The sequence below is a fragment of the Pantoea sp. 1.19 genome, assembly GCF_001922585.1.
Classification (GTDB): domain Bacteria; phylum Pseudomonadota; class Gammaproteobacteria; order Enterobacterales; family Enterobacteriaceae; genus 1-19.
In genome coordinates, this window is sequence record NZ_MRBS01000004.1 from 57,672 (window position 1) to 115,342 (window position 57,671).

General features: G+C 60.4%; 51 protein-coding genes and 1 CRISPR repeat array (2 of these 52 cut by a window edge). Of the genes, 20 read left to right on the top strand and 31 right to left on the bottom strand.

Translation table 11 applies throughout. From position 1 onward, the window contains the following. The 9 genes from thpR to panD all read left to right on the top strand — a co-directional run. A protein-coding gene (gene thpR, locus BS626_RS09460) for an RNA 2',3'-cyclic phosphodiesterase (RefSeq protein ID WP_075182152.1) crosses the window boundary here: on the top strand, window positions 1-128 show its final stretch. 421 nt of this gene lie to the left of the window's left edge; the window shows 128 of its 549 coding nt (coding positions 422-549); its start codon lies beyond the left edge, outside the window; the stop codon is at window positions 126-128. Continuing rightward, window positions 118-822, top strand: a complete 705-nt coding sequence (gene sfsA, locus BS626_RS09465; protein ID WP_075182153.1) for a DNA/RNA nuclease SfsA — start codon at window positions 118-120, stop codon at window positions 820-822. Before thpR ends, sfsA begins: the two co-directional genes overlap by 11 nt. A gap of 179 nt (window positions 823-1,001) precedes the next feature. After that, a complete protein-coding gene (gene dksA, locus BS626_RS09470) occupies window positions 1,002-1,457 on the top strand; it encodes an RNA polymerase-binding protein DksA (protein ID WP_075182154.1) in 456 nt (151 codons plus the stop codon). 60 nt (window positions 1,458-1,517) lie between these two features. Further along, entirely contained in the window at window positions 1,518-2,408 is an 891-nt protein-coding gene (gluQRS, locus tag BS626_RS09475) for a tRNA glutamyl-Q(34) synthetase GluQRS (RefSeq protein WP_075182155.1), read from the top strand. 82 nt (window positions 2,409-2,490) lie between these two features. Continuing rightward, entirely contained in the window at window positions 2,491-3,894 is a 1,404-nt protein-coding gene (pcnB, locus tag BS626_RS09480; RefSeq protein WP_075182156.1) for a polynucleotide adenylyltransferase PcnB, read from the top strand. Beyond that, the gene (gene folK, locus BS626_RS09485; RefSeq protein WP_075182157.1) at window positions 3,891-4,370 is read left to right on the top strand and encodes a 2-amino-4-hydroxy-6-hydroxymethyldihydropteridine diphosphokinase; all 480 of its coding nucleotides are present in this window, start codon (window positions 3,891-3,893) and stop codon (window positions 4,368-4,370) included. The genes pcnB and folK overlap by 4 nt, the downstream gene beginning before the upstream one ends. A 67-nt stretch (window positions 4,371-4,437) precedes the next feature. Further along, window positions 4,438-5,232, top strand: coding sequence for a 3-methyl-2-oxobutanoate hydroxymethyltransferase (panB, locus tag BS626_RS09490; protein WP_075182158.1), 795 nt, complete (start codon window positions 4,438-4,440; stop codon window positions 5,230-5,232). Window positions 5,233-5,245: 13 nt separating this feature from the next. After that, complete coding sequence (gene panC, locus BS626_RS09495) at window positions 5,246-6,100, top strand: pantoate--beta-alanine ligase (RefSeq protein WP_075182159.1); 855 nt, start codon at window positions 5,246-5,248, stop codon at window positions 6,098-6,100. A 102-nt stretch (window positions 6,101-6,202) separates the two neighbouring features. Next, the gene (gene panD, locus BS626_RS09500; protein WP_075182160.1) at window positions 6,203-6,583 is read left to right on the top strand and encodes an aspartate 1-decarboxylase; all 381 of its coding nucleotides are present in this window, start codon (window positions 6,203-6,205) and stop codon (window positions 6,581-6,583) included. Between the two features lie 38 nt (window positions 6,584-6,621). Here the strand turns inward: panD and BS626_RS09505 are convergent, their stop codons facing one another. Both BS626_RS09505 and BS626_RS09510 read right to left on the bottom strand, forming a co-directional pair. Then, a complete protein-coding gene (locus BS626_RS09505; protein WP_075182161.1) occupies window positions 6,622-7,392 on the bottom strand; it encodes an ABC transporter permease in 771 nt (256 codons plus the stop codon). Continuing rightward, a complete protein-coding gene (locus BS626_RS09510) occupies window positions 7,389-8,315 on the bottom strand; it encodes an ABC transporter ATP-binding protein (RefSeq protein ID WP_075182162.1) in 927 nt (308 codons plus the stop codon). Before BS626_RS09510 ends, BS626_RS09505 begins: the two co-directional genes overlap by 4 nt. 107 nt (window positions 8,316-8,422) lie before the next feature. Between BS626_RS09510 and can the strand changes: the two genes are divergently transcribed. Continuing rightward, window positions 8,423-9,103 carry a carbonate dehydratase gene (gene can, locus BS626_RS09515; protein WP_075182163.1) on the top strand — a complete coding sequence of 227 codons (681 nt, stop codon included), beginning with the start codon at window positions 8,423-8,425 and terminating at the stop codon, window positions 9,101-9,103. Between the two features lie 48 nt (window positions 9,104-9,151). On the opposite strand, the gene hpt is transcribed toward can, so the two are convergent. Further along, window positions 9,152-9,688, bottom strand: a complete 537-nt coding sequence (hpt, locus tag BS626_RS09520; RefSeq protein ID WP_075182164.1) for a hypoxanthine phosphoribosyltransferase — start codon at window positions 9,686-9,688, stop codon at window positions 9,152-9,154. Between the two features lie 108 nt (window positions 9,689-9,796). Beyond that, window positions 9,797-11,422 (bottom strand): multicopper oxidase CueO, encoded by a 1,626-nt coding sequence (cueO, locus tag BS626_RS09525; RefSeq protein ID WP_075182165.1) that lies wholly within the window; start codon window positions 11,420-11,422, stop codon window positions 9,797-9,799. A 173-nt stretch (window positions 11,423-11,595) separates the two neighbouring features. Here cueO and BS626_RS09530 point away from each other — a divergent pair, with 173 nt between their 5' ends. The 3 genes from BS626_RS09530 to speD all read left to right on the top strand — a co-directional run bounded on the left by BS626_RS09530 (window position 11,596) and on the right by speD (window position 13,753). Beyond that, window positions 11,596-11,943, top strand: a complete 348-nt coding sequence (locus BS626_RS09530) for a YacC family pilotin-like protein (protein WP_075182166.1) — start codon at window positions 11,596-11,598, stop codon at window positions 11,941-11,943. A 110-nt stretch (window positions 11,944-12,053) separates the two neighbouring features. After that, window positions 12,054-12,917 (top strand): polyamine aminopropyltransferase, encoded by an 864-nt coding sequence (gene speE, locus BS626_RS09535; RefSeq protein WP_075182167.1) that lies wholly within the window; start codon window positions 12,054-12,056, stop codon window positions 12,915-12,917. A 26-nt stretch (window positions 12,918-12,943) separates the two neighbouring features. Further along, the gene (gene speD / locus BS626_RS09540; RefSeq protein WP_075182168.1) at window positions 12,944-13,753 is read left to right on the top strand and encodes an adenosylmethionine decarboxylase; all 810 of its coding nucleotides are present in this window, start codon (window positions 12,944-12,946) and stop codon (window positions 13,751-13,753) included. 49 nt (window positions 13,754-13,802) lie between these two features. On the opposite strand, the gene yacL is transcribed toward speD, so the two are convergent. Then, window positions 13,803-14,165 (bottom strand): protein YacL, encoded by a 363-nt coding sequence (gene yacL / locus BS626_RS09545; RefSeq protein WP_075182169.1) that lies wholly within the window; start codon window positions 14,163-14,165, stop codon window positions 13,803-13,805. Between the two features lie 149 nt (window positions 14,166-14,314). Here yacL and BS626_RS09550 point away from each other — a divergent pair, with 149 nt between their 5' ends. Further along, complete coding sequence (locus BS626_RS09550) at window positions 14,315-15,241, top strand: LysR family transcriptional regulator (protein ID WP_075182170.1); 927 nt, start codon at window positions 14,315-14,317, stop codon at window positions 15,239-15,241. On the opposite strand, the gene mdcH is transcribed toward BS626_RS09550, so the two are convergent. The 19 genes from mdcH to BS626_RS09645 all read right to left on the bottom strand — a co-directional run bounded on the left by mdcH (window position 15,220) and on the right by BS626_RS09645 (window position 40,407). After that, entirely contained in the window at window positions 15,220-16,155 is a 936-nt protein-coding gene (gene mdcH / locus BS626_RS09555) for a malonate decarboxylase subunit epsilon (protein WP_075182171.1), read from the bottom strand. The two genes, BS626_RS09550 and mdcH, sit on opposite strands and share 22 nt — an antisense overlap. Beyond that, window positions 16,152-16,802: a malonate decarboxylase holo-ACP synthase gene (locus BS626_RS09560; RefSeq protein ID WP_083615930.1), complete on the bottom strand. Its 651-nt coding sequence runs from the start codon at window positions 16,800-16,802 to the stop codon at window positions 16,152-16,154. The genes mdcH and BS626_RS09560 overlap by 4 nt, the downstream gene beginning before the upstream one ends. Then, complete coding sequence (locus BS626_RS09565; RefSeq protein WP_075182172.1) at window positions 16,799-17,758, bottom strand: AEC family transporter; 960 nt, start codon at window positions 17,756-17,758, stop codon at window positions 16,799-16,801. Before BS626_RS09565 ends, BS626_RS09560 begins: the two co-directional genes overlap by 4 nt. Window positions 17,759-17,823: 65 nt before the next feature. Beyond that, entirely contained in the window at window positions 17,824-18,636 is an 813-nt protein-coding gene (mdcE, locus tag BS626_RS09570; protein ID WP_075182173.1) for a biotin-independent malonate decarboxylase subunit gamma, read from the bottom strand. Then, window positions 18,633-19,466, bottom strand: coding sequence for a biotin-independent malonate decarboxylase subunit beta (locus BS626_RS09575; protein WP_075182174.1), 834 nt, complete (start codon window positions 19,464-19,466; stop codon window positions 18,633-18,635). The genes mdcE and BS626_RS09575 overlap by 4 nt, the downstream gene beginning before the upstream one ends. Further along, entirely contained in the window at window positions 19,459-19,758 is a 300-nt protein-coding gene (mdcC, locus tag BS626_RS09580) for a malonate decarboxylase acyl carrier protein (protein WP_075182175.1), read from the bottom strand. Before mdcC ends, BS626_RS09575 begins: the two co-directional genes overlap by 8 nt. Then, entirely contained in the window at window positions 19,745-20,632 is an 888-nt protein-coding gene (locus tag BS626_RS09585) for a triphosphoribosyl-dephospho-CoA synthase (protein ID WP_075182176.1), read from the bottom strand. Before BS626_RS09585 ends, mdcC begins: the two co-directional genes overlap by 14 nt. Then, window positions 20,632-22,293, bottom strand: coding sequence for a malonate decarboxylase subunit alpha (gene mdcA / locus BS626_RS09590; protein ID WP_075182177.1), 1,662 nt, complete (start codon window positions 22,291-22,293; stop codon window positions 20,632-20,634). The genes BS626_RS09585 and mdcA overlap by 1 nt, the downstream gene beginning before the upstream one ends. 138 nt (window positions 22,294-22,431) lie before the next feature. Further along, window positions 22,432-23,856 carry a glycoside-pentoside-hexuronide (GPH):cation symporter gene (locus tag BS626_RS09595; RefSeq protein ID WP_075182178.1) on the bottom strand — a complete coding sequence of 475 codons (1,425 nt, stop codon included), beginning with the start codon at window positions 23,854-23,856 and terminating at the stop codon, window positions 22,432-22,434. A 294-nt stretch (window positions 23,857-24,150) separates the two neighbouring features. Beyond that, window positions 24,151-26,748: a bifunctional aconitate hydratase 2/2-methylisocitrate dehydratase gene (gene acnB, locus BS626_RS09600; protein ID WP_139308806.1), complete on the bottom strand. Its 2,598-nt coding sequence runs from the start codon at window positions 26,746-26,748 to the stop codon at window positions 24,151-24,153. 759 nt (window positions 26,749-27,507) lie between these two features. Beyond that, a CRISPR array of direct repeats spans window positions 27,508-30,038; the repeat unit is 29 nt; unit sequence CGGTTTATCCCCGCTGGCGCGGGGAACAC. 84 nt (window positions 30,039-30,122) lie between these two features. Continuing rightward, window positions 30,123-30,416: a type I-E CRISPR-associated endoribonuclease Cas2e gene (gene cas2e, locus BS626_RS09605; RefSeq protein WP_075182179.1), complete on the bottom strand. Its 294-nt coding sequence runs from the start codon at window positions 30,414-30,416 to the stop codon at window positions 30,123-30,125. A 1-nt stretch (window position 30,417) separates the two neighbouring features. Beyond that, window positions 30,418-31,335, bottom strand: coding sequence for a type I-E CRISPR-associated endonuclease Cas1e (gene cas1e / locus BS626_RS09610; protein WP_075182180.1), 918 nt, complete (start codon window positions 31,333-31,335; stop codon window positions 30,418-30,420). Window positions 31,336-31,374: 39 nt separating this feature from the next. Continuing rightward, window positions 31,375-31,974: a type I-E CRISPR-associated protein Cas6/Cse3/CasE gene (cas6e, locus tag BS626_RS09615; protein ID WP_075182181.1), complete on the bottom strand. Its 600-nt coding sequence runs from the start codon at window positions 31,972-31,974 to the stop codon at window positions 31,375-31,377. After that, entirely contained in the window at window positions 31,965-32,624 is a 660-nt protein-coding gene (gene cas5e / locus BS626_RS09620) for a type I-E CRISPR-associated protein Cas5/CasD (protein ID WP_075182182.1), read from the bottom strand. The genes cas6e and cas5e overlap by 10 nt, the downstream gene beginning before the upstream one ends. Window position 32,625: 1 nt before the next feature. Further along, entirely contained in the window at window positions 32,626-33,729 is a 1,104-nt protein-coding gene (cas7e, locus tag BS626_RS09625; RefSeq protein ID WP_075182183.1) for a type I-E CRISPR-associated protein Cas7/Cse4/CasC, read from the bottom strand. 10 nt (window positions 33,730-33,739) lie between these two features. Further along, window positions 33,740-34,201, bottom strand: a complete 462-nt coding sequence (gene casB, locus BS626_RS09630) for a type I-E CRISPR-associated protein Cse2/CasB (RefSeq protein WP_075182184.1) — start codon at window positions 34,199-34,201, stop codon at window positions 33,740-33,742. After that, window positions 34,185-35,711, bottom strand: coding sequence for a type I-E CRISPR-associated protein Cse1/CasA (gene casA, locus BS626_RS09635; protein WP_075182185.1), 1,527 nt, complete (start codon window positions 35,709-35,711; stop codon window positions 34,185-34,187). Before casA ends, casB begins: the two co-directional genes overlap by 17 nt. 348 nt (window positions 35,712-36,059) lie before the next feature. Then, on the bottom strand, window positions 36,060-38,681 hold the full coding sequence (gene cas3 / locus BS626_RS09640) for a CRISPR-associated helicase/endonuclease Cas3 (protein WP_075182186.1): 2,622 nt from the start codon (window positions 38,679-38,681) through the stop codon (window positions 36,060-36,062). Between the two features lie 580 nt (window positions 38,682-39,261). Beyond that, window positions 39,262-40,407, bottom strand: a complete 1,146-nt coding sequence (locus BS626_RS09645; protein ID WP_075182187.1) for an ArgE/DapE family deacylase — start codon at window positions 40,405-40,407, stop codon at window positions 39,262-39,264. Window positions 40,408-40,780: 373 nt separating this feature from the next. Here BS626_RS09645 and hdeA point away from each other — a divergent pair, with 373 nt between their 5' ends. Together hdeA and mgtA are read left to right on the top strand one after the other, a co-directional pair. Continuing rightward, complete coding sequence (hdeA, locus tag BS626_RS09650) at window positions 40,781-41,095, top strand: acid-activated periplasmic chaperone HdeA (protein WP_075182188.1); 315 nt, start codon at window positions 40,781-40,783, stop codon at window positions 41,093-41,095. 852 nt (window positions 41,096-41,947) lie between these two features. Beyond that, window positions 41,948-44,647 carry a magnesium-translocating P-type ATPase gene (gene mgtA / locus BS626_RS09655; RefSeq protein ID WP_075182189.1) on the top strand — a complete coding sequence of 900 codons (2,700 nt, stop codon included), beginning with the start codon at window positions 41,948-41,950 and terminating at the stop codon, window positions 44,645-44,647. 37 nt (window positions 44,648-44,684) lie between these two features. On the opposite strand, the gene BS626_RS09660 is transcribed toward mgtA, so the two are convergent. The 5 genes from BS626_RS09660 to pdhR form a co-directional block, all read right to left on the bottom strand. Beyond that, the gene (locus tag BS626_RS09660) at window positions 44,685-45,116 is read right to left on the bottom strand and encodes a hypothetical protein (RefSeq protein WP_139308807.1); all 432 of its coding nucleotides are present in this window, start codon (window positions 45,114-45,116) and stop codon (window positions 44,685-44,687) included. A gap of 103 nt (window positions 45,117-45,219) precedes the next feature. Next, on the bottom strand, window positions 45,220-46,647 hold the full coding sequence (gene lpdA, locus BS626_RS09665) for a dihydrolipoyl dehydrogenase (protein ID WP_075182383.1): 1,428 nt from the start codon (window positions 46,645-46,647) through the stop codon (window positions 45,220-45,222). Window positions 46,648-46,821: 174 nt separating this feature from the next. Then, window positions 46,822-48,717 (bottom strand): pyruvate dehydrogenase complex dihydrolipoyllysine-residue acetyltransferase, encoded by a 1,896-nt coding sequence (gene aceF, locus BS626_RS09670; protein WP_075182191.1) that lies wholly within the window; start codon window positions 48,715-48,717, stop codon window positions 46,822-46,824. 14 nt (window positions 48,718-48,731) lie between these two features. Beyond that, window positions 48,732-51,395, bottom strand: a complete 2,664-nt coding sequence (gene aceE, locus BS626_RS09675; protein ID WP_075182192.1) for a pyruvate dehydrogenase (acetyl-transferring), homodimeric type — start codon at window positions 51,393-51,395, stop codon at window positions 48,732-48,734. A 127-nt stretch (window positions 51,396-51,522) separates the two neighbouring features. Further along, window positions 51,523-52,287 carry a pyruvate dehydrogenase complex transcriptional repressor PdhR gene (gene pdhR / locus BS626_RS09680; RefSeq protein ID WP_075182193.1) on the bottom strand — a complete coding sequence of 255 codons (765 nt, stop codon included), beginning with the start codon at window positions 52,285-52,287 and terminating at the stop codon, window positions 51,523-51,525. A 507-nt stretch (window positions 52,288-52,794) separates the two neighbouring features. Between pdhR and aroP the strand changes: the two genes are divergently transcribed. Beyond that, window positions 52,795-54,153, top strand: a complete 1,359-nt coding sequence (aroP, locus tag BS626_RS09685) for an aromatic amino acid transporter AroP (protein ID WP_075182194.1) — start codon at window positions 52,795-52,797, stop codon at window positions 54,151-54,153. A gap of 65 nt (window positions 54,154-54,218) precedes the next feature. Here aroP and ampE read toward each other — a convergent pair whose 3' ends face one another. Both ampE and ampD read right to left on the bottom strand, forming a co-directional pair. Beyond that, entirely contained in the window at window positions 54,219-55,073 is an 855-nt protein-coding gene (gene ampE, locus BS626_RS09690; RefSeq protein ID WP_075182195.1) for a beta-lactamase regulator AmpE, read from the bottom strand. After that, window positions 55,070-55,639 (bottom strand): 1,6-anhydro-N-acetylmuramyl-L-alanine amidase AmpD, encoded by a 570-nt coding sequence (gene ampD / locus BS626_RS09695; RefSeq protein WP_075182196.1) that lies wholly within the window; start codon window positions 55,637-55,639, stop codon window positions 55,070-55,072. The genes ampE and ampD overlap by 4 nt, the downstream gene beginning before the upstream one ends. A 145-nt stretch (window positions 55,640-55,784) precedes the next feature. Here ampD and nadC point away from each other — a divergent pair, with 145 nt between their 5' ends. From nadC to BS626_RS09710, 3 genes are all read left to right on the top strand, one after another. Beyond that, window positions 55,785-56,675, top strand: a complete 891-nt coding sequence (gene nadC / locus BS626_RS09700) for a carboxylating nicotinate-nucleotide diphosphorylase (protein WP_075182197.1) — start codon at window positions 55,785-55,787, stop codon at window positions 56,673-56,675. 198 nt (window positions 56,676-56,873) lie between these two features. Continuing rightward, on the top strand, window positions 56,874-57,317 hold the full coding sequence (gene ppdD, locus BS626_RS09705) for a prepilin peptidase-dependent pilin (protein ID WP_075182198.1): 444 nt from the start codon (window positions 56,874-56,876) through the stop codon (window positions 57,315-57,317). Then, window positions 57,314-57,671 carry the 5' end (the start) of an ATPase, T2SS/T4P/T4SS family gene (locus tag BS626_RS09710; protein ID WP_075182199.1) on the top strand. 1,025 nt of this gene lie beyond the right edge of the window, so 358 of the gene's 1,383 nt are visible here — the first part of the coding sequence; the start codon lies at window positions 57,314-57,316; its stop codon lies beyond the right edge, outside the window. The genes ppdD and BS626_RS09710 overlap by 4 nt, the downstream gene beginning before the upstream one ends.

The window sequence follows — 57,671 nt, forward strand, 5'->3', positions numbered from 1 at the left end:
GCACCTTTCACTGGTCCTTTCCGGTGAGCCAGTTTAGCCTGTTCGCCAGCGAATCAAGCCGCGGCGGGGTTCGCTACCGCCCGATTGCCCACTGGCCGCTCACCGACGAGGATACCCATGCGCTTTGATCCCCCCCTGCAGCCTGCGCGGCTGATTGCCCGCTACAAACGTTTTCTGGCGGATGTGGTGACCGCCGACGGCAAGACGCTGACCCTGCACTGCGCCAATACCGGCGCGATGACCGGCTGCGCCACTCCCGGCGATACCGTCTGGTATTCCACTGCCACCGGCGCCGGCAGAAAGTACCCCCAAAGTTGGGAGTTGACGGAAACCGCCGCGGGTCATTTCATCTGTGTGAATACGCTGCGCGCCAACGCGCTGGTAAAAGAAGCGCTGCTGGCCGGCAGCCTGCCCGAACTGGCAGGTTATCGTCACTGCCGCGCTGAAGTAAAATACGGTACGGAAAGCAGTCGAATTGATTTCCAGCTTCAGGAAGAAAATCGCGCTAACTGCTATATTGAAGTGAAATCGGTGACGCTGTTACATCAGGGCAAAGGCTACTTTCCCGATGCGGTCACGACCCGCGGACAAAAGCACCTGCGCGAGCTGATGAGCGTCGTCCGTGACGGGCACCGTGCAGTGTTGTTATTTGTCGTGATGCACACGGGCATTGAGGACGTTTCCCCGGCCCGGCATATTGATGCGGCCTACGCAGAGTTACTGGTTCAGGCACAACGCAGCGGCGTGGAGTTACTGGCTTACCGCGCCACCTTGTCGCCGGCAGGTATGAATTTATGCGAACCGATCGCGCTGGTGTTGTAATCATCATCGCGATTTGCTGTTATAAGCCGCGCTGAGCGCCGCGTTAATACGCGTTCTCTCACAGGCTTGTCAAGGTGCGCTGAGGAATAATTGCCAACGGCAATCGCTTCTGCTATTTATAGCGGCCTGTTTTTTTCCCCTATGGGGATCGATAGTGCGTGTTATCCAGGAGAAACAACATGCAAGAAGGGCAAAACCGTAAAACATCGTCCCTGAGTATCCTCGCCATCGCTGGGGTGGAGCCGTATCAGGAGAAGCCGGGCGAAGAGTACATGAACGAAGCCCAGCTTGAGCACTTCAGGAAAATTCTTGAGGCCTGGCGCAATCAGCTCAGGGATGAAGTCGACCGCACCGTATCGCACATGCAGGATGAAGCGGCCAACTTCCCCGACCCGGTGGATCGCGCCGCGCAGGAAGAGGAATTCAGCCTCGAACTGCGTAACCGCGACCGCGAGCGTAAGCTTATCAAGAAGATCGAGAAGACGCTGAAGAAAGTGGAAGATGACGATTTCGGCTTCTGCGAATCCTGCGGGGTAGAAATTGGCATTCGTCGCCTCGAAGCGCGTCCAACCGCCGATCTGTGCATTGATTGCAAAACGCTGGCAGAAATCCGCGAAAAACAGATGGCTGGCTAAGGTGCCACCGGACAGCCGTGGAGAGGTCCTCACTGCTCTCTTCACGGCATTTGCCTGACCATGACCGCAGATACCCCCTATATTGGGCGCTTCGCCCCTTCTCCCTCTGGTGACCTCCATTTCGGCTCTTTGCTTGCCGCGCTCGGCAGCTGGCTGCAGGCCCGCGCCCATCGGGGCCTGTGGCGGGTGCGCATTGAAGATATCGATCCGCCGCGCGAAGTGCCCGGCGCGGCCGACCGCATTCTCCGCCAGCTGGCGCACTACGGGCTACACTGGGACGGCGAAGTCACCTGGCAGTCACAGCGCCATGATGCGTACCGCGCCGCGCTGGCCGAGCTGCAGCGGGCGGGCCGCAGCTACTATTGCCACTGCACCCGCAGCCGGGTGCGGCAGCTGGGCGGTTACTATGACGGCCACTGCCGGGATCGCCAGCTTGCGCCCGCCGGTGCGGCAGTGCGTCTGCGGGTGGATACGCCGGTCAGCGGCTTTGACGATCGGCTGCGCGGCCCGATCGCGGTCCCGCCCGCCCTGGCGGCGGAGGACTTTATTATCCACCGCCGCGACGGGCTGTTTGCCTATAACCTGGCGGTGGTGGTCGACGATCGCGCGGCGGGCATCAGCGAAGTGGTGCGCGGCGCCGATCTGATTGCTCCGACCGTGCGCCAGATTGCGCTTTATCAGCAGTTTGGCTGGCCGTCTCCCCGCTGGCTGCATCTGCCGCTGGCGCTGAATCACGATGGCCACAAGCTGTCCAAGCAAAATCACGCGCCGGCGCTGCCGGACGGCGACCCGCGTCCGGTACTGGTCGCGGCCCTGCGCTTTCTGGGCCAGGCCGTTCCCGCCGGCTGGCGGGATCTCAGCACGGAGACGCTGCTGCAGGAAGCCGTTGCCGGCTGGCAGCTAAAAAACCTGCCGCAGCAGGATGCCTTGCCCCCTGCCGCGGGTAACTGAGCATTCTCAAACGCGTCGTAACAGGCTATGATGAGCCGCTATTTATTAACCCCTGGCTATATTGTCACTGTAGAGGTGTCCTATTTTTACCCGAGTCGCTAATTTTTGCCGCAAGGTACTGAGCCGAGAAGAGGCGCAAGCCGAGGTGGAAAACGTCGAAAATCCGCTGACCATCATCCCCCGCGATCGCCATAATATCTCGCGCAAAGACATCAGTGAAAATGCGCTCAAGGTGCTCTATCGCCTGAACAAAGCGGGTTATGAGGCATATCTGGTCGGCGGCGGCGTGCGCGACCTGCTGCTGGGCAAGAAGCCAAAAGATTTTGACATCACCACCAACGCCACCCCGGAACAGATGCGAAAGCTGTTTCGCAACTGCCGTCTGGTCGGCCGTCGTTTTCGCCTGGCACACGTGATGTTTGGGCCGGAAATCATCGAAGTGGCGACCTTTCGCGGCCACCACGAAGCCGAAGCCAGCAGCAATGACGCCGCCCAGCGCGGGCAGAACGGCATGCTGCTGCGCGATAACATTTTTGGCAGTATTGAAGATGATGCCCAGCGCCGCGATCTGACGATCAACTCGCTGTACTACAACGTAGCGGACTTTACCGTGCGCGATTACGTCGGCGGTCTGAACGATCTGCGCAGCGGCGTGGTACGAATGATTGGCGATCCGGAAACCCGCTATCGCGAAGATCCGGTGCGCATGCTGCGCGTGGTGCGCTTTGCCGCCAAGCTGGATATGCAGATCGCGCCGGAAACCGGCGAACCCATCCCGCGGCTGGCCGCGCTGCTGCACGACATCCCGCCGGCGCGCCTGTTTGAAGAGGCTCTGAAGCTGCTGCAGGCCGGCTACGGCTACGCCACCTGGCTGAAGCTGCGCGATTATCAGCTGTTTCAGCCGCTGTTTCCGACCCTGGCACGCAATTTTACTGAGCAGGGCGACAGCAACATGGAGCGCATGCTGGCACAGGTGCTGAAAAACACCGATGCCCGCCTGCAGAACAATCAGCGGGTCAATCCGGCGTTCCTGTTTGCCGCCATGTTCTGGTACACCCTGCTGGAAGCAGCGCAGAAGATCGCCCAGGAGAGCGGGCTGGCCTACTATGACGCCTTTGCGCTGGCGATGAACGACGTGCTGGATGAGGCCTGCCGCGCGCTGGCGATCCCGAAGCGTATCACCAGCCTGGTGCGCGACATCTGGCAGCTGCAGCTGCGTCTGCCCCGCCGCCACGGTAAGCGGGCCTGGAAACTGATGGAACACCCCAAATTTCGCGCCGCGTATGATCTGCTGGCGCTGCGCGCCGGGGTGGAAAACAACAGCGAGCTGCAGCGCCTGACTGACTGGTGGGGCGAATTCCAGACCGCCGCACCGCCGCAGCAAAAAAACTTGATGAACACCCTCGGTGACGATCCGGCCCCGCGCCGCCGCACCCGCCGTCCGCGCAAACGTCCGGCCGGGCCGCGCAAAGAGAGCGGCGGCTGATGCGCGTCTGGCTGGCCATCGGCAGCAACCAGGCCGACCCGCTGGCGCAGGTCGAAGCCGCGCTGCAGGCCCTGCGCGCGCTGCCGCAGAGCGACGTGCTGGCGGTATCGCCGTTTTACCGCACTCCGCCATACGGGCCGCCGGATCAGCCCGACTTCCTTAACGCCGCCGTGGCGGTCGACACCACGCTGGCGCCGGAAACCCTGCTCGACCACACCCAGCGCATTGAGCAGGAGCAGGGACGGGTGCGCAAAGCCGAACGCTGGGGACCGCGCACCCTCGATATCGATATCATGCTGTGGGGCGAGCAGACGCTGGCCACGCCGCGCCTGACCGTGCCGCATTACGATCTGCACAACCGCGCGTTTATGCTGGTGCCGCTGCTGGCGATCGCGCCAGATGCCACCCTGCCCGACGGAACGCGCCTCGACGGCCTGCTTGCCGCGCTGGACGCCACGGCAATTCAGCGCTGGTAAACGCCACGTTCCCTTCATGCCGACCTTTGATTAAGATAGCCGCTTATCGAACGCCAACGAGGTTGCCATGAAACCCACCACCCTTTCGCATTTGCGCCAGTGGAAACAGCAGGGGCGCAAATTTGCCACCCTGACCGCCTATGACTTCAGCTTTGCCCGCCTGTTTGCCGATGAGGGCATTGCTGTGCTGCTGATTGGTGATTCGCTGGGCATGACCGTGCAGGGGCACGATTCGACCCTGCCGGTCACCGTCGAGCACATCGCTTACCACACCGCGGCGGTCCGTCGCGGCGCGCCGCAGGCGCTGGTGATGGCCGACCTGCCGTTTATGGCTTACGCCACCCCGGAGCAGACCTGTGCTAACGCGGCGCAGCTGATGCGCGCCGGCGCCAATCTGGTGAAGCTGGAGGGCGGGGCCTGGCTGTGTGAAACGGTACGGCAGCTGACCGAGCGCGCCGTGCCGGTGTGCGGTCACCTCGGCCTGACGCCGCAGTCGGTCAATATTTTCGGCGGCTACAAAGTGCAGGGACGCGACAGTGACGCGGCCGATCGCCTGCTGGCCGACGCGCTGGCGCTGGAGGCCGCCGGCGCTCAGCTGCTGGTGCTGGAGTGCGTTCCGGTCGCGCTGGCGCGGCGCGTGACCGACGCGCTGGCGATCCCGGTTATCGGCATCGGCGCCGGTAACGTCACCGACGGCCAGATTCTGGTGATGCACGATGCCTTCGGGCTGACCGGCGGTCATATTCCAAAATTCACCAAAAATTTCCTGACCGGCCAGCCGGATATTCGCGCGGCGGTGCGGGCCTACATTGCAGAAGTGGAGGCGGGCACCTGGCCCGCCGCTGAACACAGTTTCCAATAAACAGGAGAAAGGCGTGCTGATTATCGAAACCCCGCCGCTGCTGCGCCGCGAGATCCGTCGCTGGCGTCAGGAGGGCAAACGCATTGCGCTGGTTCCCACCATGGGCAACCTGCACGACGGCCACATGACGCTGGTGGAGGAGGCGCGCGCGCGCGCCGACATCGTCGTGGTCTCGATTTTCGTCAATCCGATGCAGTTCGATCGCGCTGACGATCTGGCACGCTATCCGCGTACGCTGCAGGAGGATTGCGAGCGACTGAACAAGCGCAACGTGGATCTGGTCTTCGCCCCGGCGCCGCAGGTCATCTATCCGCAGGGGCTGGACGCGCAGACGTTTGTTGAAGTCCCCGGCCTCTCCGCGCTACTGGAGGGAGCCAGTCGTCCCGGCCACTTCCGCGGCGTCACCACCATCGTCAGCAAGCTGTTCAACCTGGTACAGCCGGATCTCGCCTGCTTTGGCGAGAAGGATTATCAGCAGCTGGCGCTGATCCGCAAGCTGGTCACCGACATGGGCTACGACATCGACATTGTTGGCGTGCCCACCGTGCGGGCCAAAGACGGGCTGGCACTCAGCTCGCGCAATGGCTACCTCAGCGCCGATGAGCGCAAGCTGGCGCCGGGGCTGAGCCAGGTGATGAACGCCGTGGCGGAGAAGATGCGCAACGGCGAACGCCACGTTGACGATCTGCTGGCGGAGGCTGAACAACAGCTGGCGGAAAAAGGGCTGCGCGCCGATGGCCTGGCGATCTGCGACGCGGAGAGCCTGCTTCCGCTGACCACCGACAGCCAGCGCGCGGTGATCCTGATGGCCGCGTGGCTTGGAAAAGCGCGATTGATTGATAATCAACAGGTTGATTTAACCCAGTAGACAAGCGCTGCGCCAGCGGCAATACTGGCGCGGAGAGGGGCGGTCTACCCGCCCGGCGCCGCGGTGGCGCAGGATGCAGAACAGAGAGAAAGGTACAGGGTCATGAAACGCACTATGCTGCAAGGCAAGCTTCACCGGGTTACGGTCACCCAGGCCGATTTGCATTACGAGGGCTCCTGCGCCATCGATCAGGATTTCCTCGACGCCTCCGGCATACTCGAATACGAAGCCATCGATATTTATAACGTCAATAACGGCCAGCGTTTTTCCACCTATGCGATTGCCGCCGAGCGCGGCTCCCGCATCATTTCGGTTAACGGCGCCGCGGCGCGCTGCGCCTGCGTTGGCGATGTGCTGATTATCTGTTCTTACGTGGAGATGGCGGATGAGGCGGCGCGCAGCTGGCAGCCAAAGGTCGCCTATTTTGAAGAGCATAACGTGATGAAGCGCGTCGCGAAGGCGGTGCCGGTGCAGGTGGCCTGAGGCCAGACGGGGCCGACCCACGTCGGCCCCGTTGCCAGTCAGGTGCGCAGACCGCGCCCGCGCTGAATCAGCGCCCAGACCAGCACGTAAAACACCACGATAAACGCCAGCAGCACCGACATCGTCAGCACCAGCGGCACATCGTTAATGCCGAGAAAGCCGTAGCGGAAGCCGCTTATCATATAGACGATCGGATTGAGCTTCGATACCGCCTGCCACACCGGCGGCAGCAGCGACAGCGAGTAAAACACCCCACCGAGATAAGTCAGCGGCGTCAGTACAAACGTCGGGATCAGGCTGATATCGTCAAAGGTGCGGGCAAACACCGCATTCAGCAGCCCGGCCAGCGAAAACAGGATCGCCGTCAGCAGCAGCGTCAGCGCCACCATCAGCCAGGAGTGCACCTGGAACGGCACGAAAAACAGCGAAATCGCCGTGACCAGAATGCCAACGCACAGCCCGCGCGCCACCCCGCCGCCAACGTAGCCGGCAATAATGATATGGGTTGGCACCGGCGCCACCAGCAGCTCTTCGATATTGCGCTGAAACTTACTGCTGAAAAACGATGACGCCACGTTGGCGTAGGCGTTAGTGATCACCGCCATCATGATCAGTCCCGGCACGATAAACTGCATATAGCTAAAGCCGTGCATCTCACCGATGCGCGAGCCGATCAGATTGCCAAAGATGATGAAGTACAGGGTCATGGTAATGACCGGCGGCACCAGCGTCTGAATCCAGATGCGGGCAAAACGGTTGACCTCTTTTGCCCAAATGCTTTTCAGCGCTACCCAGTAAAGATGCGTCATGCCGAAGCCCCCTTTGCGCCCTGCGTTAATCCCACAAACAACTCCTCCAGTCGGTTCGCCTTATTGCGCATACTGAGGACGGTAATTCCCTGGGCGCTCAGCTGCGAAAACACGCTGTTCAGCCCCTGCTCGCGCATCACCTCTACCTCCAGCGTGGTGGTATCCACCAGCCGGTATTGAAAGCCTTCCAGCTTCGGCAGCGGGCTTTTCGGCGCCAGGTCGAGGATAAACGTTTCCGATTTGAGTTTGGCCAGCAGCGCCTTCATTGAGGTGTTTTCCACCAGCTCCCCGCGCTGGATGATCCCGATGTTGCGGCACAACATCTCGGCTTCTTCCAGATAGTGGGTGGTCAGAATGATGGTGGTGCCCTGCGCGTTCAGCTCCTGCAGGAAGGTCCACATGGAGCGGCGCAGCTCAATGTCCACCCCGGCGGTGGGTTCATCGAGGATCAGCAGTCTGGGCTCATGCATCAGCGCCCGGGCGATCATCAGGCGGCGCTTCATGCCGCCGGAGAGCATCCGCGCACGCTCATTACGTTTTTCCCATAAATCGAGCTGGCGCAGGTATTTTTCTGCGCGCACCAGCGCGTCGCGGCGCTCCACGCCGTAGTAGCCCGCCTGATTCACCACGATCTGCAACACGGTCTCAAACGGGTTGAAGTTAAATTCTTGCGGGACCAGACCGAGCTGACGTTTGGCATTCACCACGTCCTGCGACAGATCGTAACCAAACACGCGCACCCTGCCGGCGGTTTTGTTCACCAGCGAACTGATGATGCCGATGGTGGTGGATTTTCCGGCGCCGTTTGGCCCCAGCAGCGCGTAAAAGTCGCCGGCATCAACCGCTAAGTCGATCCCTTTCAGGGCCTGAACCCCACCCGGGTAGGTTTTGGCCAGCTTTTCAAGTTCCAGTGCAAAGGTCATAAAGGTTAACAGCCCTGTAGATGATGTCTCTTTTTTAACATTTCAAATCGCGGTCGCCTGGCCTATAGTACCGCCACGCATTTTGCCTGGGACAGGTCACCGACAGCATGAAAGATATCGATACTCTGATGAGTAACAACCGCGCGTGGTCAACACGGCTGAAGGATGAAGATCCCGGCTTTTTTCAGCAGCTGGCCACGGCGCAGACGCCGCGCTTTTTGTGGATCGGCTGCGCCGACAGTCGCGTGCCCGCCGAACGCCTTACCGGCCTGGCACCGGGCGAGCTCTTTGTGCATCGCAACGTCGCCAATCTGGTTATCCATACTGACCTGAACTGCCTGTCCGTGGTGCAGTACGCCGTTGATGTTCTGCAGGTCGAGCACATCATTATCTGCGGCCACTACGACTGCGGTGGCGTGCAGGCGGCGCTGGAGAATCCGGAACTGGGTCTGATCAACAACTGGCTGCTGCACATTCGCGATCTGTGGTACAAGCATAGCTCGCTGCTGGGTGAACTGCCGCCGGAAAAACGCTTCGACAAACTGTGCGAAATTAACGTGGTAGAGCAAGTCTACAACCTCGGTCACTCCACCATTATGCAGTCCGCCTGGAAACGCGGTCAGAAAGTGAACATTCACGGTTGGATCTACGGCGTCCACGATGGCTGCCTGCGCGATCTGGAAGTGGCATCCAGTAATCGCGAGCTGTTAGAGCAGCGCTACCGTCGCGCTATCGCCAGCCTGCTGCAGAATCCGGACAGCCTACGCGAAGGCCAATGCGCGGAGTAGTTTATCTGAAGGCCGACGGGCGGCCTTCATCGTTTGTGCCCTGATGACTTACTCGCCGGTCGGCACCACTTTACCGACGTAGGGAAGATGGCGGTAGCGCTGTGCGTAGTCGATACCGTACCCCACCACGAACTCATCGGGAATGGCAAAACCCACGTACTCAACCGCCACGTCCACTTCACGCCGTTCCGGCTTGTCCAGCAGCGTACAGATCGCCAGCGATTTGGGCTCGCGCAGGCGCAGGATTTCACGCACTTTGCTCAGCGTGTTACCGGAATCAATGATGTCTTCGACGATCAACACGTCTTTGCCGCGGATATCCTCGTCGAGGTCTTTCAGGATTTTCACGTCGCGGGTGCTCGACATACCGCTGCCGTAACTGGAGGCGGTCATAAAATCGACTTCGTGCGGCACGTCAATGGCGCGACACAGATCGGCCATAAACATGAACGAGCCGCGCAGCAGGCCAACCAGTACCATATCGCTGCCGCTGTCGCGGTAGCGGGCGTTAATTTGCTGACCTAATTCGAGGATACGGGATTTGATCTCCGGTTCGGAAATCATCACTTCAACGGTGTGTTTCATAGTATTCAGATTGGTTGCGGAACGAAAGCAACGCAGTCTAGCACACTCTGCCCGGCGGACGGCAGGATTGATTGCCTGCCACCGACGTCGCCGGTAGCAGGCTGGGGGTCAGCTCACGGTAAATCCGAGCATCATACCGGTATCCTCATGCTCCAGCAGGTGGCAATGCGCCATATAGGCCTGTGCCGCCGACGCCGGGTGGGCAAACCGCACCAGCACCTCGCTGCGACCGCCCTCCACCAGCACCATGTCTTTCCAGCCGCGGCGGTGCGCGGCGGGTGGCTGACCGTTTTCCGACAGAATGCGGAACTGCGTGCCGTGAATATGAAAAGGATGGCGCATCATGTCGCCCTCGCCGCTGATCGTCCATTTTTCCCAGACGCCGCGGCCGGCGGTAAACGCCGGGGTTTCCATGGCAAACGGCTGACCGTTAATCCGGTTGGCGCTGTGCAGATCCAGCGCCCCGCCGGAGGTGGCTTCCGCCCCGTGGCCACCGTGCCTCTGCCCGGCCCCCGGGGTCGGTTTACCCGCGCCCATCGCCGCGGAGTGCTGGCCGGCATCGTGCATCCCCTCTGCGCCGTGCATCGCCATACTGACGCCGGCCATCGCCTGATGACCGTAGCGCCGCATCAGCGCCTGCATCCCACGCGCGTCAAGCCGCGGATCCATCGACAGCCGCAGCGTGCGCGCGGTCAGGCCGTCCAGCGCCGGCAGCGGCGGGAGCTCCGCCAGGCTGTCCGGCAGGGTTCCGCTGGCCATCACCCGCAGCGGCTGTAAGCGCAGCACCGACAGCGGTCGATCAAACGGCGGCAGCGTCATGCCCATTTGCGCGACCGGCAGCGTCATCAGCTCCACCTCGCGGCCGTCTGAGCAGTCGACCAGCACCTCAACGCGTTCACCAGGCAGCAGCGGCAGATCGCTGAGCGTCACCGGCTCCGCCAGCAGCCCGCCGTCGCTGGCAATCACGTACAGCGGCCGCTCATCGCTGGCCGCCAGCCGCAGCGAGCGGGCATTACAGCCGTTAAGCAGCCGCAGGCGGATCCAACCGCGCGGCACCGCGTGCTGCGGCGCGATAACGCCGTTGGTTAACATTACGTCGCCAAACCAGCCCACCGCCGCAGTCATCTCATCCAGCTGATAATCAATGCGCCGACCGTCGGCGCTGAAGCGCTTGTCCTGTAGGATCAGCGGAATATCGTCAACGCCCCACAGCGTCGGCAGCCGCAGACCGGCGCTCTGTTGATCCTCGATCAGTACCAGGCCGGCCAGTCCCTGAGCCACCTGATAACCGGTTTTACCGTGCAGATGCGGGTGGAACCAGCAGGTGGCGGCCGGCTGATCGACGGTAAAGCTGACGCGCCGCCGCCCGCCCGCGGGAATGACCCCCTGCGGACCGCCGTCGACGTCCCCGGGCACCTCCAGTCCGTGCCAGTGGACGGTGGTGGCCTCCGGCAGACGATTCTGAATCTCGACGCTGACCGGCTGCCCGCGCGTCAGCGCCAGCGCGGGTCCGAGCAGCGCGCCGTTGTAGCCCCAGCTGGTCACCGGCTGCCGATCAAACACGTGGCGCCCCTGCTGGACACTCAGCCGCAGCACGCCGTTGGCGTCCGGCGCCAGCCGCGTCGGCACCGGCAGCGCCGGACGGGGCCGGGTCTGCGCCCGGGCGCCGCCCGTTGGCAGCAGCGCCGCACCGCCCAGCACCGCACCCAGTTTGATAAAATGTCGCCGTTTCATCTTCTGTTCCCTGTGATAGATAGCCACTGCCAGCCTAAACCCTCCCCTTACCAGAAGGTCAAGTGGCGTGCCGCCGTGCGGGCGGGATTATCCGATTTTTTTACAGCAGAGGGCCTGAATCGGCGGTGAAACTGTGCTAACGTCTGCTGCATCCTGTCCTGATGAGAATCCGTATGAAGAAGAGCATTCAGGCTCTGTGCTGTACTGCCCTGCTGGCCTGCTCCACTCACAGCTATGCCCTGAGCGAATCCGAAGCGGAAGACTTAGCCGACCTCACCGCGGTGTTTGTCTATCTGAAAAACGATTGTGGCTACGAGGCGCTGCCGGAAGGACAAATACGCCGCGCGCTGATTTTTTTCGCCCAGCAGAACCGCTGGGATCTGGCCAATTACAACAGTTACAATATGAAAGCGCTGGGTGAAGCGAGTTACAAAGACCTGAGCGGCATTGCCATTGCTAACGACAAAAAGTGCCAATCGCTGGCGCGGGATTCGCTCAGCCTGCTGGCGTATGTAAAGTAACCCCTCGCGCCGCCCTCCTGCTGTCGATTTGACCGTGCAACCCCGGTCAGAGTTCGCTATCATAGCGCGCCCATTTTTCATGGTTGTTGACACTGGAGGACGCCCCCCACATGGCGCAAAATGAAACATGGTATGAGACCCTTCATGCCGGCTTCGGACAATACTTTTCCGTCGATAACGTGCTGTATCGCGAAAAAACCGAACACCAGGATCTGGTCATTTTTGAAAACGCGGCCATGGGTCGCGTCATGGCGCTGGACGGCGTGGTGCAAACCACCGAGCGCGATGAGTTTATCTACCACGAAATGCTGACCCACGTGCCGCTGCTGGCGCACGGCGCGGCGAAGAGCGTGCTGATCATTGGCGGCGGCGACGGCGGTATGCTGCGCGAAGTGTGTCGCCACGCACAGCTGGAACGCATCACCATGGTGGAAATTGACGCCGACGTGGTCAACTTCTGTAAAACCTGGCTGCCGAACCACAGCGCCGGGGCCTATGACGATCCGCGCTTCCAGCTGGTTATCGACGACGGCGTGAACTTCGTGACGCAAACCGATCAGACGTTTGATCTGATCATTTCCGACTGCACGGATCCGATCGGCCCCGGTGAAAGCCTGTTCACCTCCGCGTTTTATGCGGGCTGTAAGCGCTGCCTGAACGACAACGGCATTTTTGTCGCCCAGAACGGCGTCTGCTTCCTGCAGCAGGATGAAGCGGTCACCAGCCACACGAAGCTCGGCCACTATTTTGGCGATGTCAGCTTTTATCAGGCGGCGATTCCTACCTACTACGGCGGAATCATGACGTTTGCCTGGGCCAGCGACAACCCGGCCCTGCGCCAGCTGGACGTCGGGACCCTGCAGACACGCTTTGAGGCCGCTGGCCTGACCTGCCGTTACTACAATCCGGCCATCCACACTGGCAGCTTTGCCCTGCCGCAATATCTGCTGAATGCCCTGTCAGCCAACGGCTGACGGCATATCTAAGGAGGTGAACAAAATTGCAAAAGCTGAAACTGCATGGCTTCAACAACCTGACGAAAAGCCTGAGTTTTTGTATCTATGATATTTGCTATGCTAATAGCGCCGCCGAGCGCGACGGCTACATCGCTTATATTGACGAGCAATACAACGCCAATCGCCTGACCGAAATCCTGAGCGAAACCTGCTCCATTATCGGCGCCAATATTCTGAATGTTGCCCGCCAGGATTATGAACCGCAGGGCGCCAGCGTGACCATTCTGGTCAGCGAAGAGCCGGTCGACCCGCGAGACATTGATACCTCAGAACATCCCGGCCCGCTGCCGGACTCGGTGGTCGCCCACCTTGATAAAAGCCACATCTGCGTCCACACCTATCCGGAGAGCCATCCGGAGGGCGGACTCTGTACGTTTCGCGCCGACATTGAAGTGTCGACCTGCGGCGTGATTTCGCCGCTGAAAGCGCTGAACTACTTAATTCACCAGCTGGAATCTGACATCGTCACCATCGACTATCGCGTGCGCGGCTTTACCCGCGATGTGAACGGGGTGAAGCACTTTATCGATCACGAGATTAACTCCATCCAGAACTTTATGTCGGAAGACATGAAGGCGATGTATGACATGGTGGATGTGAACGTCTATCAGGAAAACATCTTTCACACCAAGATGCTGCTGAAAGAGTTCGATTTGAAACACTACCTGTTTAATACCCGCCCGGAAGATCTCAGCCCGCAGGAGCATAAGCGGATCACCGATCTGCTGTGGAAAGAGATGCGGGAAATTTATTATGGCCGCAACATTCCGGCCACGGGATTAAAGCTAAAATAGCCCCGCGGGGCGGGAGACCTCTCCCGCCCCGGTGCGATCCGCGGCGGGATCAACGCCCTTGCAAAAAGGCGCGCCAGGCGGCGATCACCGCGAGGAAATCCTCCAGGCCACACAATGCCAGACTCTCTTCGTCGTAATACCGCATGCCCTCTTCGAGCTCATCTCCCTCCAGCGCCAGCTGGTTGGCGCGAATCATCACCTCCTCCTCATCCAGCCACAGCGTGTATTCGTGGCCAATATGCTGCCACTGCCGCTCGCTGCCCCGTACCGCTGCCGCGGCGGCCTCGACGCTGTCCAGCAGCGCCAGATTCCCCTGCACCTCTTCGTTGAACCACTGACCAATGGCCTCGTGACCCATCGACATACGCACCTTCACCGCACCGTTCAGGTCGCGCAAAAATTCGTATTCCATCATACTCTCCTTCCGCGTCCGTCCTGCCCTGAGTATGGCTGACCGACGCGCACTCTGCACTGGCCGCGCATTATGGTGGCGCACGCCGCATCATACAAGCCAGCGATGCGCCACGCTGCTGTCCGGCATCCAATCGGAGGGAGGCGCTGATGATTGACAGCGAAATCACGCTGCGAAAAATGGAAATTTTTCAGATCTTTATGCAGGAAGAGACCATCGCTCGTACGGCAGAACGGTTGGGGATCAGCAGCGTCAGCGTACACCGCGCGCTGCACAGTCTGGAGGCCGGGCTACGCTGCCCGCTGTTTGTACATACCGGGCGGGTCCTGCGCCCGCTGCCGGCGGCGCAAACGCTGCTGGCGTCGGTCACCCAGCTGCTGTCGCTGACGGACAGGGCGATTGAATCCACCCGCCGCGCGGCGGGCGTTGGCCAGCCGCGGATGACAATCGGCACGCTGTTTTCACTGACCCTGGATACCCTGCCGCTGTTGATGAAGGGGCTGAACGCGCGCCGCCCCGGCACTGACATTGCGCTGCAGATGGGATCCAACCAGCAGCTGCTGGCCCTGCTGACGCAGCAGGCGCTGGACGCCATTCTGATTGCCCTGCCCGAGGCGGGCCGCCTCGATCCCGCGCTGGAAACGGTCACGCTGTTTGATGATCACCTGTGGCTGGCGGTACCGACCGCCAGCGCGCTACCGGGGGGAGAGCCGGCCGATTTACGCGACTATCGCCAGCAGCGCTTTGTCTCGCTGACGGCCGGATTTACCACCCAGCAGGGCTTTTGTGCCGCGTTTCAACGCGCCGGTTTTACCCCGCAGATCGTCACCGAAGTGAGCGATATCTTCTCCCTGCTCAGCCTGGTGCAGGCCGGCGTCGGCTTAACCCTGATCCCCGGAAGGATGCGCCGGATCTACCAGCAGACCCTGCGTCTGGTGCCGCTGTGCGCCGCCTATCAGCAGCGGCAGCGGCTGGCGCTGGTGTTTAATCGCAACCGCGAGCGCGATCCCAACCTGCTGGCGCTGACCGCCGAATGCCGCATGCTGGCGCGGCATCACCGGCCGTCGCCGGCGTAGCGATTCAGCAGCGCTACGCAGTCGCTCAGCCCGCGTCCGGCGAGGGCCACCGCCTCACCTTCGCCAATCACTCCCCGGGCCAGCGCGGTCAGCGTCTGCCCCGGCGGCATCTCCACCATCAGGCGCACGCCGCGCTCGCAGGCGGCCACCATCGTGTCATGCCAGCGCACCTGACGCGCCATATTGTACGCCAGATCGTCGGCGATCGCCGCCGGCTCCCAGCGCACCCGGGCACAGCTGCCGCTCAGCCACGCCCGGGTTGGCCGGCGCAGGGTCACCCCGGCCATCGCGGCGGCCAGCTGCGCGGCGGCATCGGCCAGCAGCGGGCAGTGCGACGGCACGCTGACCTTCAGCCGGTGCGTCTTTCGCGCGCCCGCCGCGCGGGCGCGGGCCATCACCCGGTTCATCGCCGCCCCGCTACCGGCGATGACCAGCTGATCCTCCGCATTGATGTTCGCCAGCCACAGCGGCTGGTCGACGCTGCGCTCCGCGGCCAGCATCCGCGTCACCTGCGACGGCGACAGGCCGATAATCACCGCCATGCCGTAGCCGTCGGGGCACGCCGCCGCCATCAGCTCACCGCGGCGCGCCACCAGCCACACCGCGTCGTCAAACGCCAGCGCGCCGGCGACCACCGCGGCGGGCCAGGCACCAATGGACAGCCCGGCCACCGCATCAAAGCGACCACCGGCCGCCTCCAGCGCCCGTGCCCAGGCCACACCGGCAATCAGCAGGCAGAGCTGCACCGCGCGGGTGTCCGCCAGCGCCGCAGCGCTGTCCAGCGTCAGCGCATCCTGCCGCAGCACCGCACTCGCCTGCGCCAGCAGCCGGCGGGCGTCATCGCCGGGTGGCAGCTGATGCAGCATACCGGGCTGCTGAGCGCCCTGGCCCGGAAAGGTCAGCAGACTCTTCATGTTCTCTCCTCGGCGATACGCCAGGGATCGTCGGTCAGCCGCGGGCCGCGATCGGTTTTCAGCAGCACCCGCCCGGCGGTCAGCCACTCCCGCAGGGCAAATCCTCCCTGCGGGGTCACTACCTGCGCATCTATCCGGCAGGGAGCGGCGTCAAGGCGCGGCAGCAACGCCGCCAGTAGCGGCCGCGCCACCGGTTGCGGACAGTACCAGACCAGATCAAGATCGCTGGCGGCGTGCAGCACCGGCAGCCCGGTCGCCAGCGCATAGCCCACGCTGCCGGCGACGCCCCACGTCAGCGGCCAGTGCTGCCGGCGCAGCGCCATCAGCGCCCGCAGCGGTGCAAGGGAGGCCCACGGCGAACGCCGCAGCGCGCCAGCATCCGCGACCAGCTGCGGCGGAGTGATCACCCGCACAATGGCCTGCGGTGCCACCCAGCCGGCGCAGCGTTCGCCGCGCGAACCGCCGCGAGCGCCAACGGGAATGCCGTGCGGGCCGGAGCAATCGCGGCGCACCACCAAGGGCAGTGCCGCCCGCCAGCCCAGACTGAGCCAGGCCGGGACCGGTAACGCGGGATGAAACGCGTGCCCGGCGGCGACCCACAGCAAATCGTGGGGGCGAATCGGTCTGACGACCGCCCGAGCGCTCACAATCCCGCCGTGAAGCCGATAAACAGCGGCAGCGTGACGATGCTTAAGACCGAGCTGAGCAACAGCGTCGCTTCCGCATCCGGCGACTGCACGCCAAAGCGGTTACCAAACACCACGCCAAAGAAGCCGGCGGCCAGGGCGGACATCAGGATGCTGGCAATCGCCAGCGCACCCTGCAGGCCCAGTAACCACACCAGCCCCCAGGCGATCAGCGGCTGTATCAACAGCTTGACCGCGCTGGCCCCGAGCACCGGCACACTGATGCGCAGCCGCCGCGCCGACAGGATAACCCCGGTCAGGAACAGGGCACCGCCGGTCGCCGCCAACCCCAGCGGCTTTAGCGCCGCCAGCCCCAGCGCAGGCATCTGTACGCCCAGCGCCGACAGCACCACGCCGAGCAGCGGCGCCCAGACGATCGATTTTTTAACCGAGCGGTACATCAGCCGCGGCAGCATAGCCAGCTGACTGCCCAGCGACTCCCCCGCCGCGCGCGCTTTTTCCCGCTCAAGGATCAGCAAACACAGCGGCGTCATCAGCACCGAGCCGCAGGCGATCGACACCGCCACCGACAGCGATGTGCCGGGCGCATCGCCCAGGACGCTGGCGAGGATCGGCAGCCCCAGCGCGGCATAGTTGGGCAGCGCCACCGTCAGGGTAAGCACGGCGGCAACCTGCGGCGGTTGGTGATACACGCGGATGGCCACCAGCCAGACCAGCGCCCAGGTCAACCACATGGCGAGCACCAGCACCACCGCCAGCGGTGACTGCTGCAAAATCCCTGCCCAGGGGGTTTGCACCGTGGCGCTGAACAGCGTCGCCGGCAGCGCAAAGTCCATCACAAAAATATTCAGCAGGGCCACGTTCTGGTTGTCGACCATCCCGGTCTTGCCGGCGAAATAGCCCAGCGCCATGATCAAGAAGATCGGCGCCAGCGCCTGAATAATCACGTAGGTCATGACTCCCCCGTCCTGGTGAGATTCAGCACAAGTGCGGCGAGGTACCGGTAGCGCCTCGCCGGGTCTCAGTCGCGCCAGACGGCGCGCATTTTTTCGCGCACCTCGCGCGAACAGCGGCGGTTATCGGCCTGCAGGCGGTGGCCGAGGCCCGCTCCTTGCCGGCGACTCTCCGCCAGCGCAGCGGCCAGCGTGTGCTGCACCGTCGCCTGCTCGGCCGCGGTGGGATGCAGCGGATCGGCCACGGTCAGCAGCGCATCCAGCAGGCCGAGGCTCTGATAGCTGCCGATGTCATACGCCATCGGCGGCACCCGGGCAGCCAGCGCCTCCAGCGCCGCCACGGTGCGCAGCGTGATCCGCGCCGCCGCCGCTTTGCCCATCGCGTGGATCATCACTCCGGGATCGTTAAAGGCGATCAGCCGGTTAGCCTGATACCCCAGGGCCAGAAACGCCCCGGACATCGCCTTACCCACGATCAGCCCGACCACCGGATGGCCATTCAGCCGGGCGGTGGCCCAGGCGGCAACCGCGCCGGCCAGCGACTGGTGAATGCCCAGCGCCTCTTCGCGCCGCCCGTAGGCCTGACCGGGCACGTCGATAATGGCAATCAGCCCGCGTTTTACCGTCCGCGACGCATCCTGCTCCACCGCCTCCCGCACCGCCTGCGCCAGCGTCCACCCCTCCTGTAGCCCGACTTCACCCCGGCGCGCGCGCGGCCAGCGGCTGTGGGCGTCGGGGACTACCGCCAGCCAGCGTACCGGCTGTCCCGCCAGCTCGCCGTCGGCGACCTTCACCGAAGCCGGCAGGCCGTCAAGCGGCGTGGCGTCTCCGGTCAGCAGCGAAAACCAGATTTCACCGCGTCCTGCACTGGATTGCGTCATTTTTCCTCCTGAGTAAACAGCCGCGTCGCGGAAGTCACATCCACCTGCTGCGCGGCATCGTAACGATTCAGGGCCGCCAGGCCCGCCGCCACCCGATCGCTACGCGGTTCGGACGGCACCCCCTCAGCCAGCAGCCGGTGCAGAGCCTCGGTCACCGCCGGCACGCTGTCCGCGACCTCGGCATCGGCAAAGCCGCAGCGGGTGCGCACTTCCCCGCCGGTCAGGCCCCAGATCAGCGGACGATCGCGGGAGTCGTATTCGGCGATCCCCGCCTCCTGCTCAATCACCTGCGGCCCGTTCAGCCCCAGCCGCGCTTCGCGGGTCACGATCAGCGCGCTGCACAGCCCGGCGGCGATCGACATGCCCCCAAAGCAGCCGACGGTGCCGGCGATGATGCCGATCACCGGCACGTAGCGGCGCAGATCGACGATCGCCGCGTGGATCTCGGCGATCGCCGCCAGCCCGAGATTCGCTTCCTGCAGCCGCACGCCGCCGGTCTCCAGCAGCAGCACCGCCTGGGTTTCAATCCCGCCGCGATTATCTTCCGCCGCCAGCTCCAGCGCGGCGGCCATCTTCGCCCCGGAGACTTCACCCAGGCTGCCGCCCTGGAACGCCCCTTCAATGGCGGCGATCACCGCCGGACGTCCGGCAATCGTGCCCCGCGCCACCACCATGCCGTCATCAGATTGCGGCACTACCCCCTGCGGTGCCAGCCACGGCGAGCTGAGCCGCGCGAAGGGCCCAAGCAATTCACGAAAGCTGCCGTCGTCCAGCAGCGCCCGGGCGCGCTCGCGCGCCATCAGCTCAATAAAGCTGGGATCGTTACGCATCGGCCGCCTCCTCAAATACCTGTTCAATCCGCAGTCGTGCCACGCCGGGCGTGGCGCCAAAATCGTTGATCTCCAGCCGCCCGCCGGGCAGCTCACCGACCAGCCGCAGCCGCTCAAACAGATGCCGCCAGCGCGACTGGCTGTTGTCCACCGACGTGGTGATCCGCACCTGCAGCGCGTGACCGGGCTCGGGCTCAAACAGCACCTCCATGTCGCCCGATCCCACCACGCCCACCTGCGCCCGGCCCGCCAGACTCCGGCTGGCGGGATACTGCAATTCAATCTTTTCCATGATCCTGTCCTGCATCAAATGAGAGAGGGAAGGCGCGCGCCAGCAGCAGCGCCGCGGCCAGCAAATCCGCCGCGCCGCCGGGGGAGACGCCCCGTTTTAGCAGCTGGCGATCCAGCGATGCCAGCGCCAGTCGCCCCGCCGGCGTGCCGTAGCCGCCCAGCGCCAGCACCCGCTGCGCGCCTGACTGCATGGCGGCTAACGCCGGCAGCCCACCGCGCGACAGCACGCAGGTGTCACTGAGGTGGCTCATGATGGCCAGCAGCCCATCCAGCCGCACCGCCTGCGCATCACCGCCGGCAAGGTGCGTGCGCCGCATTTGCGGCAGCGCGTGCTGCATCACGTGTGGAAACCCGCGCTGCGCCTCCTCGCGCGCCCCGGGCAGCCGGAAGCGCCGGCTGGCGCGCAGGCCGTGGCTGAAACCGCGCGGCGCGGCCGGATCGGTCAGCCGGGCCAGCGCGGCGGCGAGAAAGACGGTGCGTTCGGGCTCCGCCTGCTCCCCCTGCATCGCCAGCGCGGTCACCAGCAGCCCCAGTGCCCATATCGCTCCGCGGTGCGTATTCACGCCGCCGGTCGCGGCCAGCATCGTTTGCTCACCGGCGCGCCCCAGCCGTCCCACCTCACTGCGCAGGGCGACATCGGCGTGCCGCTGCCAGCCCGCCAGCGCCAGCGCATAAAAAGTCGGTTCCAGCGCGCGGGCCGAGCGCACCATCAGCGCCAGCGTCATATCCGCATGAGCACCGCTGCCGCGCCCGTCCACCAGGCCGGGCTTGGGAGTGAGCCACACTTCGGCAATCAGCGCTTCGCGGGCCCAACCGGCCAGCTGCTGCGCGCGCGGCACCGCGGTAAACGGGGGATGACAAACCGGTTGTTGCATTACCAACTCCTGAATTTCGCCGGTGGCTGATAGCGCCCGCCCGACCAGTCGACCAGATCGGCCATGCTGGTGGCCGCCAGCAGCGAGCGGCTGGCGTCGGTGCGGCGGATGCCGAGGTCTTCCGGAAACGCGACCTTACCGGCCCGCCGCAGCGCCGTTACCCGCGCCGCGTCAACGCCGAGACCGATATCGGTGATTCCGGCCACCGTCGCCACCATTGCCCGGCGCTCCTCCAGCGAGGTGGCGCGGTACAGGTAGGCAATGCCCTCTTCGGTGAGTACGTGAGTGACGTCATCGCCGTAGATCATCACCGGCGCCAGCGGCATGCCGCACTCTTTCGCCACCGCTATCGCATCCAGCTTGTCGACAAAGGTCGGTTTTTCTCCGGCCTGAAAGGTTTCCACCATCTGCACCACCAGCTTTTTGCCGCGCGCCATCGGGTCCGGCTCAACAATCATATCCAGCCAGGCGGGCGTGGCGTGCCGGCGACCGTGCGGGTCGTGGCCCATATTCGGCGCGCCGCCAAAACCGGTGAGTCGGCCGCGGGTAACGGTAGAAGAGTTGGCCAGGCCGTCGACCTGCAGCGTGGAACCAATAAACATATCGACCGCATACTGGCCGGCCATCTGGCAGAAGGCGCGGTTGGAACGCATGGCGCCGTCGGCCCCGGTAAAGAAGATATCCGGCCGGTCGGCGACATACGCCTCCATGCCCAGCTCGCCGCCAAAGCAGTGGACGCTCTCCACCCAGCCGCTCTCGATGGCCGGGATCAGCGTAGGATGGGGATTCAGCGTCCAGTGGCGGCAGATTTTACCTTTCAGCCCCAGCCGTTCAGCGTAGGTGGGCAGCAGCAGCTCAATGGCCGCGGTGTTAAAGCCAATACCGTGATTCAGCGACTGCACCTGGTGTTTGGCATAAATGCCCTTGATGGCCAGCATGCCCATCAACACGTGGATCGGTTTAATCAGCCGCGGATCGCGGGTAAACAGCGGTTCAATAAAGAAAGGCTGGTCGGCGACCACCACCGCGTCGATCCATGAGCCGGGAATATCGACGCGCGGCAGATCGCTCACGTCATCCACCAGCTGATTGATCTGCGCGATGACGATGCCGTTTTTGAACGCCGCCGCCTCCACCAGCGCCGGCGTATCCTCGGTGCTGGGTCCGGTATACAGATTGCCCTGACGATCGGCCATAAAGCCCGCCACCAGCACCACGTCGGGGATCAGATCGACGAACAGCCGGGCATAGAGTTCGATGTAGGTGTGGATGGCCCCGACTTCCAGCTGACCGTCAGCCATCAGCTGACCAATACGCAGGCTTTGGGTGCCGGAATAGGCAAAATCGAGTTTGCGGGCGATGCCTTTTTCAAAAATATCGAGGTGTTCGGGACGCCCCACGCTCGGCATAATCATATGCAGATCGTGGATAGTTGCGGGATCCAGCGCGGCAAGATGGCGCGAGAGAAAATCTGCCTGTTTCTGATTATTGCCCTCCATGACCACCCGATCGCCTGAGGCGATCAGCGCGGTCAGCAGCGCGTCAATGTCGTCGGTAGCCAACACCTTACCCGTGAGCAGAGTGGCTACGCGCGCCAGACGCCGCCGCTTTTCCTGCCGGCGACTATCCCAGACGCGCGAAGCCGAAACCTGATGCTGCATGCGAACCTCCTGGTTCTCCTTAATCGGTAGAGAACCAGACTAGGCCGCCGCCGCGCGGCGTATCAATGCACCGTTTGTTGCACCGTTAGCCTGAAGCTAACGGTGCCGCGCCGCGACGTGACCGCATGACGTTACCCGTCAGACGTGCGGAGCGGGCTCACCGTTCGCCCGCCCGTGCGGCTGCTGGCCGGCGACATAATCGGTTAGCTGAGCGTAGTTCTCCCGCCGCCGGTTCAGCTCGGCGCTGACGGTGACCATCGCCTGACGATCGACGTGCAGCAGCCTGACGCACAGCGCGGTAGCAAGATACCCCAGCGCCGGCACCAGGCAGAACAGCACCTGAATGCTCTGTACCGCCGCCGCGGGCTGGCTGGCCGCGCCGCCGCTGTAGTGGAACAGCGCCAGCGTCGCGCTAACCAGCGATCCGGAGAGGGCCAGACCGATTTTCAGCGCGAGGAAGTTGCAGGAGAAGTTGATCCCGGTCAGCCGCTTGCCGCTCTTCCACTCGACATAGTCATCGACATCGGCCATCACCGACCAGTTAATCGGCTGCGCCACCTGATGCACCAGGTTCAGAATGAAGTAGACCACCAGAAACAGCGCGCCGGGAGTCGGCGGCAGAAAATACATGCCCGCCGACCACAGGGTGAGGAACAGACTGATCCACCAGAATATTTTCAGCTTGCAGAAGCGATCGCTGAGCGGCTTAGCCAGCGCACTGCCGAGGATCATCCCCACCACCCCGGTGCTCATAAACAGGGTGATATACCCCGCTCCGGCCTGCATTACCCAGGTGAGGAAATAGAGGGTCGCCGCCATACGAATAAAGCCGGGCAGCACGTTGACAAAGGTCAGCAGCAGCAGGCGCGGCCACTGATCGTTACGCAGAATATCGCGCAGATCGTTACGCAAGGTGTCGTTTTTCGGCACCACGGCGGTGACGCGTTCGCGTACCAGCGCAAAGCAGAGCAGAAACATGACCAGCCCCAGCAGGCTGAGCACCGTCACCGCCCGCTGATAGCCCAGCGCCTTGTCCTCTCCTCCCAGCCAGGCCACCATCGGCAGCAGCGACAGGGTCAGGATAAGCGTTGCCACGCCGACGCCGATAAACCGCCAGGACTGGCAGGCCACGCGATCTTTCGCATCGTAGCTGATCACGCTGCCGAGCGCGACGTAGGGAATATTGATAAAGGAGTAGGTAATGGACATAAACAGGTAGGTAAAAAACGCGTACAGCGCTTTTCCCGTCTCACCAAAGTGGGGCTGGGTAAACATCATGATGCAGAACAGCGCGTAGGGCAGCGCAAAAAACAGAATGTAGGGGCGAAACTTGCCCCAGCGGCTCCAGGTGCGATCGGCTAACAGGCCGATCAGCGGATCGGAGACCGCCTCGATCACCCGCACCCCCAGCCAGATAATGGCCACGGTGGCCGCGCTCAGGCCGTACACATCGGTATAGTAATAATTGAGGAACAGAAAAACCGCGCCGCCGACGATATTGCAGCCCGCATCGCCCAGGCCATAGCCCATCTTTTCCAGTAAACCCGGATGTTCTCGTTGCATGTTACTCCCCTTGTTACGCCGGTTGGCGAGTCCACAAGCGGGCTCTTCAACCTGTGGCAGCCGGGTAAACCCGGCCACGGCCTGAGTTCCAATATATGAAATGCCATTTCAAAATATAGATTCACGCCAGCGATGTCAAACCTGCGGCAGAGGTATAAATCGATATATATCAACAAGATAAATAAAAAAACTCGAAGCGTGATCGGCAACACGCTTTTCTGCGTCGCGGCGCTCACCCGCCCGCAGGCATAAAAAAAGGGAGCCATGGCTGGCTCCCTGATTAACCGGAATGTGTCAGACCGCGGTCTGGAAAATCACGCCGTCGGCTTTTTCGGTGTACTGATTCAGCTGGTCAAAATTCAGGTAGCGGTAGGTATCCGCCGCGGTTTTATCCACCTGATTCATGAACTGCTGATACTCGTCCGGCGTCGGCAGCTTGCCCAGCAGGGAAGCCACCGCAGCCAGCTCCGCCGACGCCAGATAGACGTTCGCGCCGGTGCCAAGGCGGTTCGGGAAGTTACGCGTGGAGGTAGAAACCACCGTCGCGCCGTCCGCCACCCGCGCCTGGTTCCCCATGCACAGCGAGCAGCCCGGGATCTCAATCCGCGCGCCGCTCTTACCAAAGACGCTGTAGTAGCCCTCTTCGGTCAGCTGCGCGGCGTCCATCTTGGTTGGTGGCGCCACCCACAGGCGGGTTGGCAGCTGGCCTTTGTGGCTGTCCAGCAGCTTACCGGCCGCGCGGAAGTGACCAATGTTGGTCATGCAGGAGCCGATAAACACTTCGTCGATCGACTCACCCTGCACCTCAGACAGCAGGCGCGCATCGTCCGGATCGTTCGGCGCACAGAGAATCGGCTCGTTGATCTCGGCCAGATCGATCTCGATCACCGCGGCGTACTCGGCGTCGGCGTCGGCTTCCAGCAGCTGCGGATCCGCCAGCCACTTCTCCATGCCCTGGATCCGGCGCTCCAGCGTGCGGCGATCGCCGTAGCCTTCGGCAATCATCCACTTCAGCAGCACGATGTTGGAGTTGAGGTACTCGATGATCGGGGCCTGATCCAGCTTGATGGTACAGCCGGCCGCGGAGCGCTCGGCGGAGGCATCAGACAGCTCAAATGCCTGCTCCACTTTCAGATCCGGCAGGCCTTCGATTTCAAGAATGCGGCCCGAGAAGATGTTCTTCTTGCCTTTTTTCTCGACGGTCAGCAGGCCCTGCCTGATGGCGTACAGCGGAATGGCGTGTACCAGATCGCGCAGGGTAATGCCCGGCTGCATCTTGCCTTTAAAGCGCACCAGCACCGATTCCGGCATATCCAGCGGCATGACGCCGGTGGCGGCGGCAAAGGCCACCAGGCCAGAACCGGCCGGGAAAGAGATGCCGATCGGGAAGCGGGTGTGCGAGTCCCCGCCGGTACCGACGGTGTCCGGCAGCAGCATGCGGTTCAGCCAGCTGTGGATGATGCCATCGCCCGGACGCAGCGACACGCCGCCGCGGTTCATGATGAAGTCCGGCAGAGTGTGGTGGGTCGTGACGTCAACCGGCTTCGGATACGCCGCGGTGTGGCAGAACGACTGCATCACCAGGTCGGCAGAGAAGCCGAGACAGGCCAGATCCTTCAGCTCGTCGCGGGTCATCGGGCCGGTGGTATCCTGCGAGCCCACCGAGGTCATCTTCGGTTCGCAGTAGGCACCGGGACGCACGCCCTCGGTACCGCAGGCGCGACCAACCATTTTCTGCGCCAGCGAGTAGCCGCGGGTGCTGGCCGCCACGTCTTTCGCCTGGCGGAACACGTCACTGTGCGGCAGGCCCAGCGCGTCGCGGGCCTTGGTGGTCAGGCCGCGACCAATGATCAGCGGAATACGGCCACCGGCGCGCACTTCATCCAGCAGCACGTCGGTTTTCAGCGCAAAGGTCGCCAGTACCGCACCGGTATCGTGGTGGCGCACTTCGCCTTTGTACGGATAAATATCGATCACGTCGCCCATGTTCAGCTCGGTGACGTCCACCTCGATCGGCAGCGCGCCCGCATCTTCCATGGTGTTAAAGAAGATCGGGGCGATTTTGCCACCCAGCACCACGCCGCCGCCTTTTTTATTCGGCACGTTCGGGATGTCGTCGCCCATAAACCACAGCACCGAGTTGGTGGCGGATTTACGCGACGAGCCGGTGCCGACCACGTCGCCGACGTAGGCCAGCGGGAACCCTTTCGCCTGCAGCGCTTCAATCTGCTTAATCGGACCGACATTACCGTTGTCGTCCGGCTCAATGCCTTCGCGCGCGGTTTTCAGCATCGCCAGCGCGTGCAGCGGAATATCCGGACGCGACCAGGCGTCCGGGGCCGGCGACAGGTCATCGGTGTTCGTTTCACCGGTCACTTTGAACACGGTGACGGTAATTTTTTCCGCCAGCTCCGGGCGGCTCAGATACCATTCGGCATCGGCCCAGGACTGCATCACCTGCTGCGCGTGGGCGTTGCCGGCTTTGGCTTTCTCTTCCACATCGTAGAAGCTGTCAAACATCAGCAGGGTGTGGGACAGGGCTTTGGCCGCGATGGGGGCCAGTTTGGCGTCGTCCAGCGCATCGATCAGCGGATGAATATTGTAACCGCCCTGCATGGTACCCAGCAGTGCTATGGCATATTCAGGAGTGACCAGAGGAGAGGTGGCGTCGCCTTTGGCGATTGCGGCCAGGAATCCGGCTTTCACATAGGCCGCTTCATCAACGCCCGGCGGCACGCGGTTGACCAACAGATCGGTCAGAAATTTTTCCTCGCCCGCAGGCGGGTTTTTTAGCAGTTCTACCAGCGCGGCCATCTGGGAAGCATCTAACGGCTTAGGTACGATTCCCTGGGCGGCACGCTCGGCAACGTGCTTACGGTATTCTTCTAGCACGACGTTCTCCTCGCTCTCATTGTATGGGTATCCGGTGCACCCTCTCTGAGGTGACAAAGCGTTCCGTAAGTAGGGTAAGGTGCCCGGTTCCGCGTGGGGCAGCATAGCAGGATTTGCCCGGCGTGTTAATCTGTTTACAAAAAAGCAACATTGTGCTGGCGTTGGCAAACGTGGGGTCATATCCGCCTGTCGCCGCGTCCTCCGCCAGCCGATCTGACGCATTATGCGCCCCGCGCATTACCGCCGGTTATGCTATCGCCGCGCGTCCGGTCGCAGAAGTTGGGGGGCGGAGCGCACCGCCTCAGACAGGCGGTGTGGTGAACCGGCGCGTTGTGGGACGTCAATGCGCTAAACGTCACTGCGCCTTCATCAATGGCGCTGGCCCACAGGTAATATCCTGTTTATGACAGGAAATGGCGGCATCGGCCAACAGTCCGCGTTGCCCCCTTCTATCTCCAGGCCAGGCCTCGGCAGGCGTTAATGTACTGCGGACGGACTGAGTGAAGCGGCCTGTCTCAACGGCCCCAATGTGGAACGACCGCGGACCAGCGCTGGCGCACTGCTGATGATGCTGGTGTTTGAATGAGATGAAAAACGCTAAAACGTCGTTGACTGCTCAGGCAAATGCCTTAGCCCTCGCTCATTAATATCACGTATCTGCGTCATCAATTTCCTGTCTGTCGCGTTCGTTCAGCGTACAATCCGCTCCCACCGACAGAGGAAATTTTCAGCCAGTGAGGCCGATACGACCAGCGACATCGCTTGATCCCCGCTGGCGCGGGGAACACAAAAGAAGAATTTTTTCATCCATCGAAGGCAGCGGTTTATCCCCGCTGGCGCGGGGAACACGATGTGCAGCAAATTGGGCAGATTGCGCAGCATCGGTTTATCCCCGCTGGCGCGGGGAACACCTCGCAGTCGGGCTGCACCTGAACGCAGCCAACGGTTTATCCCCGCTGGCGCGGGGAACACAATCCATCGGCCCAATGCCATTAACCAGATCGCGGTTTATCCCCGCTGGCGCGGGGAACACCATGGAAAATCAGCCACTGACGAGGCGGAAATCGGTTTATCCCCGCTGGCGCGGGGAACACGGGATACGGCCCAGCTCCGCAGGCGTCACCACCGGTTTATCCCCGCTGGCGCGGGGAACACTGTCCAAATTCCACAGCTGGCGCTCGGTAATGCGGTTTATCCCCGCTGGCGCGGGGAACACCAGAACAACGCTATCGCGCTGATCAACAATACCGGTTTATCCCCGCTGGCGCGGGGAACACTCGGCGGCGGTAAACAGGTTTTCCGGAGCCTGCGGTTTATCCCCGCTGGCGCGGGGAACACTCCTTCGCCACCGGTTCGCTTGGCTCTTTCACCGGTTTATCCCCGCTGGCGCGGGGAACACCGATCCCGATTTTGTGCGCCTGGGGGGCATTCCGGTTTATCCCCGCTGGCGCGGGGAACACTCTGATTTTCGCAGGTTGAATAATTCTTCTAGCGGTTTATCCCCGCTGGCGCGGGGAACACGAGGATCACACATACTACCACTAAGATCGTTCCGGTTTATCCCCGCTGGCGCGGGGAACACTACCGGCCAGTGTTGCAGCAAAGGTATTGCTGCGGTTTATCCCCGCTGGCGCGGGGAACACACATCATAGGGAGAGTTTTCTGGTCATCAACACGGTTTATCCCCGCTGGCGCGGGGAACACCGAACGCCGGTATGCTGACGGGATACTACCAGCGGTTTATCCCCGCTGGCGCGGGGAACACCATAACACTCCGCAAGTAAACAAATATGTTGACGGTTTATCCCCGCTGGCGCGGGGAACACGAGCTGCCAATGTATCCATCGAGCGAGAAAACCGGTTTATCCCCGCTGGCGCGGGGAACACGCCCGGCCCTGGACTATAACGTTGAAAAAGTCCGGTTTATCCCCGCTGGCGCGGGGAACACCCCCTTGCCACCCGTAGACACTAGCACCGCTACGGTTTATCCCCGCTGGCGCGGGGAACACTAGATGCGGAGGGCACGGAGGGCGTCGAGGTGCGGTTTATCCCCGCTGGCGCGGGGAACACGAATTGATCTCCTGCTCGTCTTTGTATGTGAGCGGTTTATCCCCGCTGGCGCGGGGAACACGATCGCGTCGCAGTATATGCGCCGGTCGCGCCCGGTTTATCCCCGCTGGCGCGGGGAACACAACAGCGCCGTGGCGCCGTCGATTTTGCTTTGCGGTTTATCCCCGCTGGCGCGGGGAACACCCCCGACCAAAAGGCAGGAGAAAACGATGAGCCGGTTTATCCCCGCTGGCGCGGGGAACACAAATCGTCACAACTATCACGGCAGCATCTTTACGGTTTATCCCCGCTGGCGCGGGGAACACGCTACCCGTAGGCACTAGCACGGCTTTGCATACGGTTTATCCCCGCTGGCGCGGGGAACACTCAATCCTCCTCCACCGACTCGATATACGTCTCGGTTTATCCCCGCTGGCGCGGGGAACACCTTCTGGCATCAGCCGGTCCGATTTCAGGATACGGTTTATCCCCGCTGGCGCGGGGAACACCGTGGCCGTTCTGGTCACCAGGGTGCGGGTTTCGGTTTATCCCCGCTGGCGCGGGGAACACTGCCGCGCTGGAGGGCATTAAGCGCCGCACGGCGGTTTATCCCCGCTGGCGCGGGGAACACCCCGGCGTGCTGTTCAGCGACCGATCGGCAATCGGTTTATCCCCGCTGGCGCGGGGAACACGATCCGCCGCTGCCGTTCGTCTTCATTTCGCGCGGTTTATCCCCGCTGGCGCGGGGAACACGTCCGGATAGACCCGAAAAAGGATGCCGCCCGCGGTTTATCCCCGCTGGCGCGGGGAACACAGACGCCGGACACCACTTACGAGGATTACGACCGGTTTATCCCCGCTGGCGCGGGGAACACCCCCTCAAAGGCATATCGAGATAATTCGGTTACGGTTTATCCCCGCTGGCGCGGGGAACACGCAATGCTGAATATCCATGCGTGTCTCTCATGCGGTTTATCCCCGCTGGCGCGGGGAACACAGCTAATTCCTCAACGGGAGCGTTAGTAGCGGCGGTTTATCCCCGCTGGCGCGGGGAACACACGTAAGGAAGTTTTTTGGCTTCGGTCGCCATCGGTTTATCCCCGCTGGCGCGGGGAACACCCCGAACGCCAGCCCATTCGATTACAGGAAAACGGTTTATCCCCGCTGGCGCGGGGAACACAGGTAACCGTCATCAGCTAGCTGTTTTGCTACCGGTTTATCCCCGCTGGCGCGGGGAACACTCTTAAATTATATGTCTGTTTTAAAAGGATTTTTTCATTACCCTCTATTTTACCGACATTATTGATTTTTTAAAGAACACTAACCTATTGATTTATCGTGGCGCTGAATGAAACTAACCTTAACCCATCCATCTCTACCGGCAGTCGCCTGTTTTCTCCATAAGTCTGAAACTCAAAACCAGACTCACTGTTACTGGCCCACGCCATCACAATATTCCCCTGCTCAGCCAGGTGATTGATTTGCTGCCAAATCATCTCGCGCGTTCGGCGCGAAACATCGCCAAGATAAACGCCCGCCCTGATTTCCAGTAACCAAATTGCCAGTCTCCCGCGCAAACGCGGAGGGACATTTTCCGTTACCACCATTAGCATACTCACGTCACGCGCTCCTGTGCCCAACGTCACCAAAAGGCGTAGCCGCGGGAATTGCAATCGGCTGGCTGTCCGCAGGTGCGGCCGGAGGGGAAATGTCTCCGGCCGCCAGCACCTCTTCGATAAGAGGTATCAGTTTTCCTAACGTTCGGTCAGTGCGGAAACAATCGCGGCAGGCCAGACGAACCTCTTTTTCCGGATGTGTAGGATGCTGCGCCGCAATCGCAAAAGCTTTCGGCACCACGGTATCAAACTTGATGATATCGGCAATGTCATAGACAAAGGAGAGCGGTTTACCGCTGTGGATGAACCCTATCGCTGGCGCATAACCCGCAGCCAATATCGCCGCCTCCGTTACGCCATACAGGCAGGCGGTTGCAGCACTGATGCACTGGTTAATGATGTCGCCTTTCTCCCAGTTTTTAGGATCGTAGCGCCGTCCCTGCCATTTTATGCCGTACTGCTTCGCCAGTAGCGTATAAGTTCCTTTTACACGTGCGCCTTCTATACCGCGCAGCTGCTCAACGGAGCGACGCGCCGGGGCCTCTTCACCAAAGCGCAGAGAAAACATTTTTCTCACGACTTTCAGACGTAGAGCATCATCCAGCGCCAGTCTGGCCTGGTAGAGTAATTTATCAGAGCGCGCGCCACCCGGTTGACCGCTGGCATAAACACGGACTCCCGCCTCCCCTACCCACACCAACAGCGTACCCACCGTGGCCGCCAGTTTGATTGCCGCATGGGACACGCGCGTGCCTGGCTCAAGCATGATGCAGGCGACATTGCCTATGGGAATGTGGGTACGCACGCCAGTGGCATCGATTAAGACAAACGCGCCGTCGATGACGTCGATTTGTCCGTACTTCAAGAAGATCAGCGAGATGCGATCCTTAAGCGGTAGGGGGACTAAAGGAATATAAGCCACAACACCTCCTTGTTTTACAGGTTGAAAACACGCTTCGTTTCAAGCCCGCGCCAGAGAAACTAATCCACAACCCAGGCTCTTCGCCGGCCCTATCCCCTGCGTTAACAGCAAATAAAACGCTTCAGCGTCCACAATCTGCAGCTCCCCCTCAAACAGAACGGTTTGTATCTTACCCATTACGCCTTTTTTATTAAAAAGCAGTGTCGGCTCCGCCGTGATACGAGCAGATTGTAATGCCGCTGCCGTGCCTAATTTACGTAAAAGCCACTGTATGCACGCCTCTTCCCCCACAAGCGGCACGCGACAACTTTTTATCTGACCCTTTGCATTGAGTCTTGCCCGCTTATCCTTGATAGTTTTTATGGGATTTGCCCGCAAGCGAAAAAGCAGTGGTGTTCCGGAAGGGAGCCTCAAATCAACCGCTTTCGTAGCCAACACGCTGGCGATTTTGACGGACTGCGGCGCACAAGCTGATTGCATCAGCACCTGCATGCCACTGCTGGCCTGCCCCTTTTCAGCTCTGAACAGAAAGTCACGTTTATCCTGCGGGCGATCGGGAAACAATTGCCACAAGGCACGATGAAGCTGATAAGGATCGTTTGCCCAGCGCCAGTCGACATTCACCCGGCTTAAGAACATGGAGCCTCCTCTTGAATGACATACCAGGCGCGACGAGCAAACTGTCGCGGCAAATGATAAAGCGGCTCATCACGCACAGATAAACGCCTTTCCTTTCCGCTAAGTGGAACCTCACTGTAGACCGCCCCTGTGCCGGGTAAGGCCACTGATAGAGCTGCAAACGGTGTATCTGCTTCTTGTATTGAATGAAACAATGGCTTGGTCAGCGGGCAGCTTCGGCGCCCCAAACAGGGCGTAAAGACCGGTTTCTTCACGGCCTCGCTGAGCTGCTGCACACTGTAATCCTGCGCTGTATCAGACCACACGGCGACGGTGAAACTGGCATCGCAGAGGTATTCACGTCGTGTAAGGATGGTGTCGTGCTGCTTTAAGCCGCTCTGCTTTTCCCGGGCATCTTTAACGGTATGAAAATCCGTCAAATTAACGGGTGAGTGCGCACCATGAGCATCACACCGCACGGCAAAATGGACGCTGTCGGCCAGTTGCTGAAGACACTGCCGTTGATTACGTGCGATACCAAGGCAGGCGCCTAACAGCCCCAATAATCCACTGCGCGTGGGGAAAGGGGCGCTCGGGCGGAGCCCTTCAAAGGTCGGCAGGCCCCACGCCTGCATAGGCCCGGTAAGCTGTAAAATCAGGTAAGCAGGCATTTCATACCCCGTCGTCGTTCTGGCTAATCCACTGTTTGAGTGCGCTCAGACTATTCATTTTTCGCACGCTATCGGGAAGCGCCTGATCGCACAGCGTAAACTGTGCCGACGGCCCGGTGAGATCATACCCCGCAGCGACCCGCTGCCAGTAGGTGTTGAAGGCAGTAATTGAGGGGTGTAAATAGCCATCACTGGCGGGCTTAACAGGATTTTCAAAAGCATTTGCCAGCGAGACGGGCACGTCGGAGAAGTTCACCATGACCAGATCAGCCGGGTTAAATGCGGCAAAACTGTGTTGCTTAGCGCCAGGCACTTCCGTTGCCAGCAGATGGGCCAGATGAGCAGCAAGGCTCAACACCTGTTCGCGCGAGGCGCCGCCCAGATTCTCCTGCAACTGGCGAAGGTTCAGGCTGGCATAGCGGTAAAATACGCCAGCGGAAAATTCCTGCGTCCCGACATGTGAAGCTCCCGTGCTCTCTTTCAGATCGTCAACGGCAGTAAACCAGTCAATATCTGACGCAACCGCATGGGTAGTGATCGCGTGGGCCAGCGACAGCGCCCCATCCACTTTACCCAGCTCACTCATTAAACCGCTGGTGGCCATGCGCCCACTGAGCGCGATGTCAACCGCGCTGTTCAGGTTAGCGCGCAGACCGGACAGCTGCTCTTTTAGCAATTTTGCCCATTTTTTTACATCCATACCCAGCCCGGCGTTGGCGGGATCGCTCACCTGTTGGCAATACCAGTCAATCTCATCCAGCAACCAGGGAGAAACGGCATCAGCGGTAATTTCTTTGCTTGCATCAACCGTTTTACCACTGAGCAGCGTCAGGGTAGTGTCAATCACCTCTGGGGAATATTTACCGGCCAGCGCCGCCTGTACTGTGGGACGCAATAGCTCAAGATGAATAGTCCGAATGCTCGACTCGCCTATATGCTGGCGGTAATAGTCGCTTTTACGCATAGCACGCTTCAGGCTTTGACTGGAAATGCGTACGCGGCGCCTGCCGCCAAAAATGGCCTCTTTTTGCATATTCATGTCATCGCGGTTGAGGCAGGAAGGGCTATGGGAGATCAACACATGAAAGTTAATAAAGTTATTCATTGGGGTTTCCTTACGCGTGGTCTTTTTTCGGCATTGAGAGGACAAAATCTTCCAGCAGCGCACGGCGGTCAGATTTTCCCCACCAGTGCAACTGTTTGGCCAGTGAGGGCCAGTGCAGCGTGGGCTCAGCATGGATAAGCAAGCGACGAAGCTGGATCATATCCTGTGGCGACGCCATTCTCAGCAGTTGATATATCCGCTGCGCGCTGACTTTTTCACCTTTGGCGAGGACTTTACCCAGACTCAGGGACGTATCGGCAGCCGGCGTAATCTTGCCGCAGGCGAGGCAAAACACAATGCGCAACAGCGCATGGCGTTGTTCAGGCCAGCCGAACGGCGAAACCAGCGCGTAAAATGCCGGTATATCCAGCAATTCATCCGGCGTGGCCGTTCGGCGTAATCTGGCACGACTGCCGTTATCAAGCTGTTCCCAGGCGTGATAAAGCGCGGTGGCGTCAAGCGATGGCTTCATCCGATGGCTCTCCTTGCGGTTGTAAATCGGCTAATTGTTTACACAGAATGCGCCGCCGGGCGACGGCAATCGTTTTAAATAGTTTGGGCTGGTGCGTATACGGGGCGGTCGCCGCGTCGAATAGCTGGTAGCACAGTGTATTTAGTTGTTTATGTAATGCCGTCAGAGCGGGCTGCGGATGAGCAAAATCCAGGGTGGCTAATAATGGCGAAATGATCACATCACTCTGCCGATAATATTGCCGCTCAGTCTTATCCTGTACGGCCACACCTGCACCAATGATATCACTATTTTGGATGCCATTTTCAAAGACCGATAGCGCTTTGCGAAGCGCCGCACGATAATTTAATCCCGCCATCACAATTTCATTTAACACATCCAGATGGCGTTCCCACCCCTGGTTAAACACCATGATATCGTGGCGACGTTCGACTATCGCGGCCTGATTATTACGATAGCCGCCAAGACTCAGCTGTAAGCGCCTCCCCTTTCCTGTCCTTTTTGCCTGGGCAACAGTTAACGCAGGCTGTCGTCCTTCCCCCGCGTTATTCACCTGTTGCGCAATCAGCAAGCGCCCAATTTGCGTCCATGAGGGGGCAGGGGTGGTGAAAGCAGCGTAGCGTCTTTCAACCTTGCCTTTTTTGATCTGTGTGACATAAGGAGAGTGCGGATGTAACCAAAACCCGTCCAGGGTGTAGTTAAATTTTGCTTTCAAAAAGCTGTGGTAGCGTTGTTCGACTGCCATCCCGCAACCGGTACAGCATCCTCCAGCCTGGGGGGAAGAGAGTTCAATGTGAGCGGGCTGCCAAAATAACCCCCGCGCCAAATCAATCGTGTGGGCATAGACGGTGTCATTAGGGTTGATGGGCCGTTGCCAGGTCAATGACTGCGCTGACTGGTTACGCCAGCCAGGGTAGTGCTGGTCAAGAGTGTCCTGCATTAACACGTTAGCCCACAGCGTGGTGCGCAGGCAGGCCTCCTGGACCAGGGTGGTAATTGGCGTGCCGCCGCGCAGGCCGCTTTTAAAGCCACCACCGAACCCTGGGGCGTTGCCAGCCTGATTAAATAAGGCAATAGCTGTACATCCACCGCATAACGCTTCCGCCTGGCCGGGCTGATTGACAAAAGCACAGCTGGTTGATCCGGTCAGCCCCACCATGAGCTTATCCATACTGGTGGTTTCTTTCGCGCTGACGCCGCGAACCTGCATAAACGGGGCATCGGTCGCATTGAGATCAAAAGCGCCCTGCCAGTCAGCGATGCCTGCATCCCAGGTACTGGCATCCAGCGGGTGTTGAAACCGCTCGATCAGCTGCACCGTATCTTTGGGCGGCCAGATAACCTGCACCAGGCTAATCAGCAGCTGGCAGGCGGCCAGTTCCATATCATCACGAGGCAAACACAGCTGACGCGGTATTGATTCGCACAGTAATGCCCTTAAAGTAATGTGCCCTGCTTCTCCGCCAACGGACGGCTTTACAGGGATCCAGCTATCTCGCAAAAGATCCATCAGGTCCACTCCTTATCAGGGGAAAAATTATCCCTTTAGTACCACGGCTAACGCCATGATTACGGCGATCAGCGCCAGCGCCGCAATCCCGGCGATGGAGATGGCTTTTATGTGATTCAATACCGACGTCATGGCTTCTTGCTTCATTGGCTCTCTCCTGTCTCATTGATAGAGGGAGGACAGCTTAAATAAGAGCCAGCCTCAAAGTTTTTACAAGTAGGTATACTTAATAGGTTCAAATCTTCACTGAGGTTACCATTTCAGTTATACTCCATATCGTTCCCCGCTCTACCGGGGATAAACCAGAGGTCTACTTACTCAAGGTAACGTTCCCAAAATGCTTTGGGATTAAGTGGGAATGAAAATCATTCCCATCTCTCTCGAGTAAAGCAGATTATGTCGATCCTCAGTGGCTCGCCAAACGCCCTCTTGCCATCTCCCTTCCACCCAGACTTCTCCCCGATCGTTCCGGGTTAATCCGTATCGCCGCTCCCAGCTATGGGGCACATTAACGCGATTTAGCGCCAACGCTTCAGGCAGGGAATAAGCGTCCAGCGGCTCCAGGGATTGTCCATTCAGCAGCATCTTCCCATGCCCCGTTACGGCATAAGGTATCAATGGCAGGCTCATTTCGCCGTCGCGTGTCACCGCCCGCACATTTGCATCATCGTCACTGTGGGCGCAGCCCTGCTGAGCTTCATTGAGCATCAGCCTGGCGTGAGATCGACGCAGCAATTCCTGCTCTTGATACTTCTCCATTCCCCGGCTTACCCAGGAGGGTTCGGTCTCGCTTTTCTTATTGTCATACACACAATCGATCCATTGACGGTAAGCGGCGGGAAACTGAAGCGGTGCATCCCCCTGACGTTCTATCAACTGCTGCGTTCGCCACATCACCCGCGTATGAGTGTAAATAAAATTGCTGTTGCCATAGTCCTCACTGACCGGTAACACCACCGTCAGGATGGGTTGTTGAAAATCTTTCGGACGCATTTCCCGTACATGACGATGCAGCCTTCCGGCACGCTGAAACAACAAATCAGCGGGACAATGCTGAGTAATCAGCCAGTCAAAATCGAGATCCAATGACTGCTCAACGACCTGAGTGGCAATCAGAATACGCCCCGGGTGTCGGTCACCCTCGGGACCAAATGCCTGCAGAATCCGCTGTTCAATATCCGCGCGATCAAGGGCGGTAAACCGCGAATGAAACAGCATCACATGTGCGCTGGTTCGACAGGACAACCGCTGATAAATCTGCTGTGCAACGTCAACCAGATTACACACCAGGCAAACCTGCGCCCCGGCTTCGGCGGCATCGACCATGTCAGCCAGTAACGCCTCATCTGGCTGCATATCAGTCAGATAGCGCGCTTCCAGTTGCAAGAAGCTGTCCGGCGGCTGCTGCGCAGGCGTTTCACTCAGATCAAAATAGTGCCGCTGGTGCTGATGTTGCCAGGTCACTAACGGATATTCAGAGCGGGATGAGGAGGCGCCGTCGGTCGTACCATAGGTGGCTAACAACCGACTTTTCAGCACTGCGGGCAAGGTGGCAGAAAGAAGTAGCGCACTTTGTCCAGCCTCATACTGCTTACGCAATACCTCCTCCAGTAACCCGTGCATATAACTGTCATAGGCGTGGATTTCATCCACCAGCAATACGCTGCGGGCAATTCCCAATCCCCGAATAAAGCGGTGTTTAACCGGCAGTACCGAAATTAATACCTGATCAATGGTGCACACGCCTATCTGCCCGAGGAAAGCGCGCTTGTTACTGCGGCTCAACCATTCGCAACACTGCGCCCAGGCCTCTTCGCCCTGAAGGTTCTCGCCGCGTAGTTTTACAGCCGAAAAAGCGTGATTAAATCGTGAGTGACCATGTGCCAGTATCAGGTTTGGCTGTTCAAAAATCGTGGTTGCGAGACGATCGAGCCGGGCAAACATCGCATTGGCCGTAGCCTGCGTCGGTAGTGCAAAAATAATACTGTCAGCCTGGCCCGCCGCCAGTAAACGCCAGGCATAAGCCAGCGCCGTTTCCGTTTTTCCCGAACCGGTGGGGGCTTCAATAAGGGTTAGCCCGGGAAGCGTGGGCAACGCAGAGACCAGCGTTTGTAATTGCCGCGGTTGTTGATGGGATTTTAACAGGGCAGTAACGCCGCGCCATGGTTGTACAGCACTGAGCAGGCCGCTGCGCGTCAGCACCCGTTGTGCATCGTGGTTATAACGTCGTAAAAAATAGTCTGATAGCGGTTCAGGTGAGGAGTGATACTGAAAAGTATCTTCAGTACACCAAGAGCCTAACCAGTCTGCAACGGAGCAAAAACCGGCCAGCAGCGGGGAGCAAGCGGGCGGATCATCCTGTAAGGAGAGTCCCGCCGGATGCAGAAATAATTCTTCCAGCGCGTGTAACCATGCCAGACGCGCCCGCCGATCCCGATCGCCACGGGATTTCAGGAATGAAGGCAAGGCCAAACTCAGCTCATCAAGTTCCTCACTTTGTGCGACATAGCCATGATGCCCCGCCACTGCCGCCATCCACGGCAGCCAGTCCTGCTTCGGGTGATTATGCTGTATAGCCCAAAGCAGGGATCCATCCTCATCGCTGTCGGCGCAATCAAAATCATGATATAGCCAATACAACCCACCATGGCCGTGATTCCACGACGGCGTTTTGAGCGCAGCATCGCGGGAAGCCTCATCCGGATTTAATCTGCACCAAGCCTGCCAGGCTTTAGCCTGAAAGCGAATATCCCACTTACCCAAATCATGTAGCGCGACAAAGAAGAGCACCCACGCGCGAGCACGTTCGCGGGAAACATTCTGGTTAAGCATTTTCTGCAGATGGGGATCATTATCCCACCAACGCGCGGCTACAGCAGTGACATCCAGACAGTGATATGGCAACAAATGATAGCGAATTTCATTATCTAAAAATGAGGCCTTTCCCCAATAGCGATAGAAAACGTCCATCCGGCACCCTAATAATTTAACTGTCAGAAGGCTAGTCAGCCTACGCTGCCACTGACTCCATCATTAAAAAATCACAATATTGATAACATAGCCTCTAACATAGATCGCAAAAAATATCTCTAAGGCCAAAACTGGTTGCTATAAATTACAAAAAGCATGAAAAAATATCAAATTAAATTTTAGCCACTACACCAGGAATAAGGAAGCGTATACGCTGAAGGATTACGCCTATTCCCTATCCTAAATCCATTTTTATTCATTCATATTTCCTCTGTTTTTTATGTGAGTTTCAATCTGAACTGATGTGGAAAATTCCTCTTGGAAAGATGCTGTTAGCGCCTGCCATCGCATCGTAATACCTTATCCGCCGGACTGCCGCCCTGTGCTGCCTCTGTTATACGGCCCCATATATATTCTGACCGCCGGTTGAGCTAACGCCGCGCGGCCGGCCGCAGAGGTTGGGGGGAGCGTCCGCTACGGGGGGCGGGTAAGGGGAAACTGGCCGGCGGGGTACGCGAAATTAACGGGCGTAGCCCTCAGAAGAATGCCGCCCGCCGCCGGCCGTGCCCCTGCGGTAGGATTACGCTAAAAACGCTTCGGCGATCTGCTGATTAATGTTTATCATGCGATAAAAATCGGCGATCTTCACACACTCATTCGGCTGATGGGCATGCTGCGTGTCTCCCGGCCCCACAATCAGGATTGGAAACGTGCGCTTAACGCGTTCAAATTGCGATCCGTCGGTGTAGCCGGTAAGCCCAAACACAGAAGCCGGCTTGCCCGTGACCTCCGCCACCACGCGCTGCGCGAGCTGCGAGAACGGATCGTCAACCGCGGTTTTCATGGACGGGAGATCGTTAATGAATTCAATATCGGCGCGGAAATTCGGCACCGTCGCCGCGAGGCCGTCCAGCATGTCCCTGAACTGGCGTTTTAAGCCTGCGTGGTCTTGCTGCTTAATGGTCCGGATATCCAGCTCAACCGTGCACTTGTCGGGTACCACGTTGGTGCCGTTGCCGCCGCGAATGACGTCGATGCTGGCGGTAGAGTGCCCCACCCACTCATCGGTCGCGCTGGCCAGATCGAAGGTCGCCTTGAACGCCTGCAGCACCAGCAGCATATGCTCGATCGCATTCACGCCCTGCTCAGGCATGGAGCCGTGAGCGGTTTTTCCCCAGGTGGTGATCCGCGGCCAGAGCGCGCCCTTGTGCGCGATGCCAACGCGCAGGTTGGTCGGCTCACCAATGATCAGCGCATCCAGATCGTCGGCATAGCCTTGATCGACCAGTTGGCCGGCGCCGATGGCGCTGGTTTCCTCGCCAACCGTCGCCAGCAGTTTAACCGTGCCTTTAAAGAGCGAACCGGCCTGTTTTAAGCGAATCATTGCCGCCACGGCGGCGACCAGTCCGGATTTCATGTCGCAGCTGCCGCGCCCATAGAGCAGCCCGTCTTTGACCACCGCGGCAAAGGGATCATCGTGCCAGGCCATCTCACCGACCGGCACCACGTCCATATGGCCAGAGAAACCTAATACCGGCCCGGCCGCCTGCCCCGCCAGCGTGGCAATCAGCTGGTGTCGCCCTGCGCTGTATTCAACCTGTTGGCAGGGGATCGCATACTGGGCGAACACCGCCTGCAACGCGTCGGCCACGCGTTTTTCATCGCCCAGTACGCTGTCAATTTTCACCACGTCCTGCAATAACCGTAATGCCTGTTGATCGTCCATTCGTCATCTCTCCTGTGAACGCCATCCGGAATACCCGTCCGCCATCGCCGCACCGGCTACCATGATCCGGCACCGGGCGTCGGCAGGTCTCCGATCGTACTCCCCGCCGACAACGCTCACCAGGCAGGGAGAGCGGTACGCGCGCTCGCCGCCGCACACGCGACTCATCGTCGGTCCCGCCGCCAAATAGCCCGCGCTGGGACGCCGGTATAAAGAAATAACTTATCAACGAAATCCGACTTTCCCAGGTGATTAATTTGCGCAAAACAACATTTACAACTATACATATCGTGCAAGGTCAATAAGGCCTTATTTTGAATATTCTCTGAGTATCATTCTGTTTACCTCCACTCATCTAATGAGAGACGTCAAAATGAAAAAAATTGCGATGATGATTGTTACCGCTTCACTGCTGGCCCCGGTCGCCAGCTTCGCCAAAGATGCGCCGAAACCGGTCAATAGCTGGACCTGTGAAGATTTCCTCGCGCTGGATGAGAGCTATCAGCCGACGGCGGTCGGATTTGCTGAAGCGCTTAATAGCAAAGGCAAAGCGGAAGAAGCGGTGATGGACGTTGACGGTATCGCTAAAGTCACTCCGCTGGTCACTGAGGTGTGCGAGAAAAATAAAACCGCCAGCTTTAAAGATAAAGTGAAAGACGAGTGGCACAAAATTAAAAAAGAGATGTAATACTCTCCCTGCGCTATCCTGCGGCGCCCTCGCCGCAGGATAGCGAGCATCCCTGTCAGGATCCGATTCCTCCCCTCTGCGGCGCTGACGCCCTACGGCTACCGGCGCCACCTGTCCGCTCATTCGCGCCATTAACAGGCTGATCACGCGGGTTGCTACCGTAACAACGCCACAGACACATCGACACCGTCGGCCTTTACCGCAGCCCAATCAGGGCGTTCCTCCCTTCCGTCGGACACACGGCTTTGGCACAAACCCACAACAGCGAGCAGGCCGTACCGCGCGTATAGCGGCTCGGGCGGCGGGCAACCGCATCGCCCGCAATGCCGGCCAGCCTGTGAGCGGCAACAGGATAATGACGGATGGTCGCCGGCCCGGCCGAATACGTGGTTCTCTTCCCCGTTGATTATCGGTTAAGGTTGGTTAGTTTACTTAAGTAACTAACCGCGCTACAGTGCGCGCAATTCAGAAAACGGAGACCCTCCTTGGACAGTTATCGATTGTAACAAGGCAGGCCATATGCCTGCCGCCCTGGCAGGCAGTGCGTAATCCTCACTGCCCCGACCCCCAATGCAGATGAGGTGTTGTATGACGTTTTCCCACTCCCTGTTCCCTCCGGGCCTGACCCGCTGATTTTGACTGTGCGCACAGGCGCGCGGTCTTTGCGCGCCTGTGCCTGCCGCAGGCTGTTTCCCGCTATTGCTATCGCTTTTTGCGGTTAAGGAGTCCCCATGGACGACCACCCTGGTACGCAACGTTTTGCGCGTTGCGGATACGGTGAGTAACGCTCTCCCCTGCAACGCATCTCATTAAGCTGGCGCGGCACTGCCGCGCGCGAATGGAGTCACTGAGATGACACACATGATGGATACCGTCGCGATCAAGCGCGACCACGCTGCCCGTGCGCAGCAAAACTGGCCGGTCGCGGCCGAAGCTCACGCTTCGGTTAACGCGACCCTTACCCACCTGAATACCTCCGCCGACGGCCTCAGCGCTCAGCAGGTGGAGGACCGCCTCGGCCAGTTTGGCCGCAATGAGGTGGCGCAGGAGAAAGCGCCGGCGGCCTGGCTTCAGCTGCTGCTGGCGTTCAATAACCCGTTTATTTTTGTACTGATGGGGCTGGCGGCAATCAGCTTCTTTACCGATTACCTGCTGCCGCTGCGCAAAGGGGAAGAGACCGACCTGACCGGCATTATCATTATGCTGGTGATGATCGCCCTCAGCGGGCTGCTGCGCTTCTGGCAGGAATTTCGCACCAATAAAACAGCCGATGCGCTGCGCTCGCTGGTCCGCAGCCGCGTTCGGGTACGCCGCCGTCAGCAGGTTGCCGCGCCGGGTGAGATTACCGATGTCGATCAGGCGCTGCTGGTGCCCGGCGATATTATCGAGCTGCATGCCGGTGACGTCGTGCCTGCCGATGTGAAACTGCTGGACGCCCGCGAGCTGATCATCAGCCAGGCGTCGCTGACCGGCGAAGCGCTGCCGGTGGAGAAATGGGTGATTGAGCAGGCGCAGCCGGGGAGTGACGCGCTGAGCGAAAGCACCCTGCTGTGTCAGCCGAATATCTGCCTGATGGGCACCAGCGTAATGGGCGGCAGCGCCCGGGCGGTGGTCGTGGCGACCGGCAATGCCAGCTATTTCGGCTCGCTGGCCAAAGCCATTGTTGGCAAACAGCCACAGACGGCGTTTGACCGCGGCGTAAACAGCGTCAGCTGGCTGCTGATCCGCTTTATGGCGGTGATGGTGCCGCTGGTGCTGATCCTGAACGGCTTCACCAAAGGCGACTGGATGGACGCTACCCTGTTTGCGCTGGCGGTGGCGGTGGGACTGACTCCGGAGATGCTGCCGATGATCGTCAGCACGAACCTGGCGAAAGGCGCCATGGCAATGGCGCGGCGAAAAGTGGTGGTGAAGCGCATGAACGCCATTCAGAACCTCGGCGCAATGGACGTGCTGTGCACCGACAAAACCGGCACCCTGACCCATGACCGCATCGTGCTTGAGCAGGCAGTGAATCTGGAAGGCGTCAGCAGCGATCGCACGCTGCGGCTGGCGTGGCTGAACAGCTATCATCAGAATGGCCTCAATAATCTGATGGATCGCGCGGTGCTGGATCGCTGCCGCGACAGCCTGGCGATTTTGCCGGTGCGTGACTTTCGCAAAGTGGACGAGCTGGCCTTTGATTTTAGCCGCCGCCGCCTCTCGGTCGCGGTCTGCGATCAGCAGGGTGAGCACCTGCTGATCACCAAAGGCGCGCTGGAGGAGATGCTGGACGTCGCCAGCCATATTGAACTGGAAGGCCAGATCCACCCGCTGGACGCTGCCGCCCGCGAGCGCCTGATGGCGCGGGCAGCGGGCTTTAACGAACAGGGCTACCGGGTACTGCTGGTCGGCTGGCGCAGCCTCGGCACGCCGGGCTGGTGCCAGCGTCTGGATGTGGATGATGAGCGCGATCTGATTTTATGCGGCATGCTGACCTTCCTCGATCCGGCAAAAGAGAGCGCGGCCGCCGCCATTGCCGCCCTGCGCGACAGCGGCGTGCAGGTGAAAGTGCTGACCGGTGACAACCCGATAATCAGCAGCAAGATCTGTCGCGATGTTGGGCTGGACTGCGGTACACCGCTGCTCGGCAGTGAAATGGACGATCTGAGCGATGAGGCGCTGAGTCAGCGTATTGAGCTGCACACCCTGTTTGCCCGGCTGACGCCGTCACAGAAACAGCGCATCGTCGGCCTGCTGCAGCAGAACGGCCACACGGTGGGCTTTCTCGGCGACGGCATTAACGATGCCGCCGCCCTGCGCGCCGCCGACGTGGGGATCTCCGTCGACAGCGCCACTGACATAGCTAAAGCGTCGGCGGACATCATTCTGCTGGAGAAAAGCCTGCTGGTGCTGGAGCAGGGGGTGGTGACCGGACGTCAGACCTTTGGCAACATCATCAAATACCTGAATATCACCGCCAGCTCCAATTTTGGTAACGTGTTTTCCGTGCTGGTCGCCAGCGCCTTTATTCCCTTTATGCCTATGCTGGCGATTCAGCTGCTGCTGCAGAACCTGATTTACGATCTGTCACAGATGGCGCTGCCGTGGGACAAAATGGATAAAGAGTTTGTCAGCAAGCCGCGCAAGTGGGACGCCAAAAATATCGGCCGCTTTATGCTGTTTATGGGCCCCACCTCGTCGATTTTTGATATCAGCACCTTTGCCCTGATGTGGTATGTGTTTGCCGCGAACACGCCGGAAATGCAGGGGCTGTTCCAGTCGGGCTGGTTTGTCGAAGGGCTGCTGTCGCAGACGCTGGTGGTCCACATGCTGCGCACCCAGAAGATCCCGTTTATTCAAAGCCGTCCGACCTGGCCAATCCTGCTGACCACCGGCCTGGTGCTGCTGATCGGGATTGGGCTGCCCTTCTCGCCGCTGGCCGGTAGCTTCGGGCTGCAGCCGCTGCCGCTGAGCTACTTCCCGTGGCTGTTCGCGACCCTGCTGGCTTACTGCCTGCTGAGCCAGGGCATGAAAACCCTGTATGTGCGCAAGTTTGGTCAGTGGTTCTGATTAACGCCGTGGCTCCCCGCCGGGGGGCCTGCGCCGGTTAGCCGGACAGGCAGCCCAGCGTCACGATGACCGCGCCGGCCAGCAGCGCCATTAGCCAGATCCCCGCGGCCGCCAGCGCGACATACAGGACGAAGGTGGCACAGCCCAGCGCCAGCGCCATCCGGACGAGGCCGCGCGCGGCGCCGGCACAGTGCGCTGCCGCGGCGGTCACCAGCGCCAGCCCGGCCAGCAGCAGGGTGAGGATATCCAGCACCCGATCGGCATCCCAGCGGACGCGGACCACCGGCGGCGGCGTGGCAAGCCCCAATCCGCTGAGGAGCCCGCTTTTTAGTGCGCCAACGTGGCCAGCCACCAGCGCCTGTAAGGCTGCCTGCGGGGGGGTAAACGGCCCCAGCAGGACGTGAGTAAAAAACAGCAGCAGTGCGGCGACGGCGAGAACGATCGCCCCCATTCCGAGATAGCGTGGCACCTTTCCTCCCGCAGCAGTGGCGCGTCAGATATCCGCTCTGCCGCGCCCCATCGATAAAAAAACGGCCCCCGTTCGGGAGCCGTTTGTCAGCAAGCCGCAGGGCTTACTTTTTCTTTTTTGCTTTCGGGTTCGGCAGATCGGTGATGCTGCCTTCGAAGATTTCTGCCGCCAGGCCGACGGACTCATGCAGCGTGGGGTGCGCGTGAATGGTCAGCGCAATATCTTCTGCATCACAGCCCATTTCGATCGCCAGACCGATTTCGCCCAGCAGCTCACCGCCGTTGGTGCCGACAATCGCGCCGCCGATCACCCGGTGGGTCTCTTTGTCGAAAATCAGCTTGGTCATGCCGTCCGCGCAGTCAGAGGCGATCGCGCGGCCCGATGCCGCCCACGGGAAGGTGGAGACTTCGTAGCTGATGCCCTGCTCTTTGGCTTCTTTCTCGGTCAGGCCAACCCACGCCACTTCCGGCTCGGTGTAGGCAATGGACGGGATCACTTTCGGATCGAAGTAGTGCTTCAGGCCGGAGATCACCTCGGCCGCCACGTGGCCTTCGTGCACGCCTTTGTGCGCCAGCATGGGCTGACCGACAATGTCGCCGATGGCAAAAATGTGCGGCACGTTGGTGCGCATCTGCTTGTCGACGCGGATAAAGCCGCGATCGTCAACCTCCACGCCCGCTTTACCGGCATCGAGGTTTTTACCGTTGGGGACGCGGCCGATGGCCACCAGCACGGCGTCGTAACGCTGCGGTTCCGCCGGGGCCTTTTTGCCTTCCATCGTGACGTAGATACCGTCTTCTTTCGCTTCAACGGCGGTCACTTTGGTTTCCAGCATCAGGTTGAACTGCTTGCTGATGCGCTTGGTGAACACTTTCACCACGTCTTTGTCCGCCGCCGGAATCACCTGGTCAAACATCTCGACCACGTCTATCTGCGAACCCAGCGCGTGGTAGACGGTGCCCATTTCCAGGCCGATGATCCCGCCGCCCATGACCAGCAGGCGCTCCGGCACGCTTTTCAGCTCCAGCGCATCGGTGGAGTCCCACACGCGCGGATCGTCATGCGGAATAAACGGCAGCTGAATCGGACGGGAACCGGCCGCGATGATGGCGTTATCGAACTGGATGGTGGTCGCACCGTTCTCCCCTTCCACCACCAGGCTGTTTGCGCCGGTGAATTTACCGAGGCCGTTGACCACGGTCACTTTGCGGCCTTTTGCCATGCCGGCCAGGCCGCCGGTCAGCTGGTTGATCACCTTCTCTTTCCAGGTGCGGATTTTATTGATGTCGGTCTGCGGCTTACCGAACACAATGCCGTGCTCTTCCAGCGCTTTCGCCTCTTCGATCACTTTGGCGACGTGCAGCAGAGCTTTAGAGGGGATACAGCCGACGTTCAGACAGACACCGCCGAGGGTGCTGTAACGCTCAACCAGAACGGTCTCCAGACCTAAATCAGCGCAACGGAATGCCGCAGAGTAACCTGCAGGACCAGCTCCAAGTACCACGACCTGAGCTTTAATTTCTGTACTCATCATGACCTCTTATTTGATATCCGGCGGTATCCGACGAGGGCTCACTAAAAGTCCTTTATCCACCGGGACATTTTCACCGCCAAAGTTTACAGAATTGTTAACAAACTGCAAACTGCGATGCCAGGAATCTCTGTAACAAGGCCGGCATATGCCGGCCTTGTAAACGCATCAATGTTACATCACCAGCCGGCGAATATCGGCGAGCATATTGCCGATAAGGGTAATGAAGCGCGCACCGTCGGCGCCGTCGATCACCCGGTGGTCGAAGGAGAGCGACATTGGCATCATCAGGCGCGGGGTAAACTCTTTCCCGTTCCACACCGGCTCCATCGCCGATTTAGAGACGCCAAGGATCGCCACTTCCGGCGCGTTGACGATCGGGGCAAAGTGGGTGGTACCGATGCCGCCAAGGCTTGAGATGGTAAAGCAGCCGCCCTGCATCTCGCCGGCGGTCAGCTTACCGTCACGCGCTTTTTTGGAGATAGCCATCAGCTCGCGCGACAGCTCGGTGATGCCCTTCTTGTTGACGTCCTTGAACACCGGCACCACCAGCCCGTTCGGCGTATCCACCGCCACGCCGATATTGACGTACTTTTTCAGCGTCAGGCGCTGTGCGTCTTCCGACAGCGAGCTGTTAAAGCGCGGCATCTGCTCCAGCGCCGCGGCCACCGCCTTCATGATAAACACCACCGGGGTGTATTTCACATCCAGCTTGCGCTTCTCGGCTTCGGCATTCTGCTGCTTACGGAACGCTTCCAGATCGGTGATATCGGTCTTATCGAAGTGTGTTACGTGCGGAATCATCACCCAGTTGCGGCTCAGGTTGGCACCCGAAATTTTCTGGATGCGCCCCAGCTCCACCTCTTCCACTTCACCGAACTTGCTGAAGTCGACTTTTGGCCACGGCAGCATACCCGGAAGGCCGCCGCCCGCTGTGGCAGCCGGTGCGGACTCGGCGCGCTTGACCGCGTCTTTCACGTAGGCCTGGACGTCTTCCTTCAGGATCCGGCCTTTGCGTCCGGTGCCTTTAACGTTTGCCAGGTTGACGCCAAACTCGCGCGCCAGGCGGCGGATCACCGGGGTGGCGTGCACGTAGGCGTCGTTTTCAGCGAACTCTTCCTTGCCGCTGCCGCTGCCGCTGCCGCTGGCTTTGGCCGGCGCCGCGGCAGCTTTCTCTTCGGCTTTTGCCGGGGCCGCATCCTGCTTCGCCACCGACGCGGCGGCCGGCGCCGCGCCGGCCACTTCGAAGACCATGATCGGGCTGCCGGTCACCACTTTGTCACCGGTAGTGATTGAGATCGCTTTTACCACGCCGGCAAACGGCGCCGGCACTTCCATGGAGGCCTTGTCGCCCTCAACGGTAATCAGCGACTGCTCGGCGGCGACGCTGTCGCCGACCTTGACCAGAATCTCGGTGACTTCCACTTCGTCACCGCCGATGTCCGGCACCTGCACCTCTTTGTCGCCGGTCGCCGCCGCCGCCGGTGCGGCCTGCTGCTCGGGCTCAGCGGCGGCCGGTGCCGCGGCACCCGCCACCTCAAACACCATGATCGGGCTGCCGGTGGCGACTTTGTCGCCGGTTGCCACGTTGATCTCTTTCACTTTTCCGGCGAACGGTGCCGGCACTTCCATGGAGGCTTTGTCGCCCTCCACGGTCAGCAGCGACTGCTCGGCTTCCACGCTGTCACCAACCTTGACCAGAATCTCGGTGACTTCCACTTCATCACCGCCGATGTCCGGTACGTTGACCGCTTTGCTGGCGGCGGCCGCCGGCGCTGAAGATGCTGGCGCGGCAGGCTGCTCGGCTTTCGCCGCCGGCGCCGCGGCGTCAGAGGCGTCATCCGCCTCAAAGATCATGATCAGCTTGCCGGTTTCGACTTTGTCGCCCACCGCTACTTTCAGCGCTTTGACCACGCCCGCCTGCGGTGAGGGTACTTCCATCGAAGCTTTATCGCCCTCTACCGCGATCAGCGACTGCTCGGCTTCCACCTTATCGCCAACCTTGACCATCACCTCGGTGACTTCGACTTCGTCTGCACCGATGTCCGGTACATTAATTTCAATTGCCATTGCGTTGTTACCTCTTATGCCAGACGCGGGTTGACTTTATCGGCATCGATATCGAATTTGGCGATCGCATCGGCCACCACTTTCTTATCGATCTCACCGCGTTTAGCCAGTTCACCCAGCGCCGCGACCACCACGTAGGAGGCGTCCACTTCGAAGTGGTGACGCAGGTTTTCACGGCTGTCAGAGCGGCCATAGCCGTCGGTGCCCAGTACGCGATAGTCGCTGGCCGGTACGTAGCTGCGCACCTGCTCGGCAAACAGCTTCATGTAGTCGGTTGAAGCCACCGCCGGCGCATCGTTCATCACCTGAGCGATGTACGGTACGCGCGCCTCTTCCGTCGGGTGCAGCATGTTCCAGCGCTCACAATCCTGCCCGTCGCGGGCCAGCTCGGTGAAGGAGGTAACGCTGTAAACGTCAGAGCCCACGCCGTAGTCCTTCACCAGGATCTGCGCCGCTTCGCGCACGTGACGCAGGATAGCGCCGGAGCCCAGCAGCTGCACTTTGCCTTTCTTGCCGTCGAGGGTTTCCAGCTTGTAGATCCCCTTACGGATCCCCTCTTCTGCCCCCTGCGGCATTGCCGGCATGTGATAATTTTCGTTCAGCGTGGTGATGTAGTAGTAGACGTTTTCCTGCGCCTCACCGTACATCCGCACCAGGCCGTCATGCATGATCACCGCCACTTCATAAGCGTAAGCCGGATCGTAGGAGATGCAGTTCGGGATAGTCAGTGACTGAATGTGGCTGTGACCGTCCTCGTGCTGCAGGCCCTCGCCGTTCAGCGTGGTGCGACCGGAGGTGCCGCCAACCAGGAAGCCGCGCGCCTGCTGATCGCCCGCCGCCCAGCACAGATCGCCGATGCGCTGAAAGCCGAACATGGAGTAGTAAATATAGAACGGGATCATCGGCAGGTTGTTGGTGCTGTACGACGTCGCCGCCGCCAGCCAGGAGGCGCCGGCGCCCAGTTCGTTGATACCTTCCTGCAGGATCTGGCCTTTCTCATCTTCGCGGTAGTAAGCGACCTGCTCACGGTCCTGCGGCGTGTACTGCTGGCCGTTCGGGCTGTAAATACCGATCTGGCGGAACAGACCTTCCATTCCGAAGGTGCGGGCTTCGTCCGCCAGAATCGGCACCAGGCGATCTTTGATCGATTTGTTCTTCAGCATCACGTTCAGGGCACGCACAAACGCGATAGTGGTGGAGATCTCTTTGTTCTGCTCTTCCAGCAGCGCGCTGAACTCTTCCAGCGTCGGCATCTCCAGCTTCTCGTCAAAGTGCGGCTGACGGCTCGGCAGATAGCCACCCAGTTTCTGCCGCTGCGCGTGCAGGTAGGTGTGCTCCTCGGAGCCCTCTTTGAAGGTGACGTACGGCAGGCTGTCGATTTCAGCATCGCTGACCGGTACGTTGAAGCGATCGCGGATGTAGCGAACGCCATCCATGTTCATCTTCTTCACCTGGTGAGCGATGTTTTTCCCTTCCGCCGTGTCGCCCATACCATAGCCTTTAATGGTATGCGCCAGGATCACCACCGGCTTGCCCTGGGTATCCTGTGCTTTTTTCAGCGCCGCAAAGATTTTCTTCGGATCGTGGCCGCCGCGGTTCAGCGCCCAAATCTCATCGTCAGACATATCTTTCACCAGCGCCGCGGTTTCCGGATATTTGCCGAAGAAGTGCTCGCGAACGTAAGCCCCATTTTTCGATTTGAAGGTCTGGTAGTCACCGTCCACGGTTTCGTTCATCAGCTGAATCAGCTTACCGCTGGTATCTTTACGCAGCAGCTCGTCCCAGCGCCCGCCCCAGATCACTTTGATCACTTCCCAGCCGGCGCCGCCGAAGATACCTTCCAGCTCGTTAATGATCTTACCGTTACCGGTGACCGGACCGTCCAGACGCTGCAGGTTACAGTTGATGATGAACACCAGGTTGTCCAGCTTCTCGCGGGTCGCGATGGTGATCGCGCCCTTGGATTCCGGCTCGTCCATCTCGCCGTCGCCGAGGAAAGCGTAGACGGTCTGTGCAGAGGTATCTTTCAGGCCACGGTGTTCCAAATATTTCAGGAATTTAGCCTGATAAATGGCCGACAGCGGGCCAAGACCCATGGAAACGGTCGGGAACTGCCAGAATTCCGGCATCAGTTTCGGGTGCGGATACGAGGAGAGCCCTTTGCCGTGCACTTCCTGACGGAAGTTATTCATCTGCTCTTCGGTCAGGCGCCCTTCGAGGAACGCACGGGCATACACGCCCGGGGAGATATGGCCCTGGAAGTAGACCAGGTCGCCGCCGTCTTTCTCATTGCGCGCGCGGAAAAAGTGGTTAAAGCACACTTCGTATACGGTGGCAGAAGACTGGAAGGAAGACATGTGGCCGCCCAGCTCCAGATCTTTCTTCGAGGCGCGCAGCACGGTCATGATCGCATTCCAGCGGATCGCAGAACGGATGCGGCGCTCCAGCGTGGTGTTCCCCGGATAAGCCGGCTCATCTTCAACGGCAATAGAGTTGATGTAGTTGTGAGAGGCCGCGCCGGCCGCCACGCTCACGCCGCCTTTACGGGCTTCAGCCAGCACCTGGTCAATCAGGAACTGCGCGCGCTCAACACCTTCTTCACGGATGACCGATTCGATCGCCTGTAGCCAGTCGCGAGTTTCAATCGGATCCACGTCATTGGGTAAACGTTCTGACATGGGGGTATTCCTTATCTGTGTCTAATACGTTGAATGATCTGGCGCCTGTCTCCCTGTTATCTTGCCGCTGCGAAGCGCGCAATGAGGCAGGCCCGTCGTTTCGTGACTGTGCGATCTGCGCCGCACACTATTCCTTTCGTTGCTGGAGACGCCGCAAAGAACGCTCTCGTCGCGTCTGTTCCCGACTGCGATCCAGCAAGATCTCCTCAATAAACGCCAGGTGACGGTGGGACGCTTCGCGGGCCCTTTCCGGCTCGCGGGCGACTATCGCCGCAAAAATACTGGCGCGGTGTTCGCTCACTTGCGCCAGCATTTCGCGGCGGGTGTAGAGCAATTCAAAATTCTGCCGCACATTCTGTTCCAGCATCGGGCCCATGCTGCGCAGCAGGTGCAGTAGCACCACATTGTGGGCGGCCTCGGTGACCGCAATCTGATACTGCATCACCGCATCGGCCTCGGCGTCAAGATCGCCGCTCTGCTGCGCACGCTGGATCTGCGTATGGCAGTCGCGGATGCGGGTGATGTCTTCTTCCGTGCCGCGCAGCGCGGCATAGTAAGCGGCAATCCCTTCCAGCGCATGGCGCGTCTCCAGCAAATCGAACTGCGATTCAGGGTGTTGAGTCAGTAAGGTGGTGAGCGGATCGCTCAGGCTTTGCCAGAGATGGGTTTGGACGAAGGTACCGCCGCCCTGTCGGCGTAGCAGCAGGCCTTTGGCCTCGAGCCGCTGTATCGCTTCGCGCAGTGATGGACGTGAGACATCGAATTGTTTGGCCAGTTCACGCTCCGGCAGCAATTTCTCGCCCGGCCGCAGCGTCCCTTCCATGATCAGGGATTCAAGCTGCTGCTCGATAGCGTCTGAAAGTTTAGGTTGGCGGATTTTGCTGTAAGCCATCGTGCTGTCTTCATACCCTGCGCGGAGTAAATTGGTAATACCAATTGCAAAAAAGAGCCGCTAAAGTAACAAAGTATTCACCTGCTGTCCAGCCAGCGGCCCACGCCATCACTGACCGTAAAGCCCGGGTTTTTCGCCGCCATTCAGTGGATATGCTTACCTTTTTGCGCTGCCTTTCCTGGCGGAACAGCGACATTTTATGAGCCGTGACGCGCAGTTACTGACGCCATTTCGCGCCGTTATAAGGTAAACCTATTCGTCAATCTGCGCATTTCATGCCAAAAAACGGCCTGAAAGAAGTGTGAGCCGGCGACGATTTTTTACTCGAGCCGCTACACCACGGCCAGAAAGCGCGTGCATTAGCGTTGGCCTAACACTATTCTTGTCGCAACGGTAGCACCAGACGAGCTTTTTTCAAGCTGGCACTGTAAATAATTTAATACATAAATGTCATTATAATCTTACAACGGGACAACCCCCCGTGCGTAAGCACAACGAGGATTCACGATGGATGATCAAATTCAGGGTGAGCAGCTGAAGCGCGGCTTAAAAAACCGCCATATTCAGCTGATTGCGTTGGGGGGTGCGGTGGGCACCGGCCTGTTTCTGGGGAGCGCATCGGTCATTCAATCCGCCGGTCCGGCCGTGATTCTCGGCTACGCTATTGCCGGCTTTATCGCTTTTCTGATTATGCGTCAGCTGGGTGAAATGGTGGTGGAAGAGCCGGTCGCCGGCAGTTTCAGCCACTTTGCCTACAAATACTGGGGCAACTTTGCCGGCTTCGCCTCCGGCTGGAATTACTGGGTGCTGTATGTACTGGTCGCCATGGCCGAACTGACCGCCGTGGGCAAATACATTCAGTTCTGGTGGCCCGAGATCCCCAGCTGGATCACCGCCGCCGCGTTCTTCCTGCTGATCAACGCCATCAACCTGACGAATGTGAAAGTGTTTGGTGAGATGGAGTTCTGGTTCGCCATCATAAAAGTAGTGGCGGTGATCGGCATGATCCTGTTTGGCGGCTGGCTGCTGTTTAGCGGCCACGCCGGACCGCAGGCTACGGTACGTAACCTGTGGGAACAGGGCGGGTTTCTGCCAAACGGCATGACCGGACTGATCATGATGATGGCGATCATTATGTTCTCTTTTGGCGGGCTGGAGCTGGTTGGCATCACCGCCGCGGAAGCGGATAACCCGGAGCAGAGCATTCCCAAAGCCACCAATCAGGTTATCTACCGCATCCTGATTTTTTACGTCGGCTCGCTGGCGGTGCTGCTCTCACTGCTGCCCTGGACCCGCGTCACGGCGGACACCAGTCCGTTCGTGCTGATTTTTCACGAGCTGGGCGACAGCCTGGTGGCCAACGCGCTGAACGTGGTGATCCTCACCGCCGCGCTGTCGGTCTATAACAGCTGCGTCTATTGCAACAGCCGCATGCTGTTCGGCCTGGCGCAACAGGGTAACGCGCCGAAGGCGCTGCTGAAGGTCGACAAGCGCGGCGTGCCGGTGATCACCATTCTGGTTTCCGCCGTGGCAACGGCGTTCTGCGTGCTGATTAACTACCTGATGCCGGGCGAAGCCTTTGGCCTGCTGATGGCGCTGGTGGTCTCCGCGCTGGTGATCAACTGGGCGATGATAAGCCTGGCACACCTGAAATTTCGTCGGGTAAAAGACCAGCAGGGGGTGCAGACCCGCTTTAAAGCACTGCTCTACCCGGTTGGAAACTGGATCTGCCTGCTGTTCATGGCCGGCATTCTGCTGATCATGGCGTTGACGCCGGGCATGGCAATTTCGGTCTGGCTGATTCCGGTATGGCTGGTGGTGCTGGCCGTAGGCTACCGTATCAAACTGGCGGTGCAGAAAGCCTGATCCGGTTAACGGCGACCCCGACCCGGTCGGGGCTACCTGCTCTGAGGACGCGCCCGCGTCCTTTTTTATACCAGCGTGCCGTAGATAGTAAGCAGCGCCACCACCACCACCAGCACCAGCGAAACGCGCTTCGCCAGCTGCACCGCTATACGCGGGGTGGTGACACTGTCAGTGTGCGGATCGCGCGCCAGCGCAAACTGCGCCAGTCGGGTCAGCACCTGATACTGCGGAGTGTGGCGATCGCCCAACGAGGCCAGCCAGGCGGGCAGCGCGCGCTCACCGTGACCGATCAACGCATAGGCAACGCCGACGAGCCGCACCGGGATCCAGTCCAGCCAGTGCAGCAGCGCATCCACGCCCGACTGCACCCGCACCAGCGGCTGGGCCTGACGCGCCAGCCAGCTTTGCCAGGCGCGCAGTACCGCGTACCCCACCAGCAGCACCGGCCCCCACGGCCCTCCGACGACAAACCAGAACATCGGCGCCAGATAAAAGCGGTAGTTAATCCACAGCAGCGCGTTTTGCAGCGCGGTGAGGTATTCCCGCTCGCTGCAGGCCGGCGGCACGCCGTGAATCAGGGTTAGCTCGGCTGACATCGCCTCGCAGGCATCGCGGTCACCGCGGCTGGCCGCCTGCAGGTAGCGGTGGTAATGCAGGCGCGTCGAGCCTGCGCCAATGCACAACATGCCAAGCGCGATCCAGAACAGCAGCAGCGGCGCGCCAAAATAGAGCCCACGCAGCGCAGCGATGGCCACCGCCACCAGCGCCATCGGCAGTAGCATCAGCAGCAGCGTGCGCAGCAGCGAAAAGCGGCGCTGGCGGCGAAACAGCGGCGTCAAACGCTGCTCCAGCTGCCAGTGCTCACCGAGTTTAAACAGGCGCTCGAATCCCAACACTAACAATAAACTGAATAACGTCATCGCGCGGTGCTCCCCTGCTGTTCCCCGACGGTCAGCGCCTGACGGTAGCGCGCCCAGTCAAAAGCCGGACCGGGATCGGTTTTTCTTTGCGGCGCAATGTCGCTGTGTCCGGTAAGGGTATCTGGTGTGATCGGATAGTGCGCCATCAGCAGCATCGTTACCGCCTGCAGCGCCTGATACTGGGCGTCCGTGTAGGGCAGCGTATCGGTGCCCTCCAGCTCAATCCCGATGGAAAAGTCATTGCAGGCCTCGCGTCCCTGCCACTGCGACACGCCGGCGTGCCAGGCGCGCAGGTGAAACGGCACGTACTGGACAATTTCGCCATCGCGACGGATCAGGCAGTGTGCGGACACCCGCAAATGCCGGATCCCGGCGAAAAACGGGTGCGCATCGTGGTCGAGCGTGCCGCTGAACAGCCGGTCGATCCACGGTCCGCCAAATTCACCCGGCGGCAGGCTAATATTGTGGATCACTAACAGCGCGGGCACCTCGCCCGACGGTCGCGCATTAACGTGAGGCGACGGCACTCGCCGTACGCCGCTTATCCATCCTTCTTCCAGCCGCATGCCGGACTCTCCGTCAGAAAACACTGCTTTTCAGGGTAACACGTTTCGCTCGCCCGCGAGGAGTATCGCCGCGCCGTTGGCTGGCGTGGCGGGCACAAACGCGCTAGAGTAAACGCACTTTTTATCCGCCTTTCGGAGCCCGTGAATGACTACCCGTCGCTATGATTCTGCCGTCCGTCGCCAACAGCTGCTTGCGCGTATTGAGCATGATATTCCCGCCGGTGTCGCCCTGGCACTGTGTGAGGATTTGGGCGGTGAGGTGGATGCCGATCGCGACATTACCGCCGCCCTGCTGCCGGAAGAGCGCGCCGCGCGCGCCGCGGTGATCACCCGCGAAGCCGGCATATTTTGCGGCAGACGCTGGGTGGAAGAGGTGTTTACCCAGCTGGGGGGGCAAACGGAGATCCACTGGATGGTCGCCGACGGTGACGCCATCCGCGCCAATCAGACGCTGTTTACCCTGAGCGGCAACGCGCGCCGGATTTTAACCGGCGAGCGCACCGCGCTGAACTTCGTGCAGACGCTGTCCGGCGTCGCAACCGAAGTCAGCCGTTTTGTGACGCTGCTGGAGGGCACCAGTGCTCAGCTGCTGGATACGCGTAAAACCGTACCCGGCCTGCGCAGCGCGCTAAAATACGCCGTGCTGTGCGGCGGCGGAGCAAACCACCGCCTCGGCCTGACCGATGCGTTTCTGATCAAAGAGAACCACATCATCGCCGCCGGCGGCGTGCGCGAAGCCATTGCGAAAGCCTTCTGGCTGCATCCGGATGTACCGGTGGAGGTCGAAGTGGAATCGCTTGATGAGCTGAGCCTGGCGCTCGAGGCGGGGGCCGATATTGTAATGCTGGATAATTTTACGCTCGAGCAGATGCGCCAGGCCGTCACCCTGACCGCCGGACGCGCCCAGCTGGAGGTCTCCGGGAACGTGACCGCAAGCACCCTGCGCAGCTACGCCCTGACCGGCGTCGATTTTATTTCGGTCGGTGCGCTGACCAAGCATATCCGCGCACTGGATCTCTCGCTGCGCTTTGCCTGATAAGCCCGGCCCCGCCGCCTCCCGGCGGGGCGGTCGTCCCGCTTTAATCTCTCCTTCCTGCCTTCTTTCCTTTCTGACTGTAACCGCGTGCAACGTCAATAAAACAGTGCGCACCCGCTTCCCGTCCGCGCATTTTGCCCTCGCCGCGTACGCCCGGGCATCGCTATCCTGGTAGCTCCAATATGATGGAGTTGTACTATGGCCACCCAACACGGATTTACCCTGATTGAGCTGATGATTGTTATCACCATGATTGCCATGCTCAGCGCCATCGGGCTGCCGGCCTATCAGGGTTATCTGCAGAAAGCCGCGTTGACCGACATGCTGCAGAGCGTGATGCCGCTCAAAACCGCTGCCGAACTCTGCGCCATTGAGCACGGCAACGTGGCGGCGTGCAGCAGCGGCAGCGAGGGAATACCTTCCCCCACACCGTCGCGCTATATCGCCCGGCTAACGCTGAATCACGGCCAGCTGGCGGTTCACGGCGGCGACATGCTCACCGGCCTGACCCTGACCCTGACGCCGGAGCAGCAGAAAAACGGCCTGCTGCGCTGGCAGCAGCGCTGCGACAGCGACAGTGACGCTCTGCGGGCGGCGTGCCAGTCGGTGTTCCGCTTTCAGTCCTCGGGAGAGACGCCGTGAGTCCGGAACAGGCTACGCTTATCCAGCAGGTATGCCAGCGCTGGCAGGCGGAAGTGATCGACCCCATCGCCGATCCGCTGCGTATCGCGGTGGCGGAAGGCAGCCTGCAGCCGCTGTTGCAGGCGCTGCGCTTTGTCACCGACCAACCGCTGGATATCGTGCCGTGCTCTCCCGCACAGCTGGCCCACTACGCGCAGCAGGCGGTGCCGGAGGCGCCGTCTGCTGCGCCGATTGCCACGGTGCTGGATGACCTGCTGGAGACCGCGCTGGTCCGCCGCGCGTCGGATATGCACATTGAGCCGCAGGAAACGCACCTGCAAATCCGACTGCGCGTTGACGGGGTGCTGCATGCGC

Coding starts and splice junctions, on each gene's coding strand:
- sfsA (WP_075182153.1), top strand. CDS start 118: ATGCGCTTTGATCCCCCCCTGCAGCCTGCGCGGCTGATTGCCCGCTAC.
- dksA (WP_075182154.1), top strand. CDS start 1,002: ATGCAAGAAGGGCAAAACCGTAAAACATCGTCCCTGAGTATCCTCGCC.
- gluQRS (WP_075182155.1), top strand. CDS start 1,518: ATGACCGCAGATACCCCCTATATTGGGCGCTTCGCCCCTTCTCCCTCT.
- panB (WP_075182158.1), top strand. CDS start 4,438: ATGAAACCCACCACCCTTTCGCATTTGCGCCAGTGGAAACAGCAGGGG.
- panD (WP_075182160.1), top strand. CDS start 6,203: ATGAAACGCACTATGCTGCAAGGCAAGCTTCACCGGGTTACGGTCACC.
- BS626_RS09505 (WP_075182161.1), bottom strand. CDS start 7,392: ATGACGCATCTTTACTGGGTAGCGCTGAAAAGCATTTGGGCAAAAGAG.
- BS626_RS09510 (WP_075182162.1), bottom strand. CDS start 8,315: ATGACCTTTGCACTGGAACTTGAAAAGCTGGCCAAAACCTACCCGGGT.
- can (WP_075182163.1), top strand. CDS start 8,423: ATGAAAGATATCGATACTCTGATGAGTAACAACCGCGCGTGGTCAACA.
- hpt (WP_075182164.1), bottom strand. CDS start 9,688: ATGAAACACACCGTTGAAGTGATGATTTCCGAACCGGAGATCAAATCC.
- cueO (WP_075182165.1), bottom strand. CDS start 11,422: ATGAAACGGCGACATTTTATCAAACTGGGTGCGGTGCTGGGCGGTGCG.
- BS626_RS09530 (WP_075182166.1), top strand. CDS start 11,596: ATGAAGAAGAGCATTCAGGCTCTGTGCTGTACTGCCCTGCTGGCCTGC.
- speE (WP_075182167.1), top strand. CDS start 12,054: ATGGCGCAAAATGAAACATGGTATGAGACCCTTCATGCCGGCTTCGGA.
- yacL (WP_075182169.1), bottom strand. CDS start 14,165: ATGGAATACGAATTTTTGCGCGACCTGAACGGTGCGGTGAAGGTGCGT.
- BS626_RS09550 (WP_075182170.1), top strand. CDS start 14,315: ATGATTGACAGCGAAATCACGCTGCGAAAAATGGAAATTTTTCAGATC.
- mdcH (WP_075182171.1), bottom strand. CDS start 16,155: ATGAAGAGTCTGCTGACCTTTCCGGGCCAGGGCGCTCAGCAGCCCGGT.
- BS626_RS09565 (WP_075182172.1), bottom strand. CDS start 17,758: ATGACCTACGTGATTATTCAGGCGCTGGCGCCGATCTTCTTGATCATG.
- mdcE (WP_075182173.1), bottom strand. CDS start 18,636: ATGACGCAATCCAGTGCAGGACGCGGTGAAATCTGGTTTTCGCTGCTG.
- BS626_RS09575 (WP_075182174.1), bottom strand. CDS start 19,466: ATGCGTAACGATCCCAGCTTTATTGAGCTGATGGCGCGCGAGCGCGCC.
- mdcC (WP_075182175.1), bottom strand. CDS start 19,758: ATGGAAAAGATTGAATTGCAGTATCCCGCCAGCCGGAGTCTGGCGGGC.
- BS626_RS09585 (WP_075182176.1), bottom strand. CDS start 20,632: ATGCAACAACCGGTTTGTCATCCCCCGTTTACCGCGGTGCCGCGCGCG.
- mdcA (WP_075182177.1), bottom strand. CDS start 22,293: ATGCAGCATCAGGTTTCGGCTTCGCGCGTCTGGGATAGTCGCCGGCAG.
- BS626_RS09595 (WP_075182178.1), bottom strand. CDS start 23,856: ATGCAACGAGAACATCCGGGTTTACTGGAAAAGATGGGCTATGGCCTG.
- cas6e (WP_075182181.1), bottom strand. CDS start 31,974: ATGTTCTTAAGCCGGGTGAATGTCGACTGGCGCTGGGCAAACGATCCT.
- cas5e (WP_075182182.1), bottom strand. CDS start 32,624: ATGCCTGCTTACCTGATTTTACAGCTTACCGGGCCTATGCAGGCGTGG.
- cas7e (WP_075182183.1), bottom strand. CDS start 33,729: ATGAATAACTTTATTAACTTTCATGTGTTGATCTCCCATAGCCCTTCC.
- casB (WP_075182184.1), bottom strand. CDS start 34,201: ATGAAGCCATCGCTTGACGCCACCGCGCTTTATCACGCCTGGGAACAG.
- casA (WP_075182185.1), bottom strand. CDS start 35,711: ATGGATCTTTTGCGAGATAGCTGGATCCCTGTAAAGCCGTCCGTTGGC.
- cas3 (WP_075182186.1), bottom strand. CDS start 38,681: ATGGACGTTTTCTATCGCTATTGGGGAAAGGCCTCATTTTTAGATAAT.
- BS626_RS09645 (WP_075182187.1), bottom strand. CDS start 40,407: ATGGACGATCAACAGGCATTACGGTTATTGCAGGACGTGGTGAAAATT.
- hdeA (WP_075182188.1), top strand. CDS start 40,781: ATGAAAAAAATTGCGATGATGATTGTTACCGCTTCACTGCTGGCCCCG.
- mgtA (WP_075182189.1), top strand. CDS start 41,948: ATGACACACATGATGGATACCGTCGCGATCAAGCGCGACCACGCTGCC.
- lpdA (WP_075182383.1), bottom strand. CDS start 46,647: ATGAGTACAGAAATTAAAGCTCAGGTCGTGGTACTTGGAGCTGGTCCT.
- aceF (WP_075182191.1), bottom strand. CDS start 48,717: ATGGCAATTGAAATTAATGTACCGGACATCGGTGCAGACGAAGTCGAA.
- aceE (WP_075182192.1), bottom strand. CDS start 51,395: ATGTCAGAACGTTTACCCAATGACGTGGATCCGATTGAAACTCGCGAC.
- pdhR (WP_075182193.1), bottom strand. CDS start 52,287: ATGGCTTACAGCAAAATCCGCCAACCTAAACTTTCAGACGCTATCGAG.
- aroP (WP_075182194.1), top strand. CDS start 52,795: ATGGATGATCAAATTCAGGGTGAGCAGCTGAAGCGCGGCTTAAAAAAC.
- ampE (WP_075182195.1), bottom strand. CDS start 55,073: ATGACGTTATTCAGTTTATTGTTAGTGTTGGGATTCGAGCGCCTGTTT.
- ampD (WP_075182196.1), bottom strand. CDS start 55,639: ATGCGGCTGGAAGAAGGATGGATAAGCGGCGTACGGCGAGTGCCGTCG.
- nadC (WP_075182197.1), top strand. CDS start 55,785: ATGACTACCCGTCGCTATGATTCTGCCGTCCGTCGCCAACAGCTGCTT.
- ppdD (WP_075182198.1), top strand. CDS start 56,874: ATGGCCACCCAACACGGATTTACCCTGATTGAGCTGATGATTGTTATC.